Raw genomic sequence first — 57,671 nt, forward strand, 5'->3', positions numbered from 1 at the left:
ACCGCCTCGAAGAGCGGGGCTACGACGGACGGGTCGCCATCCGCATCAACCCCGGCATCGGCACGGGCCACCACGAGAAGGTCGCTACCGGCAAGGACGCGAAGTTCGGCATCCCCTACGACGAGGTCCCCGAGGTCGCCGCGGACGTACGCGAACGGTTCGATCTCGTCGGTCTGCATGCCCACGCCGGCAGCGGCGTCCTCCACGACGACCTAGACGACCACTGCCGGGCCATCGGGAAGGTCGCAGACATGGGTCGGGAGGTCATCGCCGACGGCGCGGCGCTAGACTTTGTCGACTTCGGCGGCGGCTTCGGCGTCCCGTACCGCGAGACGACCGAGCCGCTGGACATGGACGTGGTCGGCGAGAAGGTCCGCGAGGCCGTCGGCGATCTCGACGCGCAGGTCAAACTCGAACCCGGCCGCTACGTCGTCGCCGACGCCGAACTGATTCTGACCGAGGTCAACACGATCAAGGAGACGCCCGCGGCGACGGTCGTCGGCGTCGACGCCTCGCTGGCGACGCTCATCCGGCCGGCGATGTTCGGCTCCTACCACCCGATCCGGAACGTCACCGCGCCGGACCGCGAGGCCGAACCGGTGTCCGTGGGCGGCCCCTGCTGTACGAGCGCCGACGTGTTCTGCACTGACCGGCCCGTCGCCCGACCCGAGCGGACCGACCTGCTGGCAATCGGCAACGCCGGCGCATACGGTTACGAACTGGCGAACCAGTTCCACTCCCAGCCCCGGCCAGCGGAGGTCGGCTTCGAGGGCGGCGAGACGCGAGTTGTCAGGAAGCGCGAGACACTGGCGGACGTGACCCGCATGGAACAGTAATGTCGTTCGACATCCCCTCGTTCCACCGGCGGGCCGTCGAAACGCCCTCCCACGAGCGCGTCGACGAGATGCGCTCGCTGCTGGTCGACACGCTGGAAGACGCCGGCGAGTACCCGGAGATAGACGACCTCGGCAACGTCATCGCCTCGCGAGGCGATCCCGACGGGACCCACATCCTCCTCAACACGCACATCGACACCGTGCCGCCGCATCTGCCCTACGAGCGGCGGACGGAGCCGCCGGGGCCGGGCGAAGCCGTCGACGGCACCGGCGGCGACGGTGACGGCGACATCGTCTGTGGCCGCGGGGCCTGTGACGCGAAAGGGCCACTCACGGCCCTGTTGGACGGGTTTCTCACCGTCACGCCCGACGACGGCCGGGTCACGCTGGCGGTTTCGACAGACGAGGAGACCACCCAGACCGGCGGGGCACACCTCGCCGAGACCGTCGACGCCGACGGCTACATCGTCGGCGAGCCGACCGGGCTCGACGTGTGTACGGCCGCCCGCGGGCAGTTCGAGGGGACCGTCACTATCCACGGTGAGAGCGCCCACGCCGCCGACCCCGGCAGCGGGCAGAACGCGATTCGGGCCGCCGCGCCGGTTCTGCAGGCGATGGAGGCATACGATGAAAAGAAAGGCCCCGGCGAACACGAGACGCTCGGCCACCCCATCCTCACGGCGTCGATGATAGAGGGCGGCGAGGCGACCAATCAGGTCCCGGCCGAATGTACCATCACATTCGACCGGCGCAGCGTCCCGCCGGAGACGAGCGAGACCTTCTGTGGCGACCTGCAGGCCCACCTCGAACAGTGGCTTCCGGAGTCCATGGGCCTCACCGTGGACCTCATCCGCCCGGACACGCCGTTCCCCGAGGCGTTTGCGACCGACACCGATGCGGAACTGGTCCGCACACTACAGGACGCCAGCGGCGGCGCAGTTCGGCAGTTCGGGGCCGCGACGGAGGCCTCGTACTTCGCCGAACACGGCCCGACCGTGGTGTTCGGCCCCGGCGACCTGGGCGACGAACTGGGTGCTGTCGCTCACTCGAAACGCGAGTACGTCCGCCTCTCCGATGTGCGAACTGCCGCACGAGCCGTGCGGGAGACGGTCGAACGACTTGTCTGAGGCGGCAAATTAGGACCTACGCCGACCGTCGCTGGACGGGGTCAGGGAGCGCTGTCGTCGCGTCTTCGTCTGTCACGCTATCGAACTCTTCGTAGTAGTCTGAAGTAGCCTGAAACGCTGTCGGTTTCAGCGGGACGATGACGTCGTCCGTCCACCGCTGCACCTCCTCAAGCACGTCCGGCGGCGCGACAGGGGCAGCGGCGATAACCTCGTTCGCACCTGCTTTCCGGAGACGCTGGATTGCGACGCGCATCGCCGCACCCGTCGGAATCCCGTCATCGACCAACAACACCCGTTTGCCGGCCACGTCAAGCGGCCCCCACGTCTCGCCGTAGTCGACCGCCCGTGACTCGACAGTGTCGCTCGCGTGAATCTTCGCCTCCTGAATGTACTCCCAGTTCACGTCCAGAAACCGCATCATCGGGCTGTTGATCCACGAGAAGCCACCCGGCGCAACGGCCCCGAGAGTCAGTTCTGGATGGTTTGGGGCCCGTATGCGCTGTATTACAATGACGTCCATCGGGAGCCCAGTTTCGTCAGCGACCACGGTGCCGACAGGGACACCGTCCGGTGCGAGCGTGACGACGATATCGGCGACGGCATCCCGCCGGCGCAGCGCAGCCACGAGCTGTTGCGCCGCATCCGAGCGGTCTGTGGACATACCTCATCATATGGAGTCGTACATCCTAATCATTCCGGTCAGTGGTCACCGTGACTGGCGGGTGAGCAGTCAGTGGCGTTCTCGGGCTCAGTCCTGCGGTGCCGGCTGGTCTGACTCCGGCCCAAGGTCTAGCGTCTCATCGACCTGTGTGTACGTCAGGACGAGTCCAACGAACGCGAGCGCGGCCCCGGCGGTGAAGGGCGTGCTGAACGAGCCGACGTTGTACAGCAGGCCCGACGCCAGCGGCCCGATAGCGACGCCGAGGCCGAACGCCATCGTCAGGACCGACAGCGTCGTTCCGGACCCGCGTGCGCCGGCCAGATCACCGGCAAGGGCAAGGGACGGAGCGAACACGAGCGCGACGGCGATGCCCTGAACGAACCGCGCCAGGAGCATGCTCCACGGTCCTGTCACGACACCCTGTGCAAACACCGACGGAACAAGGATGACGAACCCGGCGACGATGAACGGTCGCCGACCGAACCGGTCGCTCGCTCGGCCGATGGGGACCTGAAAGACGACGTTCGCGATGACGACGGCAGCAAACTGGACGCTGAAGAACAGCGTCGACTCGTCCAGTCGCATCCGAATCGGGCCTTCGAGGGTGGCAAACAGCGCGATAGTGGATGCCATCATGAACGTCCCAACGCCGAGGACGAACACCGAATCCAGCCCCTCGCCTTCCCGGTCGAAGACGGCTATCGAGAGGTCCTTGCCCGCGTCGGCCTCGAACGGCGGGTCCCGAATCAGCGCCCAGACGAGGGCAAAGCTCACAACAGCGCCCAGTACGGCGATAGCGAAGGCGGCGGTGAAGCCAGATACCGCAGTGCCGGCGATTCGGTAGGTCACCACGTCGTTCGCCGCGAGTCCGCCGGTGATGACGACACCGGCGATAATCGGTCCGAAGCCAAAGCCGATGAGCCGAAAAGTGTTGAACACGCCGAAGTTCCCGCCGCGCTCGGCGTCACTCGCCGCGTAGTCGTTGACCAGTGCGACCGTCGCCGGAATCGTAAAGGCTGCACCGAGGCCCTGGAACGCCCGCGCGGCAAGCACCGTCCAGTACGAGGAGAGGAACGGGTAGGCCGCGCTACCGATGGCGAACAGCACCAGTCCGGTGAGGACGAACACCCGGCGCTTGCCGGTCCGGTCCGAGAGCCGCCCGGTGACGGGCTGGCCGAAGCTATTCAGCAGGCCAAACAGAGACAACACCAGCCCGATGAGCGTCTCTGTCTGGAGCGTGAATCCGAATATCTGCTGGCCGGCAATGCCGGCGAGAGACACTTGACCACTGGCGATGTACAGGGGGAGGACGATGATGAGAAACGAGTTGCCGAGCGCGTCTGCCATCCGGGCGAACGCCAGCGTCAGGACCCGCGTGTCAGTGCCGAGAACCATCTATCACTGACGAAGGCGGCCACACTCGTGATAGTTGCGTTCGCCGCGATGGGACGTGACAACATGAAAACGGCGGCAGAGTAGCGATTCTCAGCTGTCGTCGGCCTGCTGCTCCGCGATGCCAGTGTAGTCGGTCGGCGTCAGCGCTTCCAGTTCCGCCCGCACGTCGTCGCTCACGTCGAGGTCCGCGAACATGTCGTGGAAGTCCTCGATGGTAACCTCCCGGCCCCGTGTTGCCTTTTTGACCTGCTCGTAGGCGTCGGCGTACCCCTCGCGCCGGAGGATCGTCTGGACAGCCTCGCCGATGATTTCCGGCGTGGCCGCGAGGTCGTCGGCCATCACCTGCTCGTTGGGGACGACCTTCGCCAGCCCGTTCTGGCACTTACTGTAGCCGATGAGACAGTGGGCGAAGGCGGCCCCGATGTTGCGCTTGACCGTCGAGTCCGAGAGGTCCCGCTGGAGCCGGGAGTTCGTGACGTAGTCCCCGAGGAACACGAGATCGGAGTTCGCCTTCGAGAGATTCCCCTCGCTGTTCTCGAAGTCGATGGGATTGACCTTGTGGGGCATCGTCGAGGACCCCGTTTCGCCCTCGACGGCCTCCTGCCCGAGGTAGCGGTCCGAGACGTACAGCCACACGTCGAGGTCGAGGTCCAGCAGGACGTTGTTCGCGCCACGGAGGGCGTCGAACAGGACCGCGAGGTCGTCACAGGGGTTGACCTGCGTCGTCAGCGGCTCGTGTTCCAGGCCGAGGTCGGCGACGAAGTCCTCGGCGAACGCCGGCCAGTCCACGTCGGGGTAGGCGGCGACGTGGGCCGCGTAGGTCCCCGACGCGCCAGCCAGTTTCCCGGAAAGACCCTCTGCAGCGCGTTCGACGCGGGTGATAGCCCGCCCCAGTCGGGAGGCGTAGACGGCCATCTCCTTGCCGAACGTCGTCGGCGTCGCGGGCTGGCCGTGCGTGCGGGCCAGCATCGGCATGTCGGCGTAGGTGTGGGCCATCTCCACGAGCGCGTCCCGAATCTCGCGGAGTTCCGGGACGAGCACGTCCTCGGCGGCGGGCTTGACGAGCAGCCGCTGGGCGAGGTTGTTCACGTCCTCGCTGGTCAGCCCGAAGTGAATCCAGTTGTCGGCGTCCAGCCTCTCTGGCATGCCCAGCCGGATGAAGTACTCGATGGCTTTCACGTCGTGGTTGGTCGCCGCGTACTCGCCGTACCCTTCCGTCTCCAGTTGCTTGACGACGGCGGCGTCCTCGTCGTCGAACTCCTCGTACAGCGCCCGGAGCGTCGCGCGCTGGTCGTCGTCGATGGAAAGCGGCGTGGCGTCGAGGTCCGCGAGCGCGATGAGATACTCGACTTCGACTTCCACGCGGGCGGACATCAGCGCCCGCTCGCTGGCGTACGGGACGAGCGGTTCGGTGTAGCGGGCGTATCGGCCGTCGAGCGGCGAGACGGCGGCCAGTGGCCCTCTGTCGGTCATACCCGAGTGTGCGCGGGAGGCGAGAAAAAGCGTGTCGTTCTCCTGCAACCGTGACGCGCTGCGGCAGCGACGCGTGACGGCGAAAAAGAGAGAGTCGGGGTTCGGGTGAGGGGAGAGTCGCGCCGTCAGTTGCTGAACTCGTTGCAGACCGGGATACCGACCGTGTTGTAGTCACTCATCGCGGCCAGTTCGTCGGGCACTTGATGGATGTCGACCGTGTCCTCGACCAGCGCGGTCGGGTCGAGTTTGCTCGATTCGACCATATCGAGCATTTCGCTGTACCGCGACGGCTGGAGGCCGAGCGACCCTTTAAAGTCGATTTCTTTGGCGACGAACTCGTCGGTCGGGAGCGGCACCATCCCCTCCTCCTCGCTGGTAGTGAGTCCGATCTGGACGTGCGTACCGCCTTTCCGGAGCGAGTTCACCGCGTTCTGACACGTCGTTGCAATACCGAGGGCATCTGCGGATACGTCGGCCCCGCCGTCAGTGATATCTCTGACCTCTTTCGCGGGGTCATCGACCTCCTGTGCGTTGACAGTGGCGACAGCGCCGAGGTCTTCCGCGCGCTCCAGTTTCTCGTCCATCAGGTCCACCCCGATGACGTTGCCGCCGAGGGCGTTCGCGATGTGAACCGCCGAGAGCCCGATGCCGCCGCAGCCGTGGATAACCACGTCGTCGCCGGCACTGACCGGTGCGCGGTGGGCCATCGCGTGGAACGAGGTCATGAACCGACAGCCCATCCCGGCGGCCGACTCGGCGTCGATACCGTCCGGGAGCGGAACGGCGTTGAGGTCGGCGTTGGGAATGTGGACCTCCTCGGCGAATGCGCCGGGGGCCTGATTCATGAATCCGAGACCGATGTGGTTCTCACAGATGTTTTCGCGTCCGTTCCGACAGAGGTCACAGCTCCCGCAGGCGAAGTTGAACGGGATCGCGACCTCCTGTCCTTCCTCGATGTTTTCGACGTTCTCGCCGACAGAGACGATTCGGCCTGTCGGCTCGTGACCGAGGACGTGTGGCGGGTCAGGCCGGTAGCCGAACCAGTCCCAGTCCCCCTGCCAGCAGTGCCAGTCGGACCGACAGATACCACAGCCGATGACCTCTGCGACAGCGCCGTCCGGCTCCGGCTCGGGGCGTTCGACATCCTGTACTGTCAGCGGTTCCTGAAACTCTTCTAGTAGTACTGCCTGCATCACAGTACTAACATTGAGTATCTTACTAATGAATATTATGGTTTTTAGACTATAGGAACAATCTGCGACGGAGCTACTGAAGCGGCAGTTTTGAGAGATATAGTGCTCGCAGAATAAGGCCAATTTCCGTTTAATTCCACACCCACAACGGCCAGCTCCGATACAACGTGTCAGGAGTTTCGACGGTCGCTCACGCCGAAATACCTTCGAGAGAGTGAGGACCTGGTCCCACTAGCGGGTAAGCTTCAACTCAGCCAGCCGTAGTCGCCATCGGCATCGCCAAAGCGGCCGTCCGGCGGATCGAAGCGGTAGAGGTCCTGTCCGAGTGCGACCCACGCGAGGCCGTATGCAGTTGCCGTCGCAGGCTGGACCTCGAATCCGAGGAACGCGATAGTCCCGAGGCCCAGCGCCACGCCAAGCCACGGCGGCTGAATCCGCGTCCTGACGAGACCGGCGGCGACCAGCAGTGACCCGCTGACCAGCACGAGCACGCCGATTCCGATGATTGCCTCGCCGTCGCCGGAGAGGAGACGGACCAGTTGCCCGGCCGCGAAGCCGAGACCGCCGAGGCCGCCGGCCCACGCGCCGACGGTCCCGGGTCGTTTCATCCGTGCACCGTAGAAATCCTCGATGGCATAGTGGCCGGCCACGACGCCGAGTGCGGAGACGATGGTTCCAGCGATAATCGGCAGGCTCGTGGCTGTCTGGCCGGTCGCGGACAGCGCCGCGGCCCAGCCGATCCAGACGATACCGCCAACGGCAGCGACCGCGCCAGCGCGCTGACACCGAAGCTTCGCCATACGGGCGAGTTGGCGGCGGGCTACAAATGCGCATCGGACCGATAGACACCGACACCATGGACATAAATAGCGTGGCTCGGTCGCATACCACAATATTCCGAAGGGGGTTTCGCAACAACTTTGCACCGGCCGGTCCGTCGGTCGCACATGAAACTCGCCGGTATGGCCAGCAACCGCGGCCGGAACCTCATGAACATCGCGGACCGCGCCCCGGGTGGGGCGTCCTTCGCTGTCGTTCTGACGAACGACGCGGACGCGCCAGTACTGGAAGCAGCAGCCGAGCGCGGCATCCCAACCGAGGTCGTCGAGCGCGACGGTGACGAGTCGCGCCAGTCCCACGAAGAGCGCGTTCTCGACGCGCTCTCGGAGTACGACTTCGACCTCGTCACGCTGGACGGCTACATGCGCGTCCTCAGCGAGACGTTCCTGGACGAGACACCGACCGCGTTGAACATCCACCCGAGTCTCCTGCCGAACTTCACCGGAGCGAACGCACACGAACAGGTCCTCGACGCCGGTGTGAAGGTGACGGGCTGTACCGTCCACGTCCTCGACGAGAGCGTCGACGGCGGCCCCATCGTCACGCAGGAACCCATTCCCGTCTTCGAAGGTGACGACGAGGACAGCCTCAAAGAGCGCGTGCTCTACGAGGGTGAGTTCACCGCCTACCCCCGGGTCATCGAGTGGTTCGCGGAGGGCCGCGTCAGTATCGACTGGGACGAGGGCACGGTCTCAGTCGAGGGCGACGACGGCGGCGACTTCCCCGCCCGCCGCGTCGTCTCAGACGATCTCGACGCAAGCCTGCGCTACGGGGAGAACCCACATCAGGACGCCGCGCTGTACGCCGACACGACCGTTTCAGAGGCCAGCGTCGTCCACGCCGACCAGCTCAACGAGGGCACGAAGGCCCTGTCGTACAACAACTACAACGACGCCGACGGCGCGTTGAATCTCATCAAGGAGTTTGAGGAGCCCGCCGCCGCGGTCATCAAACACACAAACCCCGCGGGCTGTGCGACCGCCGACACCGTAGCTGACGCCTACGAGAAGGCCCTCTCGACGGACCCGATGAGCGCTTTTGGAGGTATTGTCGCGCTGAACCGCGAATGTGACGCCGCCACCGCCGAGCAGATTATCGACTCCTTCAAGGAAGTCGTCGTCGCGCCCGGCTACACCGACGCCGCGCTAGACGTCCTCTTCGAGAAGGAGAACCTCCGGGTTCTTGACGTGAACGACAACTTCGAGGTTACGGACACGCTGACTGAGAAGCCCCTCGTCGGCGGCCGACTGGTCCAAGAGCGTGACACCCAGCACCTCTCGGCTGACGACCTCGAAGTCGTCACCGAGCGCGAGCCGACCGACGAGCAGATCGAGTCGATGCTGTTCGCCTGGCACACGCTCAAACACGTCAAATCGAACGGCATCCTCTTCGCCGACGGGACGGAGACGGTCGGCATCGGCATGGGGCAGGTCTCCCGTGTCGACGCCGTCCGACTCGCCGCGATGAAAGCCGACGAACACGCCGAAGGGAAAGACGCGGACGGAGCTGTGATGGCCTCCGACGCCTTCTTCCCGTTCCCGGACGGTATCGAAGAGGCCGCCGCCGCCGGTATCGAGGCGGTTATCCAGCCCGGCGGCTCGAAAAACGACGAGAGCGTCATCGAGGCCGCGGACGAACGCGACATGGCGATGGTGTTCACCGGTCAGCGGTCGTTCAGACACGACTGACCAAGAGAAACGAGTGTCTGAACCCCAGTGACGAGTACTGCAAGGCTATCGGTGGCTCACGGCTGAGGGCGGACTTTTTATGATGTGTCGCCGGGCTGACTGTCGGCAACGAAAGAGGTTTCATACCGGCTATTGAACGGGCGACTGATGGCAGACAACGACGACAGGGAGGAGGCTGTCCGCGATGCCGTGGACGTCTCTCGAAGCGGTGCGCCGGCAGGTGGCAGCGTCATCCGTGACCGGTTCTCCGCCGACGAAATCTTCCAGCGTATCATCGTCGCGGCCGACGAGGAGGTGACGTCCGGAACCCGGGAGCTCTTTTTCAGCGGACTCGCCGGCGGCTTCGCTATCACAGTGACGTTCCTGCTGTACGCGTCGCTGTACGGCACGACCGGTGGCGACCCGATACTAAGTGCGCTGCTGTACCCACTCGGGTTCATATTTATTATTCTCGGGGATTACCAGCTGTACACCGAGAACACGCTCCCGCCGGTCGCGCTCGTCCTCGAGCGGCTATCGAGCCTCCCGTCGCTGCTTCGCATCTGGGGTGTCGTGTTGCTTTCAAACGTCTTCGGCGGCATGCTCGGCGCACTCGCACTGGCGACGACGAACGTTCTCTCCGCCGACGCGGCGGCGGCCGCCGCCGGCTTCGCGGAGAAGGCCATCGAGACATCCCAGATAACGCTGTTCTCGAAGGCGGTGTTTGCCGGCCTCATCGTCGCTGGCGTCGTCTGGGTCGACTACTCGCTACGGGACAGCATCTCGCGGCTCATGTTGATCTACATCTCGTTCCTTGCGATCCCGTTTGGAAACCTCTACCACGTTGTCGTCTCTGCGACGGAGATGTTCTACCTGGTGTTCATCGGCGAGCTGGCACTGTCCGTCGGTCTCTGGCAGTTCGTCCTGCCGGTACTTATCGGTAACTCCGTCGGTGGTGTCGTCCTCGTGACCGTCGTCAACTACTTCCACACGACCGAGCGACGACTCGAAACGGCGCGGGATGAAGGGTCCAAGCGCCAGCTCACTATCCGGGAGTGGATCTGGGGTGGGTGGTCCGCCTCTGGCCGCTCGTACGTGCCGGCAACTGAGGAGATCCCCCGAAGCGATCCGGAATCGCGAGAGAACGAGCGCTGACACAAACCATTTCAACGCCCTCCGGCTATCGTATGTGTGAACTGGGTGAGAGATAACCGCCTGCTGCTTCTGTTTGCCGCTGTCGTTCTGACGACACTGGGGGCTGTCGGGCTGGGAATCGTCGGTGTCGTCGCGACAGTCGGAGCGCTTCTCGGCGGCGGCGCGGTTGTCCAGACCGTCGCCGGATTCTTGCTTGGCACACTGTTACTTGTGGGCGTCGACATCGTTTTTTCAGTCGCGCTGGTCCGTGCGCTGGCCCGGCGGGCGTCGGTGCCGAAGAGCCAGCGCGTCGCTGATGGACTCGCCCGTCTCGAAGCCGTCGTCCCACCGCTCGCGTCGTTCAGTCTCTCGGACGTGTTCGCACCGCCGGAGCCGACCGTCGAGGAGCGACACGAGGCGTTGACGCGCCGGTACGTCGAGGGGGAACTCTCTGAGGCCGAATACGAACGGGAACTGCGGACGCTTCTCGACGAAGACGAGGACCCGGGGATGGAACCGCAAGACGCCGCCGATATCGAGACCGACCTATCGCGGACCTCGGCGACCGATGCCGAGTACGAACCGGCCCGGGAGTAATACTGAGCGGGTTTTACATGCTCGCCCGACGACTGGTCGAATATGGACACACCTACGTTTCTCGAGGTCGAGGTGGAGCGGGACGCCGTCGCCTCGGTGCTTGACGCCGTCCCCGGCGTCGCTGTTGTCGACGACGCCACTGCTGTCCCCGTATCTGGACTGGAAGGGCCGGATGGAGCCGAGGATTCCGGTCCCAGTCTCACGGACCGTCTCGGGTCGCTATGGCGACAGTGGGGGCTGCTCGGCACTGGGGTGTCGCTTATCGCGCTCGGCGCAGCGACGGCCGGGCTCTGGTGGTACCGCCGCCGAAATGCCGATGAAACTGCTGTCGAGAGCACCGATGAGGACACGTCGGGATGGGCCGCGGAACGTGCAAGCGAGACGCCACCACCGGCTGAGCCGACCGTCGACACGCCATCGCCGGCCGACACGGAGTTCGAGCCGCCAGCAGCGGTCGCAGAAGCCGAGGACACGCCGACTCCGGAGACACAGGAAACTGCGCTGGCCGGAGAGGAGCCACAGACGGAGTCCGGGTACCGGCAGCAGGACAGCGAGGAAGAGACCGAGCCGGCTGGCGTCACCAGCCCGGAGACCCAGACACCAGCGGAGGGGGAGCCAGAGGAGACGGACACGGCAGACCGACCAGGTGCGAAGATCGACCCGGCACCGCTGCTGGGTGCCGCGTTCCTGATTCTGTCGAGCGCGCTCGGTCGGTGGGCCACGCGCGACCGGAGCGAACAGGCGTAATTGTCGCTGCGAGGCCGTGGCGCTAGTCTGGGAAGCGGGCGTTCGGGGCGTCTTCGCGCCGGAGACACGCAACAGTCCGACAGGCTAAAGCGAACGGCTCTGATAGCCCGACCATGGAGTTCCACGAGGCCGCGAACTTCCTCTTCGAGTTGCGCCGGTTCGCCCCACGACCCGGTACTGATGCCACGCAGGACCTGCTCTCGTCGCTCGGTGACCCACAGGAGGGACTTCGCTGCGTCCAGATTGCGGGGTCCAACGGGAAGGGGTCCACCGCGCGGATGGTCGAACGAACGTTGCGGGAAGCCGGCCTCGATGTCGGGCTGTACACCTCGCCGCATCTCGACGACGTGCGCGAGCGGATTCGTATCAACGGCCGGAAACTCTCCGAGGCCGCCCTCGTCGAGTTCGTTGAAGCGATCCGGACGTACGTGACCGAACAGGGCGCGGCCAACGACTCGCCTACCTTCTTCGAGACGATGACCGCGATGGCGCTGTGGGAGTTCGACCGTCAGGACGTAGACGTCGCGGTGCTGGAAGTCGGTATCGGCGGTCGGTACGACGCTACAAGCGTGGTCGACCCAGTCGCCAGCGCTGTCACGTCCGTAACGCTCGAACACACAGACATTCTCGGCGATACTGTCGCGGAAATCGCCCACGACAAGGCCCACGTCGCCCCCGAAGACGCTCCACTGGTGACCGGAACGACCGGCGACGCGCTCGCGGCCGTCCGCGAGGTTGCCGGCGATGTTGTGACTGTCGGAGAGGGCGACGACGACGTGACGGCGACGTATAATGGTCGCGAGGGACTGGAAGGGTCGGTCTCGGTCGACGGTTCCGACTGGAGCGTCGATACCTACCTCCCGCTGCTGGGCGCACACCAGGCGCAGAACGCCGGAATCGCAGCCACGCTGTGCCAGCAAGTCGCGGACATCTCACAGACGGACCTCGAACGGGGCCTGCGAAACGCCCACTGGCCCGGTCGGTTCGAGGTGATGAATGAGTCGCCGCTGGTCGTCCTCGATGGGGCACACAACCCCGGGAGCATCGAGCGCACCGCGGAGACGCTGTCCTCGTTCGACTACGACGACCTCCACGTCGTCATCGGCGCGATGGTCGACAAGGACCACGAGCGCATCGCCGCGGCGTTACCGGACCCGGACCACGTCGTCGCCTGCCAGCCCAACGTCGACCGGGCGGAGTCTCACCGCGTTGTCGCGGCCGCAGTGGAGAACGCGACCGACGCGACGGTCGAGACGCGCAGCGACGTTGCGGGGGCGCTGGATATCGCACTCGACGCCGCGGAAGCAGGCGATGCGGTCCTCGTGGTTGGGTCGCTGTACGCTGTGCGGGAGGCCCGGACCAACTGGTCGCGCTCGCTGGTCCCCAAACAGGTCGACTCGCTGGCCGAGGCCCGCGAGACCATGGAGAGCGCCCACGTTACCGCGGCCGGGACCCAGCGGATGCGAGGCAAGGGCGTCCACCGCGTCCTGCGCACCCGCGTCCAGCCGCGACAGGCCCAGTATCTCAAGGAGGAACTGCTGTCGCTGGGCGGCGAATGTGCGATTTCCGGCCTGAGCGGTCAGGACGAGGAAGCCATCGATGTGGTCATGATGGCGACGATGGCGCAGTACAGACGCCTCGCGGAGAAGTTGGACGGCCAGTCCGACGGGCTCGCGTCGTTCGCCGACGAGCTACGGGCCGCGCTGTCTATCCAGCAGCCCGAGCCGGATACGTCGACAGTGTATCCCTGGGACGACAGCACGGCAGTCATGGGCATCTGCAATATCACGCCGGACTCCTTCCACGACGGCGGCGAGTACAACGCCGTCGAGGACGCTGTCGCCCGCGCCGAGCAAATGGTCGAGGCCGGCGCGGACATTCTCGACATCGGCGGGGAGTCGACCCGACCCGGTGCCGAACCGGTCCCGGTCGAGGAGGAAATTGACCGCGTCGTCCCGGTTATTGAGGCGCTTTCGGAGCTGGACGTCGCCATCTCCGTCGACACGCGGAAGGCCCCCGTCGCGCGGGCGGCACTCGACGCCGGGGCAGACATCCTGAACGACGTGTCCGGGCTGGAAGACCCCGAGATGCGACTCGTCGCCGCCGAGTACGACGTGCCGGTGGTCGTGATGCACTCCATCGAGACGCCGGTCGACCCGGATAGCGACATCCACTACGACGATGTGGTCGAGGACTGTATTGACCAGTTGACCGAGCGTGTCTTGCTCGCCGAAAAGGCCGGACTCGACCGCGACCAGATTATCGTCGACCCGGGCATCGGCTTCGGAAAGTCGGCCACAGAGAGCTTCGAACTACTCGACCGACTGCCAGAGTTCGAGGCGCTTGGCTGCCCTATTCTGGTCGGACACTCTCACAAGTCGCTGTTCAGGCTGGCCGGACAGGAAGCGGGCGACTGTCTGGAGGCGACCATCGCCGGGACGACGCTGGCGGCCGAGCGAGGGGCCGATATCGTTCGAGTCCACGATGTCCCGGAGAACGTTGCCGCCGTTCGCGTCGCCGAGGCGGCCCGTGATCCACAGAAGTTCGAGGACTGAGTCGGCCAGCCAAACAGACAGTCGGACAACCGCCAGACTAGACCGCCATACCCGGATATTCCCTCCAATTATTTATGTTTCTCAACGATGAGAATTAGGGGCGAACATATAAGCCTTATGTCGGTTGACTCCTCGCCATGGCATTTCAGAGCGAAAGTACAAGCTCTCGAAAACGGATCACTAAATCTGATAGGGCTGGCGTCGATGGCGGGACACTGACAGACCGTATCGGACTGGACGCCGGGGAGATACGCTGGCGAAAGGAGTTCACTGGGTTTGACGAGTCGGATGTCGACAATCTCACCGCGATGGCGGACGAGACGAACGCCCGGGCCGAATCTGTCGTCGACGATTTCTACGATCATCTCCAGTCGTACGATGAAACCGTCGAGATCTTCGGGCGGTCCACCAAGTCAGTCGACCAACTCAAGAACACGCAGACGCAGTACCTCCGGGACCTCGTCGCCGGGAGCTACGACAAACAGTACTTCGAGAACCGGGCCCGTATCGGGAAGATTCACGATATGCTCGACCTCGGGCCGAAAATCTATCTCGGGGCCTACAGCATCTATTTCGAGCACTTCTTGCGGACAATTGTCGAGGACCTGCAATCGGGCGACGCTGCCCGGGACGAAGCGCTCGAAGAAATGCAGTCGCGGGCGCTCTCCGTGTTCAAACTCCTCAATCTCGACCAGCAGGTCGCGATGGACACCTACATCGACTCGTACAGCCAGCGGCTCGAATCGGCAATCGATGACCAGCAGGCGCTGATGGAGGAGGTCGAGAGCGGGCTCCAGGAACCTATCGACGAACTGAGCACCTCCGCTGAGGCGGTCGCTCAGACGAACAAGCAGATCACTGCGACAGCCGAGACCCAATCCGAGTCGATGGACGAGGTGGCGGGCGAGGTCGCAGATATGAGCGCGACCATCGAAGAGATTGCGTCGACCGCCGAGGAAGTCGCGAGTACCAGCACGTCGGCTGAGCAGAAGGCTGCACGTGGGAACGAAGCCGCACAGCAGGCTGCGGCCATGATGAACGACGTCGACGACGCCGTCGATACGGTTTCGGAAGATATCGCGGGCTTACAGGAGCAGGCCGACGAAATCGATGACATCGTCGAAGTGATAAACGACATCGCGGACCAGACGAACATGCTCGCGCTGAACGCCTCCATCGAAGCCGCACGCGCCGGCGAGGCAGGCGATGGGTTCGCCGTCGTCGCCGACGAAATCAAGGCGCTCGCCGGGGATTCACAGGAACACGCGAACCGGATCGAAGACACCGTCACGGAGATTCAGGACGAGACCGTCGACGCCGTCGAGAGCCTCGAAACCGTGACTGAACAGGTGACGGAGGGCATCGATCAGGTCGAGACGGCAGCTGAACGGCTCGAAGAGATTGTTTCGGCGGTCAACGAGGCGTCACAGGGCATTCAGGAGGTCTCTGCGGCGACCGATGACCAGGCGGCGTCGACAGAAGAAGTCGCCAGCATGATCGACGAGCTGTCGAGCGGTATCGACGATATGTCGGCACAGCTCGACGACCTTGCAGCGACGAACGAACGGCAGACAGAGAAGATACAGGACGTGGCCGAGACCGCTCGTCGACTCGACACCGAACGGCGCAACTTCGATTCCCGCTGAGCCACGTAGTGTTGTGGTGCCCGGGTTGTACCCGCTCCCACACCACCCAAAGAGCTATTCCGGACTGTCGAGAGCACCGCGTATGAATCGACGCGACATCGTCCGCGAGGGCTACGACGATATCGCCGCGACCTACGCGACCGAGCGTGACGGTGAGGGTCGCGAGCGCGATCTGGTCGCAAGCCTCGCGGATCGCCTGCCTGCCGAAAGCCGGGTTCTCGATGCCGGCTGTGGCGCCGGAACGCTCGCGATGGACAGTCTCGCAGCCGAGCACACTGTCACCGGACTGGACATCTCTCGCGAGCAGCTACGAACGGCGCGCGAGCGGGTCCCCGGACCGCGGCTCTGTCAGGGGGACCTGGCAGCGCTGCCGTTCCCAGCAGACACGTTCGATGCGGTCGTCTCACTGCACGCGGTCATCCACGTTCCGCGAGCGGAACACGCTGCCGTCTTCGCCGAGTTCGAACGCGTGCTCGAGCCGGGTGGTCGACTCCTGGCCGCGCTGGGCGACGAACAGTGGGCGGGCACCAACGAGAACTGGCTGGGGACCGATACCGAGATGGCCTGGAGCTTCTACGGGCGCAGTCGCAATCGCGAGCTACTGACTGAGGCCGGCTTCTCCGTCACCGGTGTCGAAACCGTCGACGACGAACTCGGTGGGGTGTTCGCGTTTTTCCGGGCGCGAGCGTAGTCCCATCTCTGCTCACTCCGTCTCGGCCGGCGGCTCGACGGCCTCGGCCTCCGTCTCTGTCACGCGGATGCCCTTTGAAGCGAGGTGGCGCATCTGCCGGCGGACGAAGTCCTCTTCAGTCGTCCCTCGCGTCGCGAGAATGACCATCCGGGCGTCGCCGGCGGGGCGCATCGTTCGACCGGCCCGCTGTGCGCCCTGGCGGCGGGACCCGCCAAGCCCGGAGGCGACGATGGCGAGTTCGGCGTCCGGCAGGTCAATACCCTCGTCGCCGACGCGGGAGACGACCAGCGTGGTCAGCTCCCCGCGGCGGAACTCGTCGAACAGCTTCTCTCGGCGGGCGTGTGGCGTCTCACCGCTGATAAATGGTGCGTCGATGGCCTCGCTGATGGCCTCACCCTGATCGAGATACTCGATGAACACCAGCGCCTTCGCGGCGTGGTTCTCGGCCAGCGCGTAGCGAATCTCGTCTACCTTCCCGGTGTTGCTGGCGGCGGCCTGCCGGCGGTCGTGGCCCGACGTGGAACTGTACTCTGACTGTTCGGTCTCGTTGCCCCACGGCACGAGGCGGATTTCGACCTCCGGCTCGGAGACGTACCCCTCGTCGAACAGTTTGCCCCAGTCGGTCCCGATTGGCGGGCCGACGAGCGTGAATATCTCCTCCTCGTCGTCGCTCTCGCGGGTCGGCGTCGCGGTCAGGCCCAGGCGGTGTTTGGTCTGGAGGTCCGCGCTCCGCCGGTGGATGGGCGAGGGGACGTGGTGGACCTCGTCGTAGACGATGAGCCCCCACTTGCGCTGGTCGAACAGTTTCCGGTGGCGGTCCATGCCGGCGGTGCGGTAGGTGGCGATGGTGACCGGGCAGATGGACTTCTCGCCGCCGTGGTACTCGCCGATGTCGTCGTCAGTGAGCGAGGTGTGCCGGACCAGTTCGTCGCGCCACTGGGTCGCGAGTTCGCGCGAGGGGACGAGAATCAGCGTCTCGCCGCCAATAGCGGCCATCGCACCCATCGCGGCGACGGTCTTGCCCGACCCCGGCGGGCCGACGAACACGCCCGAGCCCTGCTCGGTGAACCGCTCCACCCAGTCCTGCTGGTAGTCCCGCAGGCGCAGGCGCAGATCCATCTCGATAGCGTCGCCCGTTTCGAGGTCGCGGTCGTCCCGAACCGGATAGCCCGCCTCGTACAGTGTGCGCTTGATTTCGGCGGTCGCGTCCTCGTTGACCCACGACTCCGAGTCGGAGATGGGGGCCCGGAGGTGGTCGTCGTCGAGTTTCGGCCGGGCGACGTTGCCCATCAGATCGTCGCTTTCGGCTTCGAGCACGACGTAGCCGTCCTCGTGGGTCTTCAGGCGGAACTTCCGGGCGCGCTCCCACTGGCTCGTCACCCACTCTTCGAGGTGTGGCGAGCGTTCGCCCAGCACGTCTCGCATCGTCGCGAGCAGGTCCTCCAGAGACTCGTGGGGTGCAGCCCAGATGTCCTCCTCGCGGAGTTCGTACACGTAGCCGCCCGAGCGGTTGGTGTCCTGCAGTCGGGCGAACTGCGAGAGTTGCGCACGCGTGAACTGGTCGGGGTGTTCGACCACCACTTCACGGCGGTCGGGAAACAGGACGACGCGCTCGCGGTCGGTCACTTCTGCGATGTCCGTCGGATACCATACAGACTCGACTTCGGACACGTCCTGGCGCTCGATGTCGCCGTCGTCGGCGATCCCCTCCAGTGCCGCCCGCGCCTCGTCGGGCGTCAGATCCGTTTTGCGGGAGAGCTCCGTCGCCGTCAGATGTGGGCGGCCGACAGCATCGATGGCGTCGTAGACGGCGTCGAGTTCGAGTTCCGTGGTGGCATCCGAGTCGTCGTCTCGGTCAGCTGGCTCCTCGACTGTCACTACCGAGTGGAGGGGACCGACGCTCAAACGGGTTTCGTCTGGACAATCCCTGACGCGGCTGCGAATACATACCTTAATATAGCGCCACCTAGACGTGCCGGCATGGTTGAGGGAATCGCGGCTGGACCGTGGTCTATCGTCCCTGCGCTCGTCGCCATCGGTCTCGCCTGGTACACCCGTGACGCCCTTATCGGGCTGTTCGTGGGCATCGTCATCACAGGCGTGCTGGTCGGCGCATTACACCCCCAGGCTGTCGGGGTCCCGTCGGACCTGATCACCGCTGGCGGTGAGGTGGCCACCGTCCAGCCACAGGCCGAGGACGGGAGTCCCTGGACAGTCGGCGTCGGTGGCATCGTACTCGGAGCGATCTTCGGGCTGAAGCTCGTGCCGGAAATCATCGCCACGGCCCCGCTGTTCGGGGAATGGTACGTGAAGAACGTCCTCCTCGCCATCTTCGCCATCGGCGGGCTGATCGGACTGATGATTCGAGCTGGGGCGATACAGGGCGTGCTGGAGTCGCTGGTGGCGCGGGCCGACTCCGCCGCAGACGCCGAGAAGGCCGCTTTCCTGGCCGGTATCGCCATCCATATCGACGACTACTTCAACTGCCTCGTGGTCGGCTCGATGATGCGGCCGCTGACCGACAAGTTCGACGTTTCGCGGGCTAAACTGGCCTACTACGTCGACTCAGCGGGGTCGCCAGCGTCACGGCTCGCGTTCTACTCGACGTGGGGCGCGGCGATGGTCGGCTTCATCGGTGGCGGTCTCGTCGAGGCACAGCAGCAGGGGACGCTCCCGTCGGGCATGACCAACTTCGTCAACACCGGCGGCGAGCAGGTCACTGCGGCGACCGGGGCTGTCTGGCCGCTGTTTTTCAACACGCTGTTTACCGGCTTCTACTCGTGGATTGCGCTCGGCCTCGCTGGCCTTGTCGCGTGGCAGGTCGTGCCAAACATCTACGGGATGGGGACCGAAGAGACCCGGGCGAGAAGCGAAGGGAAGGTCGTCGGAGACGACGCAGACCCGATGATCTCCGCAGAGATGGACGAATACGAGGTGTCCGAAACCGCCACACCGGACTGGCGGAACTTCGCCTGGCCGATCCTCACGATGATTGTCGTCGGCCTCGGCGCGATGTTCTGGCGAGCCAGCCCCGTCATCTACGTCAAGGGGAAGGAAGGGATGGGGACCACACTGCTCCAGCTCGGCAGTTGGCAGCTAATCACGCCGCCGAGCGGGCCGTGGGCGTTCAACATCGGCGGCGTCCAGCTCGGTCTGGCCTCGTTCTCCGCGCTCATCGTCGCCTTCCTGCTGTATCGCTGGAAGGGCGACATCCCGTCCAACGACGACGCGACCGATGCGATGATGGTCGGCTTCAAAGGCATCCTCCTCGCGGCTGTCATCCTGATGTTCGCCAGTTCCATCCAGAACGCGGTGACGATACTGGGCATCTCGTCGTTCGTGACGAACGTCTTCGGCGGCGTGCCGGCGTTCGTCATTCCGGTCGGTGTCTTCCTCGTAACCTCGTTTGTCAGCTTCTCAGACGGGTCGTCGTGGTCGACCTACGGGATCATGTTCCCCATCGCCATCCCGCTGGCGTTCTCGACGGGTGCGAACCTCCCGCTCGTCCTCGGCGCGGTGTTCAGCGGCGGCATCTTCGGCGACCATACCTCACCCATCAGCGACACGACCGTGCTGGCGTCGTCGACGAGCGGAAGCGACCACATGGTTCACGTCAGAAGTCAAGCACCCTATGCCCTCATCGCGGCTGGTATCGCGGCCGTGTTGTTCCTCGTGTTCGGGCTGGTGCTTCCCGAAGGGTTCCGCGTCATCCCGTACTGACTGGCGGCAATTTGTCCACGTCGCCAGCGCGTCTGAGCGACGTTCCGATTAGAAAAGACCGGTATCTTCGATTTGCTTCTCGTAGAGGTCCTCATACTCTGCTCGGACCTGCGCGTGGTCGAATTCGGCGCAGGATTCGTCGACCGTCCGGCGCTCGAATCCGGCTGATTCAGCGATTTTGTCGGCGATTTCCTGCGGGTTCGTCACTCGGAACGCACGGTTGCGCTGCTCGATGAGTTCGTGGGCTGATGACTCAGCCTGGTACTCCACGATGCCGATACAGCCACAGGCCATCGCCCAGAGGAGGTCGGTAGCGAAACACTCGCGAAACGCCGTCTGGACGAACACGTGCGCGCCCTTGTAAATCGAGACGCGCTCCTCTACGTCGCACGCACCGACGAAGGTCACGCGGTCGTCGATGCGGAGGTCGGCGGCCTCCTGTTCGTAGTACGCTCGCTCGGGGCCGTCGCCGATGATCGTCGCCGACCAGCCCTTCTGTCTGAGTTCCGCCAGCCCGAGCAGCAGCGACTCGACGTTCGCGCTGCCGTCCAGTCGGTGGGCGTACACCACGTCGATCTCCTCGCCGGCATCGGTCTCTCTAACGAGGTCCATGTCGATGCTCTGTGGGAGAATCGTGGTCTGGTCCGCCGTCGCTCCCCGCTCGCGGACTCGCGTGCGGACGAGTTCGGACGGTGTGACGAGGCAATCCGACGCGCGGAGCGCGAGGTCGGCCCGGCGGCTCTCGGGCACGTCCTCGTCCCCATACCACTCCGTGAGAAGCGGCGCGCGAGACAGCGTTGCACCGGCCTTGGCCGCGAGTGCGACCGACGACGGCGTCGGGTGGACGTGGACGACATCTGGACGGAACCGGGCGAGCATGACCGGCAGGCGGACACAGAAGGAGGGGATGGTCGGCGAGACGGTGACGGCACGGTAGGTGACGCCGTCGCGCTCGCGCTGATTATCGAATCCCGACCACCACTGCGAACAGAACACTGTCACGTCGTGGCCGGCAGCGGCGAGTTCGGTAGCCACCCGCTCTAGCCGGGTCCGGCCCACTGTGTCCCGGTACTGACTCGTCTCCATGGCGACGACCGCGACACGCATACAGGAGCGACAACGTGGCCGCTCAAAAATCCACCCGTTCGCGGTTGACGACGACAGATGGCGGATTAGCCGTCGGAACTGTCGTTCGACTGGATGTTTATTACAGCGACTCTGCAACGTGTCAGTGTATGAGCGATGATGACGACCTCGAAGCGGAAGTACGGGACCTCCGCGCCGAGGTCGATGCCCTCCAGACACGCATCACCGCCCTGGAATCGAAACTGGACACCGACCCGCCTCCGTCTGTCGGGGACGAAACTGCAACCACTGAAGCGGACACAGCGGCTCCCGGATCGGAGCCCACAGAAAATTCGGGGACAGCGCCAGAGACCGGCGAGACAGCCGTCAGCGACGCGCCTGTCGACGAGCGGAACTGGGAGCGCGACATCGGGATGAAGTGGCTCGGCGGGGTCGGCGGGCTCGCGCTGGTGGTCGGCGTTGTCTTCTTCATTCGTCTGGCCATCGAAGCGGGCTACCTCGGCCCGCTCGGGCGTGTGCTCACCGGCACAGCAGGCGGGCTCATACTGCTCGCAGGCGGTCGATACGCCGCCGAGCGGCAGGGCTACGGCCGATGGGGTCGGCTCGTCGCGGGGACCGGCCTCGCCATCGCGTATTTCAGCGTCTACGCGGCCTACGGTTTCGAGTCGTATCGAGCCGCCATCGGAGCGCCGCTGTGGGTGGTTCTGCTGGTCCTGACAGCTCTCGTGGCCGCCACAGCGGTTGTCTCGGTGCGGGACCACGCACCGGCTGTCGCCGGTGAGGCGTTCCTGCTGGGATACGTCACGGCCTACGTCGGACTCGACGCCGCGTCCTTCGTCGTCTCGCCGGCCTACGTCGTGCTTCCCACGGCCGGGCTGGTGACCATCGCCGCCGTCCGGCCGTGGAGCCGGCTCGTCCTCGGCAGCGTCCTCCCGGCCTACGTGCTCCACCTCGCGTGGCTGGAGCGGCTGGAGCCGCCAGAGGCAGTCGCCACCGCTGTTCTCGTCGCGACGTTCGCCGTCTACGCCGCTGGTGTGTACGTGCTCCGTGCGAGCGACCGAACGGACCGATGGCACCGCCGACTGGTGGAGGCAACGACCGGGCTCAACGCCGTGTTCGCCGTAATCCTGCTGGAAGACGTCGTTCGTCGGCTCATCCCGACAGCGCCAGACGGGGTGGCTGTCGGCGCAGTCGGACTCGCCCTCGGCGGCGTCTACGCCGTCACGGAGTCACGCCTCGGACAGCAAGACAGCGTGGCTGGGGTGCTGGCCGTCGTGCTACTCGCCGTCAGCGTCGTCCTCGCGGCCGACCCGTTCCTCGCGACCGCCGGGCTTCTCGGCCTGCTCTGTGGAGCGCTGACAGTCGGGTCCCGCCGCGACGCGAGAGCGGTTCGGCTCGGCGGGCACCTCGTCGCCGTCGGGACCGTCGCCAAACTGCTCGCCGTGGACGCGACCGAATTACCGCCGTTCTCGCTCGCGGACCCGCTGGCGACCGCGATGGGGCGACCAGCCGCATACCTGCTGGGAATCGCGGTCTTCTACGCGCTCGGTCGGTGGTTCGGCGGCGTATCGGCGACGGTGCCAAGCACTGACCGCGAACTCTCGGTGGCTGCGCCGTACGCCTGGACGGCGACCGGGCTCGCGGTGGTGCTTCTGGGACTGGAGCTTTCGGGGGCGGGGCTGTCGGTTGCGTGGGCCGTCCTGGGGCTCGCGTTCGTCGGGGTTGGCCTCGCGCTGGACGACCGCAGTCGTCGGCTCCGGGGCGTCGTCGTCCTCGGCCTGGTGACGACCAAGGTGTTCCTCTACGACACGCAGGGGCTCGATACGCTCGCCCGGACCCTCTCGTTCCTCGTACTGGGTGGCATCCTCCTCGTCGCCTCGTACGCGTACGCCCGCTGGCAGGGTGAGGAGCCACTCAAGCGACTCTCTGGATAACAGCCGCCGCGTTCAGCTGAATCAGACCACGGCCGCCACAAAGGGTTTTGCCGGTCGCTACGCTCCCTCCCGGTGTGACCGCGTACGACCTCTCTCGCTATCTGAACGTCCGGAGCGCCTACGGCAGTTCGTTCGCGCCGGACGGAACGCTCGCCTTCCTGATGAACACGACCGGCGTCGCCCAGCTCTGGTCGCTGTCGGAGCCCCGCGGCTGGCCCGAACAGTTGACGTTCTACGACGACACCGTGAGCTTCGTCGACTACTCGCCCGAGCGCCAGGAACTCGTCTTCGGCATGGACGAGGGCGGCAACGAGCGGGCCCAGCTGTACCGTCTGGACAACGACGGGCGCGTCCACGAACTCACCGGGATGCCCGACGCGAAACACCGCTGGGGCGGCTGGTCGCCGGACGGCGAGCAGTTTGCCTTCGCCTCGAACCGCCGCGACGAGTCCGTCTTCGACATCTACGTCCAGGACCGCGACGCGACCGGCGGCGACGCGGAGCTGGTCTGGGAGGGCGACGGCTGGCTCTCCGTGGGGGGGTTCTCGCCCGACGGCGAGCGACTGTTAGTCAGCGAAGCCCAGTCCAGTTTCGACCAGGACATCTACGTGCTAGACATCGACAGAGAGAGCCTCACGCATCTCACGCCACACGAGGGGACGATCCGCTACACGAGCGCGTCGTGGGGACCAGACGGCGAGGCGGTGTATCTCGTCACCGATGCCGAGAGCGACACGCTCGAACTCGCCCGCCTCTCGCTTGAGGGTGACCTCGACATCGTGCGCTCGGACGACCAGTGGAACATCGACGGCGTCGCACTGGACAAAGACAGCGGTCGCCTCGTGTACTCACGCAACGTCGACGGCTTCAACCAACTCACCGTCGGCGAACTGACGGGGCCGACCACGGTCGAGACGTTCCCGACGCCGGACCTGCCGGGCGGGCTGGCCGGCGGCGTCTCCTGGGGACCCGATGCCGAACGGTTCGCCGTCAGCGTCACCGGGCGGACGGTCAACACCAACGTGTTCGTCGTGGAGGCCGAGACCGGCGAGAGCGAGCAGTGGACGGCCGCCTCTACGGCCGGCATCCCGCGTGAGACGTTCATCGAGCCAGACGTCGTCCGGTTCGAATCCTTCGACGGGCGAGAGATTCCGGCGCTGTTCTCGCTGCCGGACGGTGCAGCCGGCGGGACCGGGGCTGGCGGAGACACCCCGGTCATCGTCGACATCCACGGCGGCCCGGAGAGCCAGCGCCGCCCGTCGTTCTCGGGCCTGACCCAGTACTTCCTCTCGCGGGGCTACGCCGTCTTCGAGCCCAACGTCCGGGGGTCGACCGGCTACGGGAAGGCCTACACGCACCTCGACGACGTGGAAAAACGGATGGACTCGGTGAAAGACCTGCGGGCCGGCGTCGGCTGGCTCCACGACCAGCCGGCCGTCGACCCCGACAAAATTGTGGCGATGGGCGGATCCTACGGCGGGTTCATGGTGCTTGCGGCGCTGACCGAGTACCCGGACCTCTGGGCGGCCGGCGTCGACGTGGTCGGCATCGCCAACTTCGTGACGTTTCTGGAGAACACCGGCGACTGGCGGCGGGAACTCCGTGAGGCCGAATACGGGTCTCTCGAGACGGATCGGGAGTTCCTCGAATCCATCTCGCCGATCAACAACGTCGACCGCATCGACGCGCCCCTGTTCGTCCTCCATGGGGCAAACGACCCGCGCGTCCCGGTCAGCGAGGCCGAACAGATCGCCGAGCAGGCCGCCGAGCGGGGCGTTCCCGTGGAGAAACTCGTCTTCGACGACGAAGGCCACGGCATCAGCAAACGCCAGAACCGAATCGAAGCGTACATCGCCGTCGTCGAATTCCTCGACGACCACGTCTGAGCGTTACGACAGAAACCCGGCGACGGCGACGGCACGGCGTTTTTAAAAGGGCGTTTCAAGCGACGAAAACGTTCAGGCGGCTTTATGATGCTGCCGAAGCAGCGTTTCGTATGGAGATAGCCGAGCGCTCGCGAGCGCGGGTCCAAGAGCGCCTCGCCCGCCTCGAACAGGAGTTCGGCTCGACACCGGTGGACCAGACCACCTTTTCGGTGGGTGGGGAAGCGTACCAGCGTGCTGTCGAGCGCTCACGAGAGGGGCAGGTGGACGTCCACGCGTTCGTCCACAACGAGTCGGGTGACGTGTTGCTGAGGGACACTGACGGATCCTGGGAAGTCCCCAAGGGCCAGACACAGGGGGCCGAGCGGCCGGCGGCAGCGGTCAGGCGGGTCGTCACCGAAACCGCCGGCGTCGAGTGTACGGTTCGGGACGCGGTTCGGGCGACCATCTGCGGCGTGCGAAACGAGTCGGACTCGAACGCCGAGACGGTGTACCGACTCAGTATCGTGTTCGACGCCGAAATCAACGGTGCTGCGCTCAACGACGGCGATGGTACCGAGGCGGTCGACGAGACAGAAGCGTCGATTCGATGGGACGACGCCAGCGACGTCGCGGTCGCAGAACTGGTTTAGATAACGCCGGTGACCGTCGCCGCTTCTATCGCCGCTTCTTCGCTCATCCCGTCGCCGAGCACCGTGTAGCGGTCGCGTATCTGGTGGGCCGTCGTCAGCGCCTCGATGACCGTCTCGTCGTCGATGCCGAGTTCGTCCGCGGTCGTCGGCGCGCCGATGGCGGCCAGGGCGTCCCTGGCGTCTTTCCACTTCCCCTTCTGGCCGCTGTGGAGGTACTCGGTCATGATGGAGCCGACGCCGACCTGGTGGCCGTGGAGCGCGCCGTCGGGGACGAGCCGGTCCAGCTGGTGGGAAAACAGGTGCTCTGCGCCGCTGGCCGGGCGCGAGGAGCCGGCGATGGACATGGCAACGCCGGAGGAGACGAGCGCCTTCACGACAATCCAGGACGACTCCTCCAGGCCCTTTTTTATCGAATCGGCGCTCTCGACGAGCATCTCGGCGGTCATCTGTGAGAGCGCGCCGGCGTACTCGGAGTAGGGGACGTTCTTGAGCCGGTGGGCGAGCTGCCAGTCGCGGACGGCGGTGTAGTTCGAGATGATGTCGGCACAGCCGGCGGTGGTCAGCCGCCAGGGGGCCTCCGCCAGCACCTCGGTGTCGGCGATGACGGCCAGCGGTGGCTCGGCAGCGACGCTGTGGCGCGTATCGCCCTCGGGGACCGAGCCGCGCCCGGAGACGATGCCGTCGTGGCTCGCGGCCGTCGGCACCGAGACGAAGCCCAGGCCCAGGTCGTCGGCCGCCATCTTCGTGATGTCGATGGCTTTCCCGCCGCCGACGCCCAGCAGGAAGCCCGCGTCTATCTCGGCGGCGTGGTCGATGACCCGCTGGACGGCGTCGAAACTGGCCTCCTCAATAACGATTTCCGAGGGGTCGTACCCCGCGTCCTCGAACTGTTCGACGACCCGCTTGCCAGCGACCTCGTGTGGCGTCGGACTGGAGACGACGAGCGGCCGGCCGGTCAGGTGAAGCTCGCTCACGGCCTCGATTGTCCGGCCGAGGACACCGTGCCCGACCACGACGTTCCGGGGCAGGCGAATCCAGGTACGTTTCTCGAACATGGTTGCCTGTCCCCGGGCACGCGTGAAAACAGTTTAGGTGCGTGGTATCGGTCGCGGCAAACGTTTTGACAACTATCACACACCAATTTTCTAAAAACGAGTATTAAGATCGGCATTTGGGTGGAGTTGTCATGGTACATGACACGACTGACGACGGCATGCGGGCGTCTCGGCGGACGTTTCTGAAGGCGAGGGATAGCCGGCGTGGCGGCCGCGACCGGCACAGGTGTTGGCACCGTCGCGGCGCAACCGGACATCGGGTCGCTCATCGACGACCTCACGCTGGAACAGAAGGCGGGCCAGATGACGCAGGTGGCGATCAGCTCCTTCGAGGCCTTCGAAGCGCTGAAACGCGAACTCGACACGCTCGAAACGGCAGTCCAGACCCGGTACGAGGACGGCTCGCCCGGCGACCACTCTTTCGAGGTCAGCAAGTCCAGACCAACCATCATCAAGCGCCTGAAACGGCACATTGAGGCCGCCGACTGCGAGGTCGTGCTCCAGGTCCCGGCCGACCTGCTCCCCGACATCCGCGACACGCTCCGCCGTGCCCGCGAGCGTGGCATCCTCGTGCTCCTGACCCTGTCGGGCGACGATGCCCAGCTGGGACCACGACGAGACGAACGCGATAACGTTCACACAGGAAGCCGTCGCGGCGGTGCTCGTCGGGTCCTACCTGGGCAACTACTGGCCCATCGGCGAGTGCTGGTCTCGCGGCCCCCTCGCTCCCGGTCCGGTACGACATGTTCCGCACAGTCGTGTTCACGACCGCGCTCGCGCTCCGGGCCGGCGACTCTCTCGTCGCCGACCTCTACGCCCGGGCGACGGGGTCCGACGCCGATTTCAAGGTGATAACCGGCTTGATCGTCGATGTCCGGCAGAACCTCGTTGAGCCCCACGACAGCGACTTCGGCTTCGAGAACTCGCTGGTCGTCGACACCGAGCGCATCACCGTCGGCGGATACGGCGCGTTCCTGGAGGACTACGAGGTCAAGCACACGACGCTGCGTCGAGCGTAGCGGTCACTCGGTCAGACGGTCGATGAGCGCAGTCTCCGTGTCCCGGGCAGGGCCGAACTCGCGGCCGGTTCGGTCGTTCTCCCGATGTTCAGCGACGGTCACGGCCAGTGCCGTCTCATGCGGCGTCGACGACCAGCCTATGTCGCGGAGCTTGGCCGTCGATAGCAGATGCGGCGAATCGCGGTACATAGGGAAATCGTCTGGCTCCAGCCCCGCGGTCGCGAGTTCACGCTCGCCGACGCCGATTGTCTCAACGTCCGTCTCGTGTACGCCGGCGAGCAGGTCGACCCACTCACGGAGCGTCGGCGCGTGCTCGTCGCCGACGTTGTACGCCTCGCCGGCCGTCCCTCGTTGCGCGACGAGGCGGAGCGCACTTGCCACGTCCTCGACGTAGGCCATCTGCCAGAGACTGAGCCCGTCGCTCGGGACGACGATTCGGTCGTACTCGGCCACGCGGTCCACCCAGTAGGCGAACCGTTCGGTGTAGTCGTGGGGGCCGTACACCACGGTCGGCCGGACGCTCATCGCCCGCACGCCGTCGGCCGCGGCGGCGAATACCTCGCGGTCACCCTCGGCTTTCCGCGGGCCGTAAGTCTCGCGGCTGTCGGTCGTCGCCTGCGCGTCGGTACAGCCCGCGAGCGGCGTCTCGCCCTCCCGCTTGGGCGTCCGCTCGACGCCGTAGGCCGCGCCGCTGGAGACGTAGACGTACGCCTCGGCGTCGGCGAACACGTCGGTCGCTTCTCGCACGTCGCGCGGGAAGTACGCCACGCAGTCGACGACAGCGTCCGGGTCGACCCGCTCGCGTGCGGTTTCAAGTCTCTCCCGGTCGTTTCGGTCGCCCTCGATGTGGGCGACGTCGGTGTCAGCGAACGGGTTCGGGTGCTGGCCGCGGGTGAGCATCGTCACGTCGTAGCCTGCGTTTCGGAACTCTGTGACTGTGTGCCGGCCGATGAACCGCCCACCGCCGATGACGAGGACACTGTCCATACACCGTGCTCGGACGGAATCCGCAAAACAGTGTGGCTCACCGTGGGCGTCTGCCGCGGGTCCGACAGTTGACGCCAAGTGTTTGGCTGGAGATACATCACGACCGATGCCCCGCTGAAGAACAGGGCGGGAGGGGCGGCCATGTATGGTTCAGGACGACATCTCGTAGCGCTCCTGTTGCGGATATTTTTGTATACACAGACAGTAGCAGGCCCAGTGACAGATCAGTCCCGTGCTGTCTCTTCGGTGATTTCGGTTATCCTCCTCGTGGCGGTCACTGTCGTTCTCACAGCAGTGCTGTCAGCGGCGACGCTTGGCCTCGCAGAGAAGTTGGATGACACAGCGCCCGTGGTCGGCCAATCCGACGGTGCGTTTACCCCACAGGATGGGTTCGGCGGAGGCATCGTCCGTATCACACACGTTGCCGGGGATGTCATTCGTGTCTCGGAGATTGAAGTGGCTGTCAGTGCTGACTGTGGCGGCGACGGAACTGAAAAGCACGGGCGGTTAGTCAATCTCCCAGCGAAATCCGGCGATCGGCCACAGGGTGACAATATCGAGGGCGACGATATCTTCGACGAGAGCACTGGCTCGCTCACGGAACGCGGTGCCGATACTACCGGGGCACTGGTCACAGATGAGTTCCGCCCCGGAGACGTGATCGTTTTCCGGATCGCAGGCGGGGACTGTGACTTGCGGCCGGGCGACACAGTGACCGTCCGAGTTGTGCACACCCCGTCAAACGCGGTTATTATTCGACAGCAGTTAACGGCCTGATTCGGCAGGGACTCTGCACGGCCTGTCCCGATATCGCTACCATGCTGTGCACGGATGGTCGTCCTCTACGACAGGTGACACAGCGAAATAAAATACGAAACGAGGCGTACCCTCGCGTCTGCGGTCAGTTGCCGCCCGTCGCGTTCGTCACGTTTGTCGAGAACCCAGTATCGGCACTGGAAGTGTTTCCACCGCTGTGCCTGCCAGTCTGCAGGATGATCGGTGTCCCTTCGTCATCAGTCGCCAGAATGACCTTATCCGAGTCGTCGATGCTCTGGACGTACTGCTGTTTCAGCACGACCGGATTGTCCCGCAGCGCCTCACCACGGATTTCGATGACCCGGGCGTCGGCTTCGGCCCGAATCTCCTGTCGTTCCTTTTCGCGTTCGGCCTGTTGAATCTCGAATTTCTTCTCTTCGACGCGTTGCTTTGCAATTTCTTTGTCGTTGAGCGCCTGATCGTACGAGTCCGGGAGGTCGACGTCACGGACCTGCACCTCTTCGAGGACGAGCGCTTCGCCCTCGAACGCAGATTTAAGTTTCTGCTGTGCTGCCTCGCCAAGCCGCTCGCGGCCGCTGCTGGTGTATATCTCACTTGTCTGGATACCGGCAGCCTCGTCGCGGAGTTGCGACCGGACGGACGGTCGGATAAGTCGTTCTTCTGCCTGTTCGACGGTCCGCCACTGAATAACGAACCCTGACGCGTCTGCTTCGTCCACCTTGTACCGGACAGTGATGTCGATATCGACCGTCGTTCCGTTGATCGTCTGGACCGTCACGGCGTCGGATTGTGCCGCTCTGTCGCCTTCGCCCTCGGTGTTGGCCATGGTGTAGGTCCGTGGCCGGATCTCCACGTCCTGGACGGTGTCCTTGACAGGCACAATAATGTGTGCGCCCGGCTGGAGTTCAGCGCCGGTTACCGCACCGAACGATTTCTGGACGCCGACGTGGCCTTCGGGAACCTGGTGATAGCCGCCGAAAAGCGCCGTTGCGACGGCGAGGGCGACAACGACACTGGCGGCGATGCGGAGGCCGCGGCCGACGTCGACGTCGATGTCCGACCCGGAATCGGGATCGGGACCGGGGATGTCACTCATGCTGTGCTCCGATGTGATACGGCGGGTGGTTGTACGGGGACCATGTCCAGCACTTTGGCCCGACAGCTATAGAGCCAGCGGTTGCGTGCCACGGGTTCACACCGCGGCTGCTGGAGTCCTTCGAATCGCGATCACAAGAAAAGTAGCGATGTCGACTGCGTGGACGAAAGTGCCGACCGGCGGCGCTTCAGTCGTCGGTGGAGGCGATGAAGTCAGCCTCAGCGGCTTCAGCGCTCGGCGCGGCCTTGGCCGGCGGTTCGTTGCGCACGTCGTCTCGCTCACGGTCGCTGATGACCTCGGCGTAGGCGTCGGGCATCACCTTCGTGAAGTTCTCCAGTTCGGCGTCCCAGTCCTCAAGCAGTTCCGCCGCTCGGTCTGAGTCGGTGTAGGCGGCGTGGTTTTCGACGAGTCGGGTAATCATCTGGCGGTCCTTACCCTCCAGCGTGTCGGACAGGGACACCATACCGGTGTTTGCCTTCGTTTCGAACTCGCCGTTGGGGTCGTAAACGTAGGCGACGCCGCCGGACATGCCGGCCGCGAAGTTCTTGCCCGTCTCGCCCAGCACGACGATGGCACCGCCAGTCATGTACTCACAGCCGTGGTCGCCGACGCCCTCGACGACGCCTTTGACCCCGGAGTTACGGACGGCGAAGCGCTCGCCGGCCATCCCGTTGACGTAGGCCTCGCCCTGGGTCGCGCCGTACAGCGCGACGTTGCCGATGACGATGTTCTCGGTCGGGTCGAAGGGAGCGTTGTCCGGCGTTTTCAGAACGAGCTTCCCGCCAGAGAGCCCCTTGCCGACGTAGTCGTTGGCCGTCCCGGTCAGCTCCATCGTCACGCCCTGTGCGAGGAACGCGCCGAAGGACTGGCCGGCCGTGCCGTCGAAGTCGACCCGGATGGTGTCGTCCGCGAGGCCGTCGCTTGCGTGCTCGCGGGAGATGCGGTTCGAGAGCGTCGCCCCGACCGCGCGGTCGACGTTGGTGATGTCGGCGTCGATGGCGACCGGGTCGCCCTGGTAGATGGCGTCCTCGGCGGCGTCGATGAGCTCCCAGTCGAGTTGCTCGTCGACCTCGTGGGTCTGCTCGCGTTGCTTGTAGCGGCCGTCGTTGTCGGCCGGCTCTGCGATGACAGACGAGAGGTCGAGCTTCTGGGCCTTCGGCTGGGACACGTCGTCGCGCTGTGCCAGCACGCCCGGCCGACCGATCATCTCGTCGATCGTCTCGAAGCCGAGTTCGGCCATGATCTCCCGGAGTTCCTGGGCCACGAACGTCATGTAGTTGATGACGTGCTGTGGCTCGCCGGGGAACCGCTCGCGGAGGTTCTCGTTCTGGGTGGCGATGCCGACTGGACAGGTGTTCTCGTGGCACTGGCGGGCCATCACGCAGCCGGAGGTGACCATCGAGGCGGTCCCGAAGGTGTACCCCTCGGCACCGAGCAGGGCGGCGACGGCCACGTCGCGGCCGGTCTTCATGCCGCCGTCGGTGGTCACCTTGATGCGCGAGCGCAGGCCGGTGGCCCGGAGCATCTGGTTGGCCTCCGAAACACCCAGTTCCCATGGGAGGCCAGCGTTCTTGATGGAGGTCTTCGGCGACGCGCCGGTGCCGCCGTCGTGGCCCGAGATGTGGACCACGTCGGCGTTGGCCTTGGCGACGCCAGCGGCGATGGTCCCGATGCCGTCCTCGGAGACCAGCTTGACGTTGATGTCGGCTTCGGGGTTCGAGGCCTTGAGGTCGTGGATGAGCTGTTTCAGGTCCTCGATGGAGTAGATGTCGTGCAGCGGCGGCGGCGAGATGAGGCCGACGCCCGGCGTCGCGTACCGGACGTGGGCAATCATCTCGTTGACCTTCTTGCCGGGCAGGTGGCCGCCCTCGCCGGGCTTCGAGCCCTGGGCCATCTTGATCTGGAGCTCGTCGGCCGACGCGAGGTAATCCGAGGTGACGCCGAAGCGACCGGAGGCGACCTGCTTGGTCGTACACTCCTTCTCGGTGTCGAACCGCTCGGGCGGCTCGCCGCCCTCGCCGGTGTTGGCGTTGGCCCCGAGCCGGTTCATTGCGATAGCGTTGTTCTCGTGCATCTCGGGCGACAGCGACCCGAGCGACATCGCCGCGGTCTCGAAGCGCTCGACGATGTCCTCGACCGGTTCCACGTCCTCGATGGGGATGGACTCGCGATCGGAATCGAACTCGAGCAGCCCACGCAGGGTCTGGAGCTCCTCGTTCTGGTCGTTGACCAGCTCGGCGAACTCCTTGTACGTGTCGTAGTCGCCCATCCGGACGGCCTGCTGAATCTTGCCGACCGTGTTGGGGTTCCACTGGTGGTGGATGCCGTTCGAGCGGAACTCGTACTCGCCCTGGCGGGGCATGTCGGGTTCCTCCTCGCTCCAGGCGACCTCGTGGCGCTGGGTGAGGTCGTCCTCGATTTCCTTGATGCCGATGCCCTCGGTCCGGCAGGTCGTCCCCTCGAAGTACTCGGCGACGAAGTCCGAAGAGAGGCCGACGGCCTCGAAGATCTGGGCACCCTGGTAGGACTCGACCGTGGAGATGCCCATCTTGGCCATCGTCTTCAGGAGGCCGTCCTCGACGGCGGTGATGTAGGCGTCGATGGCGTCGGGGAGGTCCGCGCCGTCCGGGCCGGCCACCAGGTCCTCGATGGTCTGGTAGGCTAGGTAGGGGTTGACGGCACCGGCCCCGTAGCCGATGAGCGTCGCAAAGTGGTGGACGGCTCGCGGGTCGCCGGACTCGACGACGAGCCCGACGTGGTTGCGGAGGCCGTTGCGGACGAGGTGGTGGTGGACGCCACCGACTGCCAGCAGGCTCGGTATCGGCACGCGGTCCTCGTCCGCGCCACGGTCGGAGAGCACGAGGACGTCGTGCTCCTTGGCGGCGGCGTCGGCCTCGGCCCGCACGTCCTCGACGGCCTGGCGGAGGTCACCGCCCTTCTCGTAGGTGATGTCGATGACCTTCGTGGACATGCCGTTTTCGTCCAGGTCCTTGATGCACGCCGTCTCCTCGTCGGTGAGGATCGGCGAGTCCAGGACAAGCTGGCGGGCGTGGTCCTGGCTCTCGTCGAGGATGTTTCGCTGATGGCCCAGGCGAGACTCCAGTGAGGTGACGAGTTCCTCGCGGATGTAGTCAAGCGGCGGATTCGTCACCTGGGCGAACAGCTGCTTGAAGTAGGTGAAAAGCGGGCGGTTGAACTGCGACAGCACCGATAGCGGCGTGTCATCGCCCATGGAGCCGACGGGGTCTTTGCCCTTCTCGGCCATCGGCTCGATGAGGTGGTCGACCTCGTCGTAGGTGTAGCCGTACATCGCCTGGTGGCTCCGGAGCGCGTCCGATGGATTCCGGGGCGCGTTGTCCTCGCGGTCGGCCACGTCGTCGATGTCGACCTGCTCCTGGGCGACCCACTCGCCGTACTTGTCGTCGGTGATGTCGTCGAAGACTTCCGCGTCGGGGATGACCCGTCCCTCCTCGGGGTCGGCGAGGAAGCACTGGCCCGGCTGGAGGCGGCCGCGCTCTTGAATCTCGCTGGCGTCGTGTTCCAGCGCGCCGGCTTCCGAGGACATCACGAGCGTGTTGTCCTCGAGTACGTCGTAACGGCAGGGGCGGAGGCCGTTCCGGTCTAGCACCGCACCGATACGGTCGCCGTCGGTCGCGGCGACGAGCGCCGGGCCGTCCCACGGCTCGACCAGCGAGGCGTGGTAGTCGTAGAAGTCGCGCCGGTCGCCGGTCACGTCGTTCATCTCGCCGCGCCAGGCTTCGGGGATGAGCATCCGCAGAGCGTGGGGGAGGTCGCGGCCGCCCTGAAGCAGGAGTTCGAGCGCGTTGTCGACGCTCGCGGTGTCTGACTGCTCGGGGTCGTCGATGATGGGCTTGATCTTCTCTAAGTCGCCCTCGAACTCGTCGCTCTGGATGTCAGTCTCCCGAGCGCGCATCCAGTTGATGTTCCCCTGAATCGTGTTGAACTCGCCGTTGTGGATGACGCGCCGATACGGGTGCGCGAGATGCCACGCGCCCAGCGTGTTCGTCGAGAACCGGGCGTGGACCATCGCAAACGTCGACTGCATCCGCTCGTCTTCGAGGTCAGGGTAATAGTCTTCGAGCTGTTCGGCCTTGAGCAGGCCCTTGTAGACGACGACGTCGGTGGCGAGGGAGACGACGTAGAACCGCTCGTGGCCCGCCGGTTTCTCTTCCTCGACAGTGTTTTCGAGCGCCCGGCGGCCGACGTACAGCTGGTTCTCGAAGGCGTCGCCGGTCTTGCCCGTCGCGGAGGTGACGAAGAACTGGACGATGTCCGGCTCGGATTCAAGCGCCGTCGCGCCGAGGTCGCTGTTGTCCGTGGGAACGTCGCGCCAGTCAATGACATCGAGACCCTCAGCGGCGAGTTCCGTCTCAACGAGGTCTTTCAGACTGTCGGCGGCTTCGTCGTCCTGCGGGAGAAAGAGCGTGCCAACGGCGTACTCGCCAGCGGGCGGCAGGTCGGCGTCGACTTCGGCAGTGAAAAACTCGTGTGGAATCTGGAGCATGATGCCCGCCCCGTCGCCCGTATCTTGCTCGGCCCCTGTTGTCCCTCGATGTTCGAGGTTGTCGAGGAGTTCGAGTCCGTCCGATACAACCCAGTGGTCGCTCTGGCCGTCGAGGTCCATGACGACCCCGACACCACAGTTCGACCGTTCGTCCGTGGGATCTGCAAGCCCGGCGTCGCCTGCAGAGAGACCTGTCTGTCGCTCAACCATGTGTTTCACGACTGGGGATGCCACTATAAGAGGGTAATCCTAATGGTATTAGTGTTGTTTAACCCCACATTAGGGAGTATATATTCATCATGATTGTTTGAACTGTATCATCATTTATAAACCGTTGTTCGAGGGCTGTCGGTTTACACGGTGTTCAACCGAGCACGGGTGCAGATGACTGCTCGATGCCCGAAACGTATGCCGTCATGTCAGTTGTCGTCAACATTCCGACGACACCTTCCGTCTCGTCGACGACCGGGAGATGGTGGACAGTATGGTCTAGCATCAGACTTGCGGCCGCCTCGACGGAGTCGTTTGCCGTTACTGTAATCAGGTCCGTCGTCATGTAGTCAGATACGGCCAGTCCCGTCGTATCGCCGCCCTCTGCGGCGATCTCGACGAAGTCCGTGGAGGTGAGAATCCCCCGCAACTCTCCGTCAGCGTCGACGACAACAACAGAACTGATGCTCTCGTCGAGCATCCGCTTGGCGACCGCTTTCGCGTTCGCATCGGCGGCAACAGTGGTGACTGGCGATGACATAATCCGTCCGACAAACACGTCTTCCATGCTAGTCGATAACATGGGACGTGATATAACCGTGTTGGTTCCGGATATCTGTCGATTCCACCACCTGAGGAATATATAAGGTCTTAATATGCTCGGTCACTGCGATGAATCCGCCGTTCAAGAAGTTGCCAGCTATCTCCGATTGCCCGTGCCGACTGCTCGACCATCACGGGGCTGTCGAGGTCCCGTTGCCGTCGCAAGCGGTCGGCTGAATCGTAGTTCCCACGACGGTATCTGTTCGCCGTTTGGCGTTTGTATGACCCTAGTCTGACGGCGATTTATATACATAGGGCCAGCAGTGGTCATCGGGGGCACGGAGGAAAATGTCACACGCTCCCCGACCCCATCCTTCCTTCATACTACTGGCTGTGCCTTCGTGAAGAGACGTGCCACCTCTCGGCCGCAACATGTTTCACGGGCGCACAGCCGGCAGTATCGGTGGGCCGGCAATTATCTATGCAAGCTCTTCGTATATGAATTAAACCATGTCTGGTCATGGCCCCAGCGTCGCCATCGCCTGTCAGGGCGGCGGCAGTCATAGCGCGTTTACCGCCGGTGCGCTACAGCGACTCCTGCCAGCGGTCGACACCGAGTACAATCTCGTGGGATTGAGTGGTCCCTCCGGCGGCGCTCTGTGTGCGGTCACGGCCTGGTATGGCCTGCTCAGTGAAAGCCCCGACCATGCCGGGGAGCTACTGGAGGAGGTCTGGTGTGATGTCACCGCGACGACGCCGCCCTCAGTCCTGCTGCACCAATCGCCCGTGTGGCACAAGCGAGACTGCAAAACCGGATGCTCCCCGCGGCCGATATCTCGCCCTACGCGACGCCTGGCGCGGTCGGCCACGACTGGTACCTGTCACTGCTTGACCGTCACATCGCGTTCGACGAGTTCGACAGCCTCACCGACGAGGCACCGCCACACGTAACCATCGGCACGGTCACCGTCAACAGCGGCGTGTTCGAGACGTTCACCGATGCTACCGCCACGTCGAAGGCAGTGCTTGCCTCGGCCGCGTTCCCGCTGCTGTACGAGGCTGTCGAGTTGAACAGCCACTGGCACTGGGACGGTCTGTTCTCACAGAACCCACCGATACGGGAGTTCCTGACCAGCGACCGACCGAAACCGGACGAGATATGCATCATCCAGATCGAGCCACAGACCCGCGACGACCGTCCGACATCGCTGGCAGAGATCACCGACCGTCGGCAGGAACTAGCCGGGAATCTCTCGCTGAATCAGGAGCTGTTCTTCGTCCAGAAAGTCAACGACTGGATCGAACAGGAGTATCTCCCGGAGGCTTTCAAACACGTGGAATACGTCGACTGGTGCTTGATACGAAGCTGACAGCAGCCTCGAAACGCGACCGCGACCCTCGGTTCATCGAGGCCGTCATGGAAACGGGCCGAGCCGAGGCCGACGCGTTTCTGGATCGGTTGCCGAAATAAGCAGCCGAACCGCCTAGTCAGTAACTCTTGGCAAAGTACGCTGTCTCCTCGGCCTCCTCGCCGCAGATAGCGCAGTCGTCGTGAATCGGCTCCTCGTCGCGGTCCAGCGGGACCATCACGATTTCGGCCGCGATAGCGTCCTTGATGGGCTCCTCACAGTCCTCGTCGCCACACCAGCCACACTTGACGTAGCCGCCGTGCTGGCCGATGGTGCCGAGGATCTCCTCGCGGGACTCGGCCTCGCGAATCTCGCCCTCCAGCGTCTCCTCGGCGTCGGCGTAGAGCTTCGCGTGGACGGTGTCGAGGTGCTCCTCGACCGTCTCGGCGATGTCCTCGCGGTCGACAGTCGCGTTCTCGCCGTCGGGTCGGTGGACGAGCGTCGCCTCGCCGTCCTCGACCTCGTGGGGGCCGATTTCGACCCGGAGCGGGACGCCGTGGAGTTCGTGCTCGTTGTACTTGAAGCCGGGATTTCGGTGTTCGCGGTCGTCGAGTTCGACGCGGACGCCGGCCTCGTCGAGTTCGGCGGCGAGGTCCGCGGCGTAGTCGACGACCTCGTCCTTGTTGTCCTCCTGCCAGATGGGGACGACGACGACCTGGTCGGGGGCGAGCGCGGGCGGGAGCACGAGCCCCTGGTCGTCGGAGTGGGTCATGATGAGCGCGCCCATCGCGCGCCAGGACAGCCCCCAGGAGGTGGTGTGGGCGGTGTTCTCCTCCTCGTCGGCGTCGGCGTAGGTGATGTCGAAGGCCTCGCCGAAGGAGGTCCCGAGGTAGTGGGAGGTGGCCGCCTGCACGGTCTTGCCGTCGGGCATCAGCGTCTCGATGGTCGTCGTCGTGTGCGCCCCGGGGAACTTGTCGTGGGGCGGCTTCCGGCCCTTCAGCGGCGGCATCGCCATGACCTCCTCGTAGAGGCGGGCGTACTGGTCCAGCCGGGTCATCGTCTCCTCCCACGCGCCGTCCTCGTCGGCGTGGGCGGTGTGGCCCTCCTGCCAAAGGAACTCCTTGGTGCGGAAGAACGGCTTGGTCTCGGTCGCCTCCCACCGGACGACCGAACACCACTGGTTCAGCCGCATCGGGAGGTCTCGGTGCGAGCGGGTCCACTGCGCCATGAACGGCGCGATGATAGACTCGCTGGTAGGCCGGACAGCGAGACGCTCTTCGAGTTCGTCGTGGCCGCCGTGGGTCACCCACGCGACCTCGGGGTCGAACCCCTCGACCACGTCCTTCTCTTTCTCCAGATAGCTCTCAGGGATGAAAAGCGGGAAGTATGCGTTCTGGACGCCGGTGTCTTTGAACCAGCCGTCGAGGTTGTTCTGGATACGCTCCCAGATAGCGTAGCCGCGTGGACGCGTGACAATGAACCCGCCCATGGGGGCGTAGTCCGCGAGGCCTGCCTTCTGGACGACCTCGGCGTACCACTCGCCGGGTGAATGCTCCTTGCTCTCGGTGATACCGAGTTCCTGCTCGCCACTCATTAGGTGTGTCCTGGCCCAGGGCGCTAATAAACTCCCCGAAGGGTGGTGAGCCGCTGGCACACCGACCGGAGCGGGTCCGCACCGTGCCGTGTGCCAGCGAGGGTTCAATCCCGCACCGACTGGACTGTGAGTTCGTCGCCCGACTCCGGCTGGCCGAAGGCCGCCGCCGCGGAGCCGCCGCGCAGGAACAGCTCCTGATACGGGTCGCCACCGCCGGCCGACCCCGGGACGATAGCGAGGGACCCCTCCGGAACGTCCGACACGGCCTCTCTGACGACGACCTCACGGGACTCGCCGTTGAGTTCGACGACGACCGTGTCGCTTCCCGGGTCAAACACCGAGGTCCGAATCGAGGTCTTGACGTTCCCGTACCCGTCGACGTGACAGACCACGGAGTTGGGCGGGGCAGGCACGTCCGCAAGCGACCGCTCCGCGCCCAGCGACGAGCGGTCCCCGTTGGCTATCTCGGCGACGCGACGCGGGAACAGGTCTCGCGATCGGAACTGGCCGGTGTCGGCCGGCAGTTCGACCTCGCGGACGGTCGTGGCGTGGTCGGCGACAAACGAGAGGTTGTAGCCGGCGTCGACGGCAACGACAGGAACGCCGTTGTCCAGTTCGAGATAGCACAGTGGGCCGCCGGTATCGGCCCGTTCTGGCGTTGATTCCGTCGTTCGCGGTGCCGTGTTCGAGTAAATCAGCAGGTCGTCGAAGGCGGGGTTGTGGACACCGAGCTGCGCGATCCAGAAGCCGGTGGCGACCGTCGAAAACGGCTGTACCTCGCTCGACTGGACAGTCATCGTCGGGTCGGCGGCAGTGAGACGGTGGACGACCTCTGAGAAGGCCGGGTCAGCGGGGCCGTAATCCGCAATGAGATGAACGAACGTGCTCATGTGAAGCTCCGGTCGCTACCACGTCGGTGCGCCTGTATAATCTTGTGCCTTGATAACAGGGAGACAGTGTCGAATGTGTCCGGCGCCACCGCCCGCTCAGGCACCAATCGTCGTCAACGAGGCAATGGAGTCGGCGACGCGGCGTTCCATCCCAGTCCCGGTGAATCCCGGAACGGGGTCGACAGCCTGTGCGTACACTTCCGATTCGCTTTCGACGAACTCCACGCAGAGCGCCCGCGCGCCAAAGCGGTCCAGCAACTCGCGGACGCGGGCCGCGAGCGTCACCTCGACAGTCTCCTCGCTGATGACGCGGTCCAGCCCGGACACTTCCGACCGGACTTGAATCGCTCGCAGATGAGTCTCGCGGCCGTCATTGACAGCGAAGTACTTGTACTCGACCGGTTCCTCCCGAACACAGGCCTGATAGAAATCGCCCTCGTCGCTGTCCGCTGGCACACCGTCCCACGAGTACCGAGTCCGGGCAGTGTAGTCACAGTCCGGCTTCTCGAACCAGACGGCCGGGACCCGACAGCCGACCTGCTCCAGTCCGTGCAGGGCAACGAGCCGACAGGCGAGCGCCGTCGTCGGCAGGAAGCCGTTCCACGTCTCGGTACCGGTTCTGTCAGCGTACCACAGTGCGCTGAACGACTCGGGCCGAAGCGTCGTGTTGACAAGCGCAGCCAGGTCGTCGATATCGGCTTTGGCCACCGGATTTCCGGGGCGGAGAAACTGGACATCGAACCCCCGGGCGGAGAGCCGCTCTGCGACGGCACCGAACACCGGGTGTTCAGGCTCGCAGATGAAGCCGATGCAGTCCATACCGCCACGTCTCAGCGGTCCGATAAAAAAGTCGCGCAAAACCGAACGACTGAGGCACCCGGGTTCCGAAGTAAATCCCTGGTGAATCCGCTCAGTATTGGGGGCTATCTCGGTGCCGGGAGCTGGGACATCGCAGCCGTCGTCGTCCTCTCCGCTGTGGCCGGGGCAGTCCTGTGTGGGCTCGCCTTGGCCGCGTACCGACAGCGCGGGACGCGTGCGTATCTGTTGATTGCGCTCGCGCTCACCGCGCTGTTTGCCCGCCCGCTCGTCGCGTTACTGTCGGGGTTCTCGCTGGTCTCGGGACCGACACACCACTTCCTCGAACACGCGCTCGATACCCTCTTCGTCGCCCTCGTCCTCGGCGCAGTATACTACGCGCGAACAGTCGAGAAGCGCCTCGACGAGGAGGGACTATGAACGATACCAGAGCGCGGATTTACCAGCATATCAAGTCCAATCCAGGTGTCCACTTCAGAGAGCTAACGCGGGCGCTGGACCTCGCAACAGGACAGGTACAGTACCATCTGGCTCGGCTCGACCGCGTACACAGCGAGTCGGTCAGCGGACGGACACACTACTACACGGCGTCGTTCGACCCCTGGGAACGCCACGCCATCGCCTTCTTCCGGCGGGAGACGGCGAGAGATATTCTCGTCGCGCTCATAGAGTGCGAAACCGCTCGCCCCGGCGAGGTGGCTGACCACCTCGACATCGCGCGGAGTACGCTCGAACACCATCTCAACGGCCTGATCGAGCACGATATCGTCGAGAAGCGCCGGAGCGAGGGACGAGTGACGCTGGCGCTCTGCCGGCCGGACTCGACTGTCGAACTGCTCGCGGCGGTCGACCCCACGGCCTCGGACCGCCTGTCGGACCGCTTCACCCGGTTACTCGACCGCCTCTTCGAGGGCGGCTAGCTCAACTGCCCGGGCAGGGGTGCTTTCGAGTCCCGTACCACAATCCAATTGGACAAGCAGGCCATAGAGTGGGTGATGACTGAACGCGGGATTTCCCGACGCGAGTTCGCCAAGAGCGCCGTCGCCATCGGCGGCACCGCGGCGCTGGCCGCCTGTCTCGACCGCGGGTCAGGGACGATACCCGAGGGAACCGACGACCCCGCGTCGCTTCCAGACCGCCAGCACGCATGGGACGCGTCGCTGGCGACCGACGACGCGGGGAACCATCGGCTGTCGCGACACCACGTCCTCTTGCTACTGGACTACACTGAGGACGGGATACCGTCGGATAGCGACCGCGAGCAGGTCGAATCGGCGCTTCGGGACCTCGAGCGGGCCTACGAATGGAGCAACGAAGGGTTGCTGTTCACGCTCGGGTACAGCCCGGCCTACTTCGACCGCTTCGACGCCGACGTAGCCGGCGTCGACCTGCCAGAGCCGATGGCGCTTGCCCCCTTCGAAGACCCCGAACTCGACACGCCCGACGCGCTACTACATCTCGCCAGTGACGACGAGCGAGTCGTCATCGAGGCCGAGGAGGCGCTGAAAGGCAACCGCGACAGCGCCAACGACCAGGACATGAGCGCGACCTTCGAGGGCGTCTTCAGTGAGGCGGAGCGCCGCACGGGGTTCGTCGGGGCTGGCCTGCCCGCCGAGAATCAGGACGTCGACGGGATTCCGGACTCCGAACCGGTCCCCGACGAGGCTCCGCTGTTCATGGGGTTCAAGTCCGGGTTCAAGGAAAACCAAGCCTCCGAGGACCGAGTGACGGTCGATTCGGGACCGTTCGCCGGCGGTGCGACACAGCACCTCTCGAAGATCCGGCTGCAACTCCAGCAGTGGTACGAACAGGATTCCCGGGGCCAGCGCGTCTCGAAGATGTTCTGTCCGGCCCACGCCGCCGAGGACAAGGTCGAAGGCGTCGGCGAGAACCTCGGCACCGACAACGGTGCCGGCGAGTGTCCCGACGACGTGGTCGACAGCGGCCGTCGGAAGGGCGTCGTCGGTCACGCACAGAAGATGTCCCGCGTCAGAGAGGACGGGACACCGACCATTCTCCGCCGGGACTTCGATTCGACCGACGGCGGCGAAGCGGGACTGCACTTCCTCTCGCTGCAGCGCTCTATCGCCGACTTCGTCGCCACGAAACAGGCGATGAACGGAACGGACGTCGCTAACGAGTCCGCCGTCGGTCAGCAGGTGAACAACGGCATTCTCCAGTACATGACAGTCACGCGGCGCGGGAACTACCTGCTCCCGCCGCGGTCGCTACGGTCCCTGCCGCCAGCGAACCCGGACGCGTGAGCGGGAGGCGGAGCCACACAGTCCGGCTTTCGGCCGCCGTACCAGAACGGTCTTTCAGATGAGGACCGAAAGGCGGTTCATGAATCGCCGACAGTTCCTCGCCAGTACCGGCCTCGCCGGCACGACGGTCCTGGCGGGGTGTGGTTCGCTGAGTTCCCAGTCGACACGCGCCCCACCGCTGGTCGAAAACCGACCCGATGCCACGTACCGCCCTACCCACGCCGAGGGGATGGGAATGGCCGGGATGGCACAGGCGGGTGAGTACATGGTCGGACTGAGCTACTCTTTTCCTCACCGCTTCTGGACGGTCACCGGGACGACGGCCGAAAAGGTCACCATCCGGAGCGAAGACAGCATCCACCTGATGGCGACTGTCTGGGACCCCGAGACGGAGACGGTCCTCCCGGTGTCCGCCGGCCTCTCCATCACCATCGAGCGTGACGGCGAGACGGTCACCGACAAGTCCCCGTGGCCGATGATCTCCCAGAACATGGGCTTTCACTACGGCGACAACTACGCGCTCGACGGCGACGGCGTCTATCAACTCTCGGTCCGCGTCAACGGCATGAACGAGCGGAGGCTCGGAGCCTTCGACGGCCGATTCGACGAGGCCGGCGAGGCAACAGTCGAATTCGACTTCGCACAGAGCACCCGCGACCAGCTCGCTTTCGATGAGTTCCCGGACTCACAGGGCGAACGCGCAGCAGTCGACCTGATGAACATGGACATGATGCCAACCTCACAGGTCCCCGAAGTGTCGGCTCTGCCCGGGACCGTGCTTGGGACGGACAAAGGAAGCGACGGCGTATACGCCGTCATGTGGCTGCAGGACGCCGCGTTCCTCACCGAAGGGCAGTCGTATCTCGCCGTGTCCGCCCGGACGCCGTACAACCGCGTTCCCCTGCCGATGATGTCTCTCGACGGAACCGTAGAGGCCGACGGCGACACGGTGTTCGAGGACGCGCTGACCGCCGCGGTCCACCCCGACCTCGGGTACCACTACGGCGCGGTCGTCGAGACGACAGTGGAGGAACCGTCCGTCGGCGTCGACGTCGTCGCCCCGCCGCAGGTGTCCCGTCACGAGGGGTACGAGACGGCGTTCCTGACAACGCCGTCGTTCTCATTTTCGGGTGCCTGACCACAATCAGTCAATCCATTCGACGTAGTCTTGGCAGTCGTCGCATTCCGTGCGGGTCGCCCATCCGTCACCGCGGTCGTGGTCCGACGGTGCCACCTTGATTACGGTAACGTTCACCGAGCCACACCTCGGGCACTGTCCTGGGATTTTGGAGTTAGACATCAGAGGCTATTATCTGTTTGAGATATAATTCTCAGCTATCACTAAGATAGTTTCCCTCAGTCAATCTCAGTAGCGTGCGGCGCAAATGACGGCAATACCTGATGGGGACACACGCAACAAGGCCGACCTCATTCGACACCGAACGGACTCTCGGCCTGTTGCCACGGCCAGCCCGGGACTCGCGTCTGGACCCCGGCCGCGAGCGCGGCATCGAGGTCGTCAGCGCCTGCGGTCGCTGTATCGGCTCCGTGGGTTCGCACGTCCGCGACGTGGAAGGTCGCTTCCGCGAGCAGTCGGAGCGGCTGCTCGCCGGCAATCATCGCCGCTAACTCGCGGCCAAGGAGTTCGTCGATAACAAAGCCCGGGTAATCGCCTGTAACGTCCAGTGTTCGGAGCAAACGGACCAGCGCGGCGACGTTGACCGCCCGGTCGCCGTCGGCGAACACCTCGTCAATGGCGGCCGTGTAGGCGTCGTCTGTGAGCATGTCAACGTCGACGCCGAACTGCGAACCCAGGTGGGCCCGCGTGTCGTTTATCAGCGGGACGACATCGCTGGCCCGGTCCTGCACCCGCTTGTACTCCTCGTCGACGGTTTCAGGTGTCAGTCGCATGTCGGCATCTGACGTGGAGGCCGCTTACCGCTTGTGGGCACGCGCAACGGCGACTGTGGGACAGGTCCGACCTCCGTATTGCGAAGGCTTTTATAACACGAGGGGAATACTGAGAAATAGAGGACGGTTTTCCGGACATCTCTCCACGTCCGGAGGCAACTCACCGATAACTGATGACTTTATTAGAGAGCGTACATCCCGCGGCACCAGGTCGGCCCGCGCCAGCCGTGGACGGCCCCGCTACCGGGATGACTCCCCGTTTTGAGCTATGAGCACTGTAGACAAGCAACTCGAAGACGTGAAAGCAACGATCGACGAGGAAGTCCCGCGCCGTATCTCCGTCTCGGATGTCACGTACGAGGGACCGGAACTCGTCATATACACGCGGGACCCGAAGGAGTTCGCCGCGAACAGCGACCTCGTTCGCCGGCTCGCGTCGAAACTCCGCAAACGCATCACAGTTCGCCCGGACCCGGACGTTCTGGCCCCGCCAGCCGAGGCCGAGGCGGCGATTCGGGAACTTATCCCCGAGGAGGCCGGCGTCATGGACCTGAATTTCCACGCTGATACCGGCGAAGTCGTCATTCAGGCACAGAAGCCCGGCGTCGTCATCGGCCGGCGCGGCGCGACCCTGCGTGAGATCACACAGGAGGTCGGGTGGACGCCCGAAGTCGTTCGAACGCCACCAATCGAGTCCTCGACGGTCGAGAACGTCCGGAACTTCCTCAAGCAAGAGCGCGAAGACCGTCGTGACATCCTCGAACGCGTCGGCCGGCAGATCCACCGCGAGCCGATGTCCGACGACGAGTACGTCCGCATCACGACGCTTGGCTGCTGTCGTGAAGTCGGCCGCACCGCGTTTATCCTCTCGACGCCGGATACGCGAATCCTCATCGACTGCGGGAACAAGCCCGGCGCGAACGGCGAGCAGCCGTATCTGGACATCCCGGAGGCGTTCGGGGCCGGGACCAACGGTATCGACGCCGTCGTCCTGACCCACGCGCATCTGGACCACTCCGCGCTGGTCCCCTTGCTGTTCGAGTACGGCTACGACGGGCCCATCTACTGTACCGAGCCGACGCGGGACCTCATGGGACTGCTGACGCTCGACTACCTCGACACCGCCGCGGACGACGGCCGGACCCCGCCGTACGACTCCGAGATGGTCCGCGAGGCGATCAAACACACAATCCCACTGGAGTACGGCGACGTGACCGACATCGCGCCCGATATCAAGCTGACGCTGCACAACGCCGGCCACATCCTCGGCTCGTCGGTGTGTCACTTCCACGTCGGCGACGGCCTGTACAACGTCGCCTTCTCCGGTGACATCCACTACGACGACACGCGCCTGTTCGACGGCGCTGTCAACGATTTCCCGCGAGTGGAGACGCTCGTGCTGGAGTCGACCTACGGCGGCCGCAACGACTACCAAACCGACCAGGAGGACTCGGAGCGAAAGCTCAAGCAGATTATCCAGAACGCCTACGACCGTGGTGGGAAGGTCCTCATTCCGACCTTCGCTGCGGGGCGGTCGCAGGAACTCATGCTCGTCCTCGAAGAGGCAATGCGGAACGGCGACATCCCCGAGATGCCGGTCCATCTCGACGGGATGATCTGGGAGGCGACAGCCGTTCACACGACCTACCCCGAGTATCTCCGCGACGGCCTGCAGGACCGCATCTTCGACGAAGACGAGAACCCGTTTCTGGCAGACCAGTTCAACCCGATCGACGGCGGCGACGAGGAACGGGCTGAAATCGCTGACGGCGATTCCTGTATCATACTCTCTACGTCCGGGATGCTCACCGGCGGCCCGGTCATGTCCTGGCTCGAACAGCTCGGCCCCGACCCGGATTCGGCGCTTACCTTCGTCGACTACCAGGCACAGGGGACGCTCGGCAACCGAGTCCAGCGCGGTGTCGACGAGGTGCCCGTCGGTCGCAGCGGGCGCAGCGAAACGGTCCCGCTGGAGATGACCGTCGAGACGGTCGACGGCTTCTCCGGCCACGCCGACCGCCAGGGGCTAGAGAACTTCGTGAAGACGATGAACCCTCGGCCCGAGAAAATCCTCTGTGTCCACGGCGACGAATCGGCGACACAGGACCTCTCCTCGTCGCTGTACCACGACCAGAACATTCGGACCTTCGCGCCGGAGAACCTCGAAACGTTCCGCTTCCGCTGAGCCAGTTGCTGTTCCCGGTTCATTCTCACTCCCCGATAGCCAGACGAACCTCTATACGGCAGGCGGGTGAACCACCGCGTATGGACATCACCCAGTATCTCGACGAACTCGAACCGGTCGGGATGGTGCTCATCGGACTCGTGCTGTTTATCATCCCGGAGCCTGCGACGTCGACACTCGGAATCGGCCTGATGGTGCTCGGTGGAGCATGGTGGTTCTACGAGTGGAACCGCTGAGATAACTCGGAGCAGTCCTCATGAATCACGACCGAATTCACGCCCAGGAACCGTCACACCACCGCGACCGCTGGACGGTCGGCACAATTGCCGAGCTAGCGGAGCGAGACGGCCACTGTGTCGTCACCGTCGAAAACGAGTCCGGCGAGCCAACTGAACTCGTCGTTACCATGGCCGTTCGCGACCTGTTTATCAGTCGGCTGGACATCGGTGACAACGAGAGCCCGGTCGGCGAGCGTGTCTGGTTCCGGAAGCGTGGCGGGTCGTAGCCAGCCGCTAACCCATTCGGTCCGGCTTTGACCGCCGCTACGACAGGTCGACGGTCCGGTCGGCCCAGCGCCGGAGCCGGTTGAGGGCGTCCCGCTCGGCCCGCGAGACCGGGTCGTCGACGCCCAGTTCGTCGCTGTCGAAGGCGTTGAGGACGGCGGCGTCCGCCCCGTCGCAGTACGCGGTGAGCCGGTCGACCGCAGCGGCCTCGTGCTGGAACGGAATCGTCGCGTCGTTGACGAACACTGCCCGCGGGTTGGCCGGGAGCGCATCCATCTGTCGCCTGGCACGCCGGGCGTTCTCCCGGGCGAGCGCGACCGCCCCGTCGGCCGTCTCGCTTTCGGCTCTGGGGGCGCTGGCGTCGATGCGGCCGACCCAGACCGACTCCGGCACGGTGGTGAATCGGTCGAGGCGGCCGCCGAGGACGGTCCCGTCGCGTTGGAGTTCGGGCGCAAAATCGAGAACGACGACGCCGTCGGACCCCTCACGGTCGAGCCAGGTGTCGAGGGCGCTGGCGGTCGTCCGCGTCTTGCCGACGTTCGACGGGCCGACGACCAGCGTCGACCCCGAGAGCGGGACCTCGACGCCGGTCACGCGAGGAGTTCCTCCCGCAGGAACTTCCCGCCGAGGCCGGCCATGGCGAGGCCGAGCGCGACGGCGAAGGCCAGCACGAACCCGGACAGCGGGCCGACGCCGCCCCCGAGCTGTTCGACGACGAAGTTCCCGGCGAGCCCGCCCGAGACCGCGAGCAGGGCCAGCCCGCCGACGTTGGCGAGCGTCGAGTTCGGTTCCGGGACCGCGTCGGAGTTGAGGAGATAGAGGACGACGGCGATTACGAAGGGCGTGCCGACGGTCCCGAGCGCGAGCACGAGGACGAGTTGGCCCAGCACGTTCCCGCCGATGAACGCCCCCGGCGCGGACAGCAGCGCAGCGGCGACCAGCAGTCCGCGGTAGCGGCTGTCCTCGATGGTGGTGCCCCAGCCGAGCTTGTCGGCCAGCAGGAACGGCGGGACGATGGTGTTGCCGCCGAGGGTCGACACGGCAGCGCCCCACAGACCGAGCAGGAACAGCCAGCGGGCGCTGTCGCCGACCAGTGGGCCCAGCGCCTGCGCAGCGCCGACCGTCGTGAGGTCGCCGGAGGTCAGCACGCTCGCGGTCACCAGGAAGATGGCGAGGCTGTAGACGCCGAAGGCCACGAACATCGACGCCCCCACATCGACCGTCGCGATGTCGTAGTCCTCGCGAGTCCAGCCCCGCGCCCGCATCGTGTAGGAGTGCATCGTGATGAGCGTGATGTGGACCGCACCGCCGAGGATGCCGGCCGCGACCAGCGCGCTCCCGGAGGGGACGGACGGTATCAGTCCGGTCACCGCCGCGCCGGCGTCGATGGGCACGACGAACAGACTGGCGACGAACGCGACAACAACAAGCAGGACGAGGACTTTCGCGCCCAGTTCCAGAAAGCGGTAGCCGCCGCCGGCCAGCCCCACGGCGAGCAGTAGCGCCCAGACGACGCCCCAGACCCGCGCATCGATACCGGTCACCGTCGCCGAGACCGTGGCGACGGTCTTCATAATGACCAACTGTGCCACGCCGGCGGCAAGTACTGCGTCGCCGACAAGCAGCCACGCCCACGTTTCACCGAGGTGGTCCTCGACGACGCCGACGATGCCCCGCTCGGTCAGCAGTCCCAGCCGCATGGCGAGATACTGGGCTAGCGCCCCCGCCCCGGCGGAGAGGACGACGACCCAGAGGAGGCTGTAGCCGAACGCGCCGCCCGCGGTGACGAGGCTGGCTATCGTCGCCGGACCAGCGGCAATTGCCCCCGCGATCCAAGACGGCCCCATCGCCTCGACGTAGTCACCAATCGTGCCCTTGCTCACGGCCGAATTATCGACGGTCTCGGTCGAACTCATACCTCCGGCTTGGGTGAGGCCACCTGAAAACTCTGCCGACATATCTTTCGGTGGTATTCTGCAGTAATCTGGTCGCTGTATGGCGATTATTCGAGACTGGTGTTAATCGAGAGACACACCGGCCGCTCGGCGGAGGCAATGTCGAAAGCGGGACCGGCCGGTCAGAGGTCGACGGCTCTGAGGTCCGATTCCAGTTCCTCGACGTGGTCGTTGTACGCGTCGACAAAATCCGCGAACTGTGGGGCATATTCGCGGATGTCGGCTGCCGAGGGGGGCTCGTACTGCGAGAGGAGATAGAGCCCGCTGCTCCCGCCGACCCGGAGATACGACGCCCCGTCGGTGTCCCACTTCAGTTCCCAGCGCGTGCCCCCGATGCGGCTGGTGAAGGTCCCGTAGTCGCCGCCCTCGTAGCGCTGGAGTTCCCGCGCGATCTGGTCACAGATCTCACGGATTCGGCCGAGGACACGGTTCCGCTCGGCCACGACGCCGTCGGTCGTTGCGATGTCCGGGAACTCTGTCGACACATCATCGAGTACGCCGTCGAGCGACGCGACGTAGTCGTTGAACCCCGCCACGAAGGCGTCGTAGTCTGCGAGCGCGTCAGCCAGCGGCTCCGGTTCCGGTGGCTGTTTGGTCGAGATGACGTACGTGTCCGAGCCCCGCGAGGGCGAGAATCGGAGATACTCCAGGTCGCCGCCCTCGTATTTTACGGTCCACTCGCCGCGGTCGGTCTCGATATCCGCCTGTCCGTAGTCGCCGCCCTCCAGCCGGGCGAGCTGGTAGGCGACCTGTCCGGCGTGGTCGCGGACCGCCGCGACCAGTTCGTCACGCTGCTGTGCAACGGCCGTTGCGTCGGCGGGGTCCGCCGGTGGCCACTCAGTCACAGTAGACGGGAGCGCGGGGACGGCAATAACAGGCTCGGTCGGCTACTCGGACTCCAGTAGCGCGTCGTCGCCGTGGCGTTCTCGGAGCCTCTCGAAGTACTCGCGTTGCTCGTCGATATTCGGCGTCGACTCGGCGTACACGTCGGCGAAGAGGTCCGTCGGGTCCGCGGCGTGGGCCTCGGCGTTGTCGATAATCTCGCCGAGGCGCTCGTCGATGGTGTCGTCCATCACGTCGAGTTTCCTGTCGTCCAGTAGACTGCAGTTCCGGAGAAACGCTTCCATGCGGTCCAGCGGGTCGCGTTCGCGCCACTGCTCGACCTCCGCCTCGTCCCGGTACACGTCCGGGTCGTCGGCGGTCGTGTGCGCACCGAAGCGGTACTGGACGGCTTCGACGAAGATGGGCTCCTGCTCCCCGCCGTCGGCTCCCACAGCCCGCTCTCTGGCGGCTTCGGTGACGGTGTAGGTCGCAAGGGGGTCCATGCCGTCGACCTGCACGCCGTCGAAGCCGTAGGCGTCGGCTTTCTGCGCGAGCGTCTCGCTGGCGGTCTGGCGCTCCCGCGGCACGGAGATGGCCCACTGGTTGTTGTTACAGAAGAACACCGTCGGCGTCTCGAACACGCCGGCGAAGTTCATCGCTTCGTGGAAGTCTCCCTCGCTGGTGGCCCCGTCGCCGAAGTGGACGACGCCCGCTCGCTCGTCGCCATTTTTTCTCGCCGCCCACGACCACCCGACGGCGTGGGGCAGGTGCGCGCTGATGGAGATGTTCAGCGGGAACACGTTCACGTCGCCGAGAGCGGCGTTACCCGCTTCGTGACCCATCCAGTAGAGAACGTACTCCCAGGGGAGCCCACGGGCGACGAGCGCGCCGTGTTCCCGGTACTGGTAGAAGATGGTGTCCTCGTCGGCCAGCGCGTACGTCGACCCGACCTGTGCCCCCTCTTGGCCCGCCAGCGATGAGTAGGTGCCGAGCCGACCCTGTCGCTGGAGGCTTATCATCCGCTCGTCGAACCGGCGGGCAAAGCGCATATCGCGGTACATCGACACCAGTTCCTCATCAGACAGGTCCGGGATGAGGTCCGGGTCGACGATCTCACCCTCTGAATCGAGCGCCTGTATACGGTCGTCAGGCGCTCGGTTGAGAACGTCCTGTGTCATTTCGTACTCTACCCTCGGAGAGGACCGTCAAAAAGCTGTGTTCGGCTCTGGTTAGTCAAGCCACTCCAGCACGCACCGACAATCTGGCCCGAGTATTCATGCCATTTCCGCCCAACATAGCCATGATGCTCGGCAAAGAGGGTCCGGAGGCAGACAGTGAGAGGGGGACGCTCTGGCGAGAACACCACCTGTCGCCTACGCATGCGGTGCTCTGGACAGTCATCCTCGTCGCAACAGTCGGTGACGTCCTCCTGACGATGACCGGCCTCACGGTCGGCCTGCAGGAGGGCAACGTCGTCGTCAGCACGATGCTTGCGGAGTTCGGGCTGGCGGGCCTCTGGGTCGTGAAGTTCGGGGCGATGCTGTGGCTGGTCGCCGGGTGGCGACTGCTCTCCGAGCGCAACGCGACGGTCTTTCTCGCCCTGTTCGCAGTAGTGACGCTCGCGGTCGTCGCCTACAACTCAATCGCCATCCTGCAGTACCGCGGGATAATAACGGCTGCTGCAGGTATTTGAACGTCTGAGACCTTAGAATTCAGGAACACCGAGATTAAGTACCACTGGGTGTGACCACGGAGTAATGGATAGGCGTTCCTTCCTGACAGCGGCCGGCGCGGCGGTGTCGGTTTCGTCGGCCGGCTGTGCCGGGCTGGGCGGCGGTGGCGAGGAATCGAGCACGGACGAGTCGACGGGCACCAGCGACGCCGGGAGTGCCGACGAGACGCTGGTCGTCGGGACGTACAGCGCGTTCGTCGACTCGCCGTCGACGAGTCCGGGTGCGTGGGTGAAACAGCGCTTCGAGGAGGAGTTCGACGCCCGCCTGATCTGGCAGACGCCGAGCAACGAGGTCAACCACTACATCGAACGCCGCAACGCCGGCGTCGACATCGAGGCCGACATGTACCTCGGACTGAACACGGACCACCTCGTCCGGGTCGACGAGAACCTCGATGACGGGCTGTTCGCCGAGGTCGGCGACGTTGCCGGGCAGGACGACATCAAGCCGGGGTTACAGTTCGACCCCAACGGGCGGGCGATTCCCTACGACACCGGCTACATCAGCCTGGTGTTCGACGGCACAGCCACTACGGCACCCGAGACGTTCGACGGTCTGCTGGCCGAGGAACACGCTGGCGACCTCATCACGCAAAACCCCGCCAGTTCCGCGACCGGGCGGGCGTTCTTGCTGCACACAATCAAGCAGTTCGGCCCGGACGGCTATCTGGACTACTGGAGCGACCTGCAGGACAACGACGTTCGGGTGCTTGGCTCCTGGAGTGACGCATACAGCGCGTGGTCGGGCGGCGAAGCGCCGATGGTCGTCTCCTACTCCACCGACCAAGTGTTTGCCGACCAGAACGACGCCAACCTGGCGAAACACCAGATTCGCTTCCTGAACGACCAGGGCTACGCCAACCCCGAGGGGATGGCGGTCTTCGAGGGCGCGGACACGCCCGATCTCGCCCGGGAGTTCATGGGCTTCCTGTTGCGGCCGGAGATTCAGGGCGAAATCGCCGTCCGGAACGTCCAGTTCCCGGCGACGGAATCCGCCGAACTCCCCGCGGACTACGCCGAGCTCGCACAGGAGCCCCCGGAGCCGGTCACCTTCGGCTACGACGAACTCAAGGGTTCCGTCTCGGGCTGGATCTCCGACTGGGAACGGCAGTTCGCCTCGAACTAACGACCACGGACTGTGGCCCGAGATTCCGACGGCGACGCGGCTGGTGCTGGCAGTGACGACAGCGAAGAGGCGACAGAGACAGCGAGTCGTCCGTCCGGCGAGCAAGGCCGGAGCGTCCGGACTACTATCGAGCGCCGGGGGGTCGTCGGACTCGCAGCCGCCACCATCGCGCTGTTGCTCGGCATCTTCTACTACCCGGTGGCAACGGTGTTCGTCGACAGCGTTCTCGTCGACGGCCGCTGGACGGGGCGGGTGTTCGTCTCGATACTGCAGGACCCGTTCTACTTCGGAGAGCCCGCGCGGTTGCTCGCCGGCGAGCCAGTCGGAGCCGTCATCGAGAGCGTCCGCTCACCGGACCGACGGCTGGGCGTCATCGGCTTCACGGCGTATCAGGCGGCGCTGTCGACGGTCGCCAGCGTCGCACTCGGTCTTCCGGCGGCGTATCTGCTGGCCCGCTACGAGTTCCCCGGACGGCGGACACTCCGGTCGCTAACGATCCTCCCATTCGTGCTCCCGTCGATAATGGTTGCCGTCGGCTTCGTCGCGACGTTCGGCCGGAACGGGACGCTCAACGCTGTGCTCGGCGCGCTCGGTCTGGGACAGGTGAATCTCCTGTTCACGCTGGAGGCCGTTGTCATCGCTCACGCGTTCTACAACGCGCCGCTGGTGGCGCGGGTGACGACCGCCGCCTGGGAGTCGGTCGACGCCAGCGCAGTCGAGACCGCTCGGAGCCTCGGCGCGAGTCCCCGTCGGGCGTTCCGCGACGTGGTCGCCCCGCAGCTGTACCCGTCGGTGCTGATGGGCGCGGCACTTACCTTCGTGTTCACCTTCTCGACATTCCCCATCGTGCTCGCGCTGGGCGGGTTCCAGCTGGCGACCGTCGAGGTGTTCGTCTACCGACTCATCCGCGACCTGGAGTACGCCGAAGCGGCTGCGCTCGCGCTCATCGAACTCGGCATCTCACTGGGGTTGCTGTACGCATATCTTCGGTACGAGGCCAGACACACCGTTCAGTCGCGAGGGATTCGGCCGCTCCCTCGGCGGCCGCTGACGCCGCCGTCGCTTGCGGTTCGTGAACTGCTCCCCAGACTGGGCCTCGCCGTCTACGCCGTCGTCGCGCTGGCGGTGTTCGTCGCGCCGATAGCGAGCATGATTCTGGCCAGCTTCAGCGGGCCGGAGGGGGTGACGCTGGCGAACTATCAGTTCCTCCTCGACCGCCAGACGACCGGCGCGTCGTTCCAGGTCCAGCCGTGGGACGCCGTCCGGAACTCGCTGCTGTTCGGCGTCGCCTCCCTCGCCGTTGCCCTGCCGATGGGCGTCGTCGTGGCCGTCCTCACAACACGGGACTACCGCGGCCGAAAGCTCGTCGACACGGTCGCGATGGCGCCGCTCGCCATATCGGGCATCGTCGTCGGCCTCGGCCTGCTCCGGGGCCTCGTCTTCGGTTTCGAAATCGGCGGCACCCGTCTCGCCGTCGGTGGCGGTCTCGCTATCATCGCCGCCCACGCCGTCGCTGGCTACCCGTTCGTCGTTCGGACGGTCGCGCCCGGCCTCGAAAGCATCGACCACACGCTGGTCGAATCGGCCCGCGCGCTCGGCGCGCCGCGTGCCAGAGCGCTGCTGGACATCGAACTGCCGCTCGTGTGGCCAGCCGTTATCGCTGGGGCCGCCTTCGCGTTCGCTATCTCTATCGGGGAGTTCTCGGCGACGATTGTGCTTGCCTCGGGGACGAACCAGTTCACGATGCCAATCGCCATCGAGCGGTTCATCGGTCGCCGCCTCGGCCCCGCGACAGCGATGGGTGTCGTTTTGCTCGTGGTTACCAGCGCGAGCTTCCTGCTCATCGACCGGCTGGGAGGTGACGACGTTGGGTTCTAAGGGACCCCGATCAGACAGTGCTGCCGTGAACCGGACTGCCCCGCCGGCGGTCGAACTCGACGGCGTCACCAGACGCTACGGCGAGACGACCGCCGTCTCCGACCTCTCGCTGTCGATTCAGGACGGCGAGTTCTTCACGCTGGTCGGTCCCTCCGGCTGTGGGAAAACGACGACACTCCGGCTTATCGCCGGGTTCGAAGACCCCACACAGGGCGAAGTCCGATTCGGCGGCACGTCAGCCACCGGCGTCCCGCCGGAGGACCGCGACGTGGGCGTCGTCTTCCAGAATTACGCACTGTTCCCGCACATGACCGTCGGGGAGAACATCGCTTACGGACTCTCCTTCACCGACCCGCCGGGCGGCGGCAGCGACGAGGCCCGGGTGCGTGAGCTGCTTGAACTGGTGGACCTCGGCGGGATGGCTGACCGGGACCCCGACACGCTGTCCGGCGGTCAGCAACAGCGAGTAGCGATGGCCCGCGCACTGGCTCCCGGCCCCGACGTGCTCTTGCTCGATGAGCCGATGAGCGCCCTCGATGCGAAGCTCCGGGAACGGTTGCGTGTGCAGGTTCGCGAGATTCAGCAGGAGCTGGGTATTACGACGATTTATGTCACCCACGACCAGGAGGAGGCCCTGGCCGTGTCCGACCGCGTGGCAGTCATGCGCGACGGGACACCGGAACAGGTCGCGCCACCGCGGACCATCTACCGCGAGCCGGCGACTGAGTTCGTCGCCACCTTTGTCGGCGACAACAACGTTCTCAGTGGTGCGGTAACCGCGGTGCGGTCGACCGATGACGTCGGCGAGTCTGGTGCTGAGAGTGGCCAACCCATCGCGGACGTGACGGTCGACGGGACGACGCTTGTAGTTGCTCTGGAAGGTGACGGCGACCCGGCGACGGTCTCGTCCGGGGACCAACTCACGTTCTGCGTTCGGCCGGAGCGGCTTGCTGTCGACGCCGACCGAAACGCGCTGACGGCGACCGTCACGAGCGCGGAGTTCCTCGGGGAGACCACGCGTGTGCACCTCGACTGGAAGGGCCGAGAACTCCTGTTGCGAGCCGAAGACCCGCCGACCGGCACCGTGACTGTCGGTTTTGCCCCGACAGACACCCACATCGTCGACAGGCAGTCGTAAGCTACCAATCCACACGCCGGCACCGGAATGAAGTCTGTTTTAACCCACCTGTGGCTATCGCCGATATCAGTATGACACGCGGTGCCGTCGCAACTGTTCGAAACGGGCGTATCGGAGCGTCTCGACAGGGCTGGCGGGAAGCACCGGTTCCAGACCAGAGCCACGCCAGAGTCCTGCCGGATAGGCGCGACGGGGGGCGGTGATGGTCGAGTTCGAACCCCGGCTTTTCGACGATATCGACCCATCTGAGCGCCCGTCGCTGGGTGCTGCGCTCGTGCCGATTGCGGGAATGATCGTGTTCCTCAGCGTGGGTCTCATTGCCTTCGACCTCGACCCACAGTTCCCGCTTTTCTGGGGGATTGCCTTCACCGGCTTGTTCGCCCGGTACCATCTCGGGCTCTCGTGGGCTGAGCTGTACGATGGCATTGCCAGTAGCCTGCTCATGGGCATGAAAGTAATTCTCATCATGTTCACCGTGTATGCACTCATCGCGTCGTGGATTCAGGCGGGCACGATTCCCAGCTTGATGTACTTCGGGCTGGAGCTGTTCACACCAATCGTGTTTCTCCCGGTCGCGGCGATCCTCGCCGCGATAATCTCCTTCGCCGTTGGCTCCTCGTGGACGACGGCCGGGACGCTCGGGGTCGCGCTCATCGGTATCGGGTCGGGCCTGGGAATTTCCGAGCCGATGACTGCCGGCGCGATTCTCAGCGGGGCATACACGGGAGACAAGCAGTCTCCGCTCTCGGATACGACGAACCTGGCCGCCGCAGTGACAGACACGGACCTGTACGAACACATCAACGCGATGCGGGCCGGCACGCTCGTCGCGTTCACGATTGCCGTCCTCCTGTACGCCGGCCTCGGACTGCGGGCCGCTGGGGCCATTCCCTCGGACCGCGTTGCGTCCATTCAGGCGGCCATTGAAACCACGTACGTCGTCTCGCCGCTCGTATTTTTGCCGGTCGTCGTGACCTTTGGACTTGCGCTGCGTGGCATCCCCGCCCTGCCGACGCTCGGAACAGGCGTCTTCGCGGGCGTCGGGACCGCGATGCTCGTGCAGGGAACCGGATTCGGCGCTGCCTGGTCGGCGGCACAGTCCGGGACGGCCCCAGAAACAGGCATGGAACTCGTGAACGGACTCCTAGAGAGCGGCGGGCTGACCGGCGGCGCGTGGATTGTGACGATTGCGATTGCTGCGCTCGCGCTGGGCGGGTTGCTCGAACGGGCCGGTGTGCTGGCGGTCCTTTCCCACCATCTCGGCCGACTCTGCCACAGCGTTGCGAGCCTCACGGGCGTGACCGCTGTGTCCGCCGTCTCGATGAATATCCTCGCGGCGGAACAGTACGTGAGTATCGTGGTCCCGGGGATGACGCTCGGGAATCTGTACAACGAACAGGGACTCGATAGTCAGAACCTCTCCCGGGCCATCGAAGCGTCGGGCACGACGACGAGTGCGCTTATTCCGTGGAGCAGCGG

48 protein-coding genes and 1 pseudogene (2 of these 49 only partly in view) are annotated in these 57,671 nt (G+C 65.1%); 29 read left to right on the plus strand and 20 right to left on the minus strand.

The window, feature by feature from the left end; translation table 11 throughout:
- Both lysA and D3D01_RS01170 read left to right on the plus strand, forming a co-directional pair.
- On the plus strand, positions 1 to 836 hold the 3' portion of the coding sequence (gene lysA, locus D3D01_RS01165) for a diaminopimelate decarboxylase (protein ID WP_121510974.1). Its footprint begins 400 nt before the window's first position; only the last 836 of its 1,236 coding nucleotides appear in the window; its start codon lies beyond the left edge, outside the window; the stop codon is at positions 834 to 836.
- Positions 836 to 1,963 carry a M20 family metallopeptidase gene (locus D3D01_RS01170; RefSeq protein ID WP_101349601.1) on the plus strand — a complete coding sequence of 376 codons (1,128 nt, stop codon included), beginning with the start codon at positions 836 to 838 and terminating at the stop codon, positions 1,961 to 1,963. Before lysA ends, D3D01_RS01170 begins: the two co-directional genes overlap by 1 nt.
- A 16-nt stretch (positions 1,964 to 1,979) precedes the next feature.
- Here the strand turns inward: D3D01_RS01170 and D3D01_RS01175 are convergent, their stop codons facing one another.
- The 5 genes from D3D01_RS01175 to D3D01_RS01195 form a co-directional block, all read right to left on the minus strand.
- On the minus strand, positions 1,980 to 2,624 hold the full coding sequence (locus D3D01_RS01175; protein WP_121510975.1) for a phosphoribosyltransferase: 645 nt from the start codon (positions 2,622 to 2,624) through the stop codon (positions 1,980 to 1,982).
- An 87-nt stretch (positions 2,625 to 2,711) separates the two neighbouring features.
- Positions 2,712 to 4,019 (minus strand): MFS transporter, encoded by a 1,308-nt coding sequence (locus tag D3D01_RS01180; protein WP_101349599.1) that lies wholly within the window; start codon positions 4,017 to 4,019, stop codon positions 2,712 to 2,714.
- Positions 4,020 to 4,109: 90 nt separating this feature from the next.
- A complete protein-coding gene (gene purB / locus D3D01_RS01185; protein WP_121510976.1) occupies positions 4,110 to 5,492 on the minus strand; it encodes an adenylosuccinate lyase in 1,383 nt (460 codons plus the stop codon).
- A 125-nt stretch (positions 5,493 to 5,617) separates the two neighbouring features.
- A complete protein-coding gene (locus tag D3D01_RS01190; RefSeq protein WP_121510977.1) occupies positions 5,618 to 6,685 on the minus strand; it encodes a zinc-dependent alcohol dehydrogenase family protein in 1,068 nt (355 codons plus the stop codon).
- A gap of 245 nt (positions 6,686 to 6,930) precedes the next feature.
- Positions 6,931 to 7,485: a hypothetical protein gene (locus tag D3D01_RS01195; protein ID WP_121510978.1), complete on the minus strand. Its 555-nt coding sequence runs from the start codon at positions 7,483 to 7,485 to the stop codon at positions 6,931 to 6,933.
- Between the two features lie 147 nt (positions 7,486 to 7,632).
- Here D3D01_RS01195 and purH point away from each other — a divergent pair, with 147 nt between their 5' ends.
- From purH to D3D01_RS01230, 7 genes are all read left to right on the plus strand, one after another.
- Positions 7,633 to 9,213: a bifunctional phosphoribosylaminoimidazolecarboxamide formyltransferase/IMP cyclohydrolase gene (purH, locus tag D3D01_RS01200; protein WP_121510979.1), complete on the plus strand. Its 1,581-nt coding sequence runs from the start codon at positions 7,633 to 7,635 to the stop codon at positions 9,211 to 9,213.
- Between the two features lie 147 nt (positions 9,214 to 9,360).
- Positions 9,361 to 10,347, plus strand: a complete 987-nt coding sequence (locus tag D3D01_RS01205) for a formate/nitrite transporter family protein (RefSeq protein ID WP_101349594.1) — start codon at positions 9,361 to 9,363, stop codon at positions 10,345 to 10,347.
- A 36-nt stretch (positions 10,348 to 10,383) separates the two neighbouring features.
- Positions 10,384 to 10,923, plus strand: a complete 540-nt coding sequence (locus D3D01_RS01210; protein ID WP_121510980.1) for an SHOCT domain-containing protein — start codon at positions 10,384 to 10,386, stop codon at positions 10,921 to 10,923.
- Between the two features lie 42 nt (positions 10,924 to 10,965).
- Positions 10,966 to 11,670, plus strand: coding sequence for a hypothetical protein (locus tag D3D01_RS01215; protein WP_121510981.1), 705 nt, complete (start codon positions 10,966 to 10,968; stop codon positions 11,668 to 11,670).
- A 113-nt stretch (positions 11,671 to 11,783) separates the two neighbouring features.
- Complete coding sequence (gene folP, locus D3D01_RS01220) at positions 11,784 to 14,225, plus strand: dihydropteroate synthase (RefSeq protein WP_121510982.1); 2,442 nt, start codon at positions 11,784 to 11,786, stop codon at positions 14,223 to 14,225.
- Between the two features lie 137 nt (positions 14,226 to 14,362).
- On the plus strand, positions 14,363 to 15,871 hold the full coding sequence (locus D3D01_RS01225) for a globin-coupled sensor protein (RefSeq protein WP_121510983.1): 1,509 nt from the start codon (positions 14,363 to 14,365) through the stop codon (positions 15,869 to 15,871).
- 82 nt (positions 15,872 to 15,953) lie between these two features.
- Complete coding sequence (locus tag D3D01_RS01230; RefSeq protein ID WP_121510984.1) at positions 15,954 to 16,562, plus strand: class I SAM-dependent methyltransferase; 609 nt, start codon at positions 15,954 to 15,956, stop codon at positions 16,560 to 16,562.
- A 12-nt stretch (positions 16,563 to 16,574) separates the two neighbouring features.
- Here the strand turns inward: D3D01_RS01230 and D3D01_RS01235 are convergent, their stop codons facing one another.
- A complete protein-coding gene (locus D3D01_RS01235) occupies positions 16,575 to 18,440 on the minus strand; it encodes a DEAD/DEAH box helicase (protein ID WP_121510985.1) in 1,866 nt (621 codons plus the stop codon).
- A 102-nt stretch (positions 18,441 to 18,542) separates the two neighbouring features.
- On the opposite strand from D3D01_RS01235, the gene D3D01_RS01240 reads away from it, so the two are divergent.
- Positions 18,543 to 20,282 carry a Na+/H+ antiporter NhaC family protein gene (locus D3D01_RS01240; protein ID WP_121510986.1) on the plus strand — a complete coding sequence of 580 codons (1,740 nt, stop codon included), beginning with the start codon at positions 18,543 to 18,545 and terminating at the stop codon, positions 20,280 to 20,282.
- 48 nt (positions 20,283 to 20,330) lie between these two features.
- Here D3D01_RS01240 and D3D01_RS01245 read toward each other — a convergent pair whose 3' ends face one another.
- Positions 20,331 to 21,389: a glycosyltransferase gene (locus tag D3D01_RS01245; RefSeq protein WP_121510987.1), complete on the minus strand. Its 1,059-nt coding sequence runs from the start codon at positions 21,387 to 21,389 to the stop codon at positions 20,331 to 20,333.
- Between the two features lie 128 nt (positions 21,390 to 21,517).
- Between D3D01_RS01245 and D3D01_RS01250 the strand changes: the two genes are divergently transcribed.
- The 3 genes from D3D01_RS01250 to D3D01_RS01260 all read left to right on the plus strand — a co-directional run bounded on the left by D3D01_RS01250 (position 21,518) and on the right by D3D01_RS01260 (position 25,817).
- Entirely contained in the window at positions 21,518 to 23,302 is a 1,785-nt protein-coding gene (locus D3D01_RS01250; RefSeq protein ID WP_121510988.1) for a DUF2339 domain-containing protein, read from the plus strand.
- Positions 23,303 to 23,376: 74 nt separating this feature from the next.
- Positions 23,377 to 25,188 (plus strand): S9 family peptidase, encoded by a 1,812-nt coding sequence (locus D3D01_RS01255; RefSeq protein WP_121510989.1) that lies wholly within the window; start codon positions 23,377 to 23,379, stop codon positions 25,186 to 25,188.
- A 110-nt stretch (positions 25,189 to 25,298) separates the two neighbouring features.
- Positions 25,299 to 25,817 carry an NUDIX domain-containing protein gene (locus D3D01_RS01260; RefSeq protein WP_101349583.1) on the plus strand — a complete coding sequence of 173 codons (519 nt, stop codon included), beginning with the start codon at positions 25,299 to 25,301 and terminating at the stop codon, positions 25,815 to 25,817.
- Here the strand turns inward: D3D01_RS01260 and D3D01_RS01265 are convergent.
- Entirely contained in the window at positions 25,814 to 26,872 is a 1,059-nt protein-coding gene (locus D3D01_RS01265) for an NAD(P)-dependent glycerol-1-phosphate dehydrogenase (protein ID WP_121510990.1), read from the minus strand. The genes D3D01_RS01260 and D3D01_RS01265 overlap by 4 nt on opposite strands.
- Positions 26,873 to 27,175: 303 nt before the next feature.
- On the opposite strand from D3D01_RS01265, the gene D3D01_RS01270 reads away from it, so the two are divergent.
- Both D3D01_RS01270 and D3D01_RS24450 read left to right on the plus strand, forming a co-directional pair.
- Positions 27,176 to 27,724, plus strand: a complete 549-nt coding sequence (locus D3D01_RS01270) for a TrmB family transcriptional regulator sugar-binding domain-containing protein (protein WP_233563208.1) — start codon at positions 27,176 to 27,178, stop codon at positions 27,722 to 27,724.
- The gene (locus tag D3D01_RS24450) at positions 27,616 to 27,891 is read left to right on the plus strand and encodes a TrmB family transcriptional regulator sugar-binding domain-containing protein (protein WP_233563192.1); all 276 of its coding nucleotides are present in this window, start codon (positions 27,616 to 27,618) and stop codon (positions 27,889 to 27,891) included. Before D3D01_RS01270 ends, D3D01_RS24450 begins: the two co-directional genes overlap by 109 nt.
- A gap of 3 nt (positions 27,892 to 27,894) precedes the next feature.
- Here D3D01_RS24450 and D3D01_RS01275 read toward each other — a convergent pair whose 3' ends face one another.
- Positions 27,895 to 28,878, minus strand: a complete 984-nt coding sequence (locus D3D01_RS01275; RefSeq protein WP_121510991.1) for an NAD-dependent epimerase/dehydratase family protein — start codon at positions 28,876 to 28,878, stop codon at positions 27,895 to 27,897.
- A 216-nt stretch (positions 28,879 to 29,094) separates the two neighbouring features.
- Here D3D01_RS01275 and D3D01_RS01280 point away from each other — a divergent pair, with 216 nt between their 5' ends.
- On the plus strand, positions 29,095 to 29,655 hold the full coding sequence (locus D3D01_RS01280) for a type IV pilin (protein ID WP_232794524.1): 561 nt from the start codon (positions 29,095 to 29,097) through the stop codon (positions 29,653 to 29,655).
- Between the two features lie 124 nt (positions 29,656 to 29,779).
- Here the strand turns inward: D3D01_RS01280 and D3D01_RS01285 are convergent, their stop codons facing one another.
- The 3 genes from D3D01_RS01285 to D3D01_RS01295 form a co-directional block, all read right to left on the minus strand.
- On the minus strand, positions 29,780 to 30,751 hold the full coding sequence (locus D3D01_RS01285) for a prohibitin family protein (protein ID WP_121510992.1): 972 nt from the start codon (positions 30,749 to 30,751) through the stop codon (positions 29,780 to 29,782).
- A gap of 187 nt (positions 30,752 to 30,938) precedes the next feature.
- Complete coding sequence (gltB, locus tag D3D01_RS01290; protein ID WP_121510993.1) at positions 30,939 to 35,486, minus strand: glutamate synthase large subunit; 4,548 nt, start codon at positions 35,484 to 35,486, stop codon at positions 30,939 to 30,941.
- Between the two features lie 154 nt (positions 35,487 to 35,640).
- Positions 35,641 to 36,054, minus strand: coding sequence for a CBS domain-containing protein (locus D3D01_RS01295; protein ID WP_121510994.1), 414 nt, complete (start codon positions 36,052 to 36,054; stop codon positions 35,641 to 35,643).
- Positions 36,055 to 36,539: 485 nt separating this feature from the next.
- Here D3D01_RS01295 and D3D01_RS24985 point away from each other — a divergent pair.
- Positions 36,540 to 37,500 (plus strand): annotated as a pseudogene (locus D3D01_RS24985) (patatin-like phospholipase family protein).
- Positions 37,501 to 37,517: 17 nt separating this feature from the next.
- Here the strand turns inward: D3D01_RS24985 and proS are convergent.
- The 3 genes from proS to D3D01_RS01315 form a co-directional block, all read right to left on the minus strand.
- Positions 37,518 to 38,972: a proline--tRNA ligase gene (gene proS / locus D3D01_RS01305; protein WP_101349576.1), complete on the minus strand. Its 1,455-nt coding sequence runs from the start codon at positions 38,970 to 38,972 to the stop codon at positions 37,518 to 37,520.
- A 104-nt stretch (positions 38,973 to 39,076) separates the two neighbouring features.
- On the minus strand, positions 39,077 to 39,862 hold the full coding sequence (locus D3D01_RS01310; RefSeq protein WP_121510995.1) for an S-adenosyl-l-methionine hydroxide adenosyltransferase family protein: 786 nt from the start codon (positions 39,860 to 39,862) through the stop codon (positions 39,077 to 39,079).
- A gap of 96 nt (positions 39,863 to 39,958) precedes the next feature.
- Positions 39,959 to 40,681 (minus strand): hypothetical protein, encoded by a 723-nt coding sequence (locus tag D3D01_RS01315; protein ID WP_121510996.1) that lies wholly within the window; start codon positions 40,679 to 40,681, stop codon positions 39,959 to 39,961.
- 81 nt (positions 40,682 to 40,762) lie between these two features.
- Between D3D01_RS01315 and D3D01_RS01320 the strand changes: the two genes are divergently transcribed.
- The 4 genes from D3D01_RS01320 (at position 40,763) to D3D01_RS01335 (ending at position 44,080) form a co-directional block, all read left to right on the plus strand.
- The gene (locus D3D01_RS01320) at positions 40,763 to 41,098 is read left to right on the plus strand and encodes a hypothetical protein (protein ID WP_121510997.1); all 336 of its coding nucleotides are present in this window, start codon (positions 40,763 to 40,765) and stop codon (positions 41,096 to 41,098) included.
- Positions 41,095 to 41,598: a helix-turn-helix domain-containing protein gene (locus tag D3D01_RS01325; RefSeq protein WP_121510998.1), complete on the plus strand. Its 504-nt coding sequence runs from the start codon at positions 41,095 to 41,097 to the stop codon at positions 41,596 to 41,598. The genes D3D01_RS01320 and D3D01_RS01325 overlap by 4 nt, the downstream gene beginning before the upstream one ends.
- 75 nt (positions 41,599 to 41,673) lie before the next feature.
- On the plus strand, positions 41,674 to 42,942 hold the full coding sequence (locus tag D3D01_RS01330; RefSeq protein ID WP_121510999.1) for a Tat pathway signal protein: 1,269 nt from the start codon (positions 41,674 to 41,676) through the stop codon (positions 42,940 to 42,942).
- Positions 42,943 to 43,021: 79 nt separating this feature from the next.
- Positions 43,022 to 44,080: a hypothetical protein gene (locus tag D3D01_RS01335; protein WP_121511000.1), complete on the plus strand. Its 1,059-nt coding sequence runs from the start codon at positions 43,022 to 43,024 to the stop codon at positions 44,078 to 44,080.
- Between the two features lie 290 nt (positions 44,081 to 44,370).
- On the opposite strand, the gene D3D01_RS01340 is transcribed toward D3D01_RS01335, so the two are convergent.
- The gene (locus tag D3D01_RS01340) at positions 44,371 to 44,853 is read right to left on the minus strand and encodes a hypothetical protein (protein WP_101349569.1); all 483 of its coding nucleotides are present in this window, start codon (positions 44,851 to 44,853) and stop codon (positions 44,371 to 44,373) included.
- Between the two features lie 268 nt (positions 44,854 to 45,121).
- Here D3D01_RS01340 and D3D01_RS01345 point away from each other — a divergent pair, with 268 nt between their 5' ends.
- The 3 genes from D3D01_RS01345 (at position 45,122) to D3D01_RS01350 (ending at position 47,543) form a co-directional block, all read left to right on the plus strand.
- Positions 45,122 to 47,038, plus strand: a complete 1,917-nt coding sequence (locus D3D01_RS01345; RefSeq protein ID WP_101349568.1) for a beta-CASP ribonuclease aCPSF1 — start codon at positions 45,122 to 45,124, stop codon at positions 47,036 to 47,038.
- Between the two features lie 80 nt (positions 47,039 to 47,118).
- Complete coding sequence (locus D3D01_RS23925) at positions 47,119 to 47,274, plus strand: hypothetical protein (RefSeq protein WP_170083780.1); 156 nt, start codon at positions 47,119 to 47,121, stop codon at positions 47,272 to 47,274.
- A 20-nt stretch (positions 47,275 to 47,294) separates the two neighbouring features.
- Positions 47,295 to 47,543, plus strand: coding sequence for a hypothetical protein (locus tag D3D01_RS01350; protein WP_101349567.1), 249 nt, complete (start codon positions 47,295 to 47,297; stop codon positions 47,541 to 47,543).
- A gap of 37 nt (positions 47,544 to 47,580) precedes the next feature.
- On the opposite strand, the gene D3D01_RS01355 is transcribed toward D3D01_RS01350, so the two are convergent.
- The 4 genes from D3D01_RS01355 to pdhA all read right to left on the minus strand — a co-directional run bounded on the left by D3D01_RS01355 (position 47,581) and on the right by pdhA (position 51,496).
- Entirely contained in the window at positions 47,581 to 48,135 is a 555-nt protein-coding gene (locus D3D01_RS01355) for a hypothetical protein (protein ID WP_121511001.1), read from the minus strand.
- Complete coding sequence (locus D3D01_RS01360; RefSeq protein WP_121511002.1) at positions 48,132 to 49,457, minus strand: divalent metal cation transporter; 1,326 nt, start codon at positions 49,455 to 49,457, stop codon at positions 48,132 to 48,134. The genes D3D01_RS01355 and D3D01_RS01360 overlap by 4 nt, the downstream gene beginning before the upstream one ends.
- Before the next feature lie 161 nt (positions 49,458 to 49,618).
- Positions 49,619 to 50,341 (minus strand): hypothetical protein, encoded by a 723-nt coding sequence (locus tag D3D01_RS01365; protein ID WP_121511003.1) that lies wholly within the window; start codon positions 50,339 to 50,341, stop codon positions 49,619 to 49,621.
- Positions 50,342 to 50,383: 42 nt separating this feature from the next.
- Complete coding sequence (gene pdhA / locus D3D01_RS01370) at positions 50,384 to 51,496, minus strand: pyruvate dehydrogenase (acetyl-transferring) E1 component subunit alpha (RefSeq protein ID WP_121511004.1); 1,113 nt, start codon at positions 51,494 to 51,496, stop codon at positions 50,384 to 50,386.
- Between the two features lie 122 nt (positions 51,497 to 51,618).
- On the opposite strand from pdhA, the gene D3D01_RS01375 reads away from it, so the two are divergent.
- The 5 genes from D3D01_RS01375 to nhaC all read left to right on the plus strand — a co-directional run.
- Positions 51,619 to 52,011, plus strand: coding sequence for a hypothetical protein (locus tag D3D01_RS01375; RefSeq protein WP_101349562.1), 393 nt, complete (start codon positions 51,619 to 51,621; stop codon positions 52,009 to 52,011).
- A 64-nt stretch (positions 52,012 to 52,075) separates the two neighbouring features.
- Positions 52,076 to 53,176, plus strand: a complete 1,101-nt coding sequence (locus tag D3D01_RS01380; RefSeq protein ID WP_121511005.1) for a thiamine ABC transporter substrate binding subunit — start codon at positions 52,076 to 52,078, stop codon at positions 53,174 to 53,176.
- A gap of 12 nt (positions 53,177 to 53,188) precedes the next feature.
- Complete coding sequence (locus D3D01_RS01385; RefSeq protein ID WP_121511006.1) at positions 53,189 to 55,054, plus strand: iron ABC transporter permease; 1,866 nt, start codon at positions 53,189 to 53,191, stop codon at positions 55,052 to 55,054.
- Positions 55,055 to 55,079: 25 nt separating this feature from the next.
- Entirely contained in the window at positions 55,080 to 56,192 is a 1,113-nt protein-coding gene (locus D3D01_RS01390) for an ABC transporter ATP-binding protein (RefSeq protein WP_121511007.1), read from the plus strand.
- Positions 56,193 to 56,394: 202 nt separating this feature from the next.
- A protein-coding gene (gene nhaC, locus D3D01_RS01395) for a Na+/H+ antiporter NhaC (protein ID WP_121511008.1) crosses the window boundary here: on the plus strand, positions 56,395 to 57,671 show its 5' portion. 199 nt of this gene lie beyond the right edge of the window; 1,277 of the gene's 1,476 nt are visible here — the first part of the coding sequence; its start codon is at positions 56,395 to 56,397; its stop codon lies beyond the right edge, outside the window.

Source organism: Haloarcula sp. Atlit-7R (assembly GCF_003666065.1).
GTDB classification, from domain to species: Archaea; Halobacteriota; Halobacteria; order Halobacteriales; family Haloarculaceae; genus Haloarcula; species Haloarcula taiwanensis.

What these genes read in the sequence shown, in the direction of transcription:
- D3D01_RS01170 (WP_101349601.1), top strand. Translation starts at nt 836, where the DNA reads ATGTCGTTCGACATCCCCTCGTTCCACCGGCGGGCCGTCGAAACGCCC.
- D3D01_RS01175 (WP_121510975.1), bottom strand. Translation starts at nt 2,624, where the DNA reads ATGTCCACAGACCGCTCGGATGCGGCGCAACAGCTCGTGGCTGCGCTG.
- D3D01_RS01180 (WP_101349599.1), bottom strand. Translation starts at nt 4,019, where the DNA reads ATGGTTCTCGGCACTGACACGCGGGTCCTGACGCTGGCGTTCGCCCGG.
- purB (WP_121510976.1), bottom strand. Translation starts at nt 5,492, where the DNA reads ATGACCGACAGAGGGCCACTGGCCGCCGTCTCGCCGCTCGACGGCCGA.
- D3D01_RS01190 (WP_121510977.1), bottom strand. Translation starts at nt 6,685, where the DNA reads ATGCAGGCAGTACTACTAGAAGAGTTTCAGGAACCGCTGACAGTACAG.
- D3D01_RS01195 (WP_121510978.1), bottom strand. Translation starts at nt 7,485, where the DNA reads ATGGCGAAGCTTCGGTGTCAGCGCGCTGGCGCGGTCGCTGCCGTTGGC.
- purH (WP_121510979.1), top strand. Translation starts at nt 7,633, where the DNA reads ATGAAACTCGCCGGTATGGCCAGCAACCGCGGCCGGAACCTCATGAAC.
- D3D01_RS01205 (WP_101349594.1), top strand. Translation starts at nt 9,361, where the DNA reads ATGGCAGACAACGACGACAGGGAGGAGGCTGTCCGCGATGCCGTGGAC.
- D3D01_RS01215 (WP_121510981.1), top strand. Translation starts at nt 10,966, where the DNA reads ATGGACACACCTACGTTTCTCGAGGTCGAGGTGGAGCGGGACGCCGTC.
- folP (WP_121510982.1), top strand. Translation starts at nt 11,784, where the DNA reads ATGGAGTTCCACGAGGCCGCGAACTTCCTCTTCGAGTTGCGCCGGTTC.
- D3D01_RS01225 (WP_121510983.1), top strand. Translation starts at nt 14,363, where the DNA reads ATGGCATTTCAGAGCGAAAGTACAAGCTCTCGAAAACGGATCACTAAA.
- D3D01_RS01230 (WP_121510984.1), top strand. Translation starts at nt 15,954, where the DNA reads ATGAATCGACGCGACATCGTCCGCGAGGGCTACGACGATATCGCCGCG.
- D3D01_RS01240 (WP_121510986.1), top strand. Translation starts at nt 18,543, where the DNA reads ATGGTTGAGGGAATCGCGGCTGGACCGTGGTCTATCGTCCCTGCGCTC.
- D3D01_RS01245 (WP_121510987.1), bottom strand. Translation starts at nt 21,389, where the DNA reads ATGCGTGTCGCGGTCGTCGCCATGGAGACGAGTCAGTACCGGGACACA.
- D3D01_RS01250 (WP_121510988.1), top strand. Translation starts at nt 21,518, where the DNA reads ATGAGCGATGATGACGACCTCGAAGCGGAAGTACGGGACCTCCGCGCC.
- D3D01_RS01260 (WP_101349583.1), top strand. Translation starts at nt 25,299, where the DNA reads ATGGAGATAGCCGAGCGCTCGCGAGCGCGGGTCCAAGAGCGCCTCGCC.
- D3D01_RS01265 (WP_121510990.1), bottom strand. Translation starts at nt 26,872, where the DNA reads ATGTTCGAGAAACGTACCTGGATTCGCCTGCCCCGGAACGTCGTGGTC.
- D3D01_RS01270 (WP_233563208.1), top strand. Translation starts at nt 27,176, where the DNA reads ATGACGCAGGTGGCGATCAGCTCCTTCGAGGCCTTCGAAGCGCTGAAA.
- D3D01_RS24450 (WP_233563192.1), top strand. Translation starts at nt 27,616, where the DNA reads ATGTTCCGCACAGTCGTGTTCACGACCGCGCTCGCGCTCCGGGCCGGC.
- D3D01_RS01275 (WP_121510991.1), bottom strand. Translation starts at nt 28,878, where the DNA reads ATGGACAGTGTCCTCGTCATCGGCGGTGGGCGGTTCATCGGCCGGCAC.
- D3D01_RS01285 (WP_121510992.1), bottom strand. Translation starts at nt 30,751, where the DNA reads ATGAGTGACATCCCCGGTCCCGATCCCGATTCCGGGTCGGACATCGAC.
- gltB (WP_121510993.1), bottom strand. Translation starts at nt 35,486, where the DNA reads ATGGTTGAGCGACAGACAGGTCTCTCTGCAGGCGACGCCGGGCTTGCA.
- D3D01_RS01295 (WP_121510994.1), bottom strand. Translation starts at nt 36,054, where the DNA reads ATGGAAGACGTGTTTGTCGGACGGATTATGTCATCGCCAGTCACCACT.
- proS (WP_101349576.1), bottom strand. Translation starts at nt 38,972, where the DNA reads ATGAGTGGCGAGCAGGAACTCGGTATCACCGAGAGCAAGGAGCATTCA.
- D3D01_RS01310 (WP_121510995.1), bottom strand. Translation starts at nt 39,862, where the DNA reads ATGAGCACGTTCGTTCATCTCATTGCGGATTACGGCCCCGCTGACCCG.
- D3D01_RS01315 (WP_121510996.1), bottom strand. Translation starts at nt 40,681, where the DNA reads ATGGACTGCATCGGCTTCATCTGCGAGCCTGAACACCCGGTGTTCGGT.
- D3D01_RS01325 (WP_121510998.1), top strand. Translation starts at nt 41,095, where the DNA reads ATGAACGATACCAGAGCGCGGATTTACCAGCATATCAAGTCCAATCCA.
- D3D01_RS01330 (WP_121510999.1), top strand. Translation starts at nt 41,674, where the DNA reads ATGACTGAACGCGGGATTTCCCGACGCGAGTTCGCCAAGAGCGCCGTC.
- D3D01_RS01335 (WP_121511000.1), top strand. Translation starts at nt 43,022, where the DNA reads ATGAATCGCCGACAGTTCCTCGCCAGTACCGGCCTCGCCGGCACGACG.
- D3D01_RS01340 (WP_101349569.1), bottom strand. Translation starts at nt 44,853, where the DNA reads ATGCGACTGACACCTGAAACCGTCGACGAGGAGTACAAGCGGGTGCAG.
- D3D01_RS01345 (WP_101349568.1), top strand. Translation starts at nt 45,122, where the DNA reads ATGAGCACTGTAGACAAGCAACTCGAAGACGTGAAAGCAACGATCGAC.
- D3D01_RS23925 (WP_170083780.1), top strand. Translation starts at nt 47,119, where the DNA reads ATGGACATCACCCAGTATCTCGACGAACTCGAACCGGTCGGGATGGTG.
- D3D01_RS01350 (WP_101349567.1), top strand. Translation starts at nt 47,295, where the DNA reads ATGAATCACGACCGAATTCACGCCCAGGAACCGTCACACCACCGCGAC.
- D3D01_RS01360 (WP_121511002.1), bottom strand. Translation starts at nt 49,457, where the DNA reads ATGAGTTCGACCGAGACCGTCGATAATTCGGCCGTGAGCAAGGGCACG.
- pdhA (WP_121511004.1), bottom strand. Translation starts at nt 51,496, where the DNA reads ATGACACAGGACGTTCTCAACCGAGCGCCTGACGACCGTATACAGGCG.
- D3D01_RS01375 (WP_101349562.1), top strand. Translation starts at nt 51,619, where the DNA reads ATGATGCTCGGCAAAGAGGGTCCGGAGGCAGACAGTGAGAGGGGGACG.
- D3D01_RS01380 (WP_121511005.1), top strand. Translation starts at nt 52,076, where the DNA reads ATGGATAGGCGTTCCTTCCTGACAGCGGCCGGCGCGGCGGTGTCGGTT.